The organism is Patescibacteria group bacterium (assembly GCA_041665585.1).
GTDB lineage: Bacteria > Patescibacteriota > Gracilibacteria > JAHISY01 > JAHISY01 > JAHISY01.
This window is the reverse complement of record JBAYIN010000003.1, coordinates 115344-169390: the sequence shown is the minus strand read 5'-3', so window position 1 is coordinate 169390 and position 54047 is coordinate 115344. Positions and strand designations below refer to the sequence as shown.

Genomic DNA, 54047 nt, shown 5'->3' with positions numbered 1-54047 from the left:
TTCGCTCGTCGAATCAAAAATCTCTCAATCACTCATTCTTCAATCCTCGGATTGCTGAATGAAATCAGCACTGGAGCCAAAAACAAAAATAGCTCAGCCAAATAGGTCGAGCTATTTTTGCGTTAAAATAGTTCCGTCTAAATTTTAAAAATGAAAGTCCTCAAATTTGGCTCGCCGAGTTGTGTCGGCTGTATCACGATGAAGCCGCGTTTTGCGGAGATTGAAAAAGAAAATCCCTGGCTCGTGACCGAATTCATCGATGCCGATGTCAGTCCGGCATTACTGACGCAGTGGGGCGTGCACGAAATTCCTGAGTTTATTTTCCTCGACCGAAATGGCGCAGAGATTGAAAGGATGGCAGGCATCATTGAGAAGGAAATTATTCTTGCGAAAATTAATGAATTGCGCGACCGCTGATTTTTCGGCAAAATTCTCTCAGTTTAATTCTTGCCCATGCCTAAGACTGAAGTGAAAGATCTCAAAGCAAAATTCGCTAAGGCTCCCAAACGGCAGAGGCAGATTTTAATCGGTGCTGCGGTCACCTTCGTTGCGACATTTTTGCCGTGGTCGTCCGTCTCGATGGGCATGCTCGGCGGCTTCAATTACAACGGCTGGCATGGTATTGGTTTGCTCACGGTCTTGGCGTCGGCCGGCTTGATCTTGCTTTGGCTCTTGCCGCTCTTCGGCGTCAATTTGAAACTTCCGATTCCGGATGCCGATTTACAAAAATATTTGGCACTGGCGATGCTGGCTGGCCCCTTGCTCTGGTTGCTCCAATCCGGTTTTGGTTTTGCTTATCTCGGACTTGGTTTCTGGTTGGCACTCATAGCGAGTGGTCTCACGCTGGCAATTTTTTTCCAAAAAACGCAACGGTGAAGTGCTTGGATTGACGAGCTAAAGATCTTGCAAATTGCGTAATCGTCGTTCTTTCGGCAAAATTCGCTCAGATTAATTCTTTTGCATGATTGCCATCAAGAATCTCAAAGATAAGTTTGTTAAAACTTCCCAAATCCAAAAGCAAATTTTATTGGGAGCGGTCTTGGCTTTTGCTTCGACTTTTTTACCGTGGTCGTCGGTCTCCATCGGCATGCTTGGTGGCTACAATTACAACGGTTGGCACGGTTATGGCAGGATTACGGTCGTGGCTTCGACTGCTTTAGTTTTACTTTGGTTGTTGCCGCGCTTTGGTGCGGAGCTGAAGTTGCCAATCCAAACTTTCGAATTGCAAAAATACTTGGCGATGGCGATGTTGGCCGGTCCCTTGCTTTGGTTGCTGCAGTCGAACTTTAGTTTTGATTATTTGGGTTTTGGTTTTTGGACTGGTTTGATCGTGAGTGGTTTCACTTTGGCAATTTTTTTTAAAAAAAATAAAATCGTACAACCGCCCGATCTTCAAGCAAAAAATTAAAGCCTTAGAAGATTGCTTAGTCGGCGATTTTTCGGCAAAATCCGTGAGCTGCCACCCTCGCGGAGAGGTACTCAAGTGGTTGAAGAGGCGGCTTTGCTAAAGCTGTAGGCGGGCGCAAGCTCGCGCGAGGGTTCGAATCCCTCCCTCTCCGCCAATTCATAAAAACAGACATTCGAAAAAATTTTCGCTTAAAATTAGCACATGGGAAAAATTAAGATTTTATATTGCATTCTCGCAGTCTTGGTTGGCGCTTTTTTGTTTATTTATGGCGGATTTGATGACAGTCCTGGCTGTCAGCTGCTTGGCTTACTGGTGATTATTGCGGGCATTGTTGGTTTGGTGAAAGGAAGAAATAAAATTTCTCGATTGAAATAATCATGAAGTTGGCGCGCTCAGGTGGTCGAGATTGATTCGAATTTTTTTCAAATCCAAATCCCTATTTCGCAAAATCCGATAATCGTCGTAAAATTTTTTCGATGTCTGCCCATCCGCTGTACCATCTCCGCCGCCGCAAAAATTTAACCAAGTCACCGCGACCGCTGCTTTCCGAAAAAGGAGTGCGCATCCTCGACCGCATCGTGCTGGTCGCCTCGGTGCTCGGACCGATTTTCACGCTGCCGCAGATTTACAAAATTTACGCGCTCCAAGACGCCGAAGGTCTTTCGTTGATTTCCTGGGGAAGTTACTTGGCTTTCAATTTCCCAATTTTCGCCTACGGTCTCGTCCACCACGAGAAGATGATTGCGCGCATGTATTTGCTTTGGATTCTCGCGAATGGCGCGGTCGTCGTGGGGATTTTGCTCTTCGGTTAAGTTACCTTTTCGGATTTCCGGCGTAATAAATTCAGATGCAGACTGTCGAAATCGAACTTATCGCGCGTATTCAAAAAGGGGAGCTGGAGCTTTTTGCGGAAATCTACGAGCTTTTTGCGCAAAAAATTTACGCCTTCATTTTTTACAAAACTTTTCATCGTGAGACAGCGGAGGATCTCACTTCGCAAACTTTCACGCGCGCGTTGGAAAAAATCCGTTCTTTCGATTCGCATAAGGGCAGTTTCAATTCCTGGATTTATGCCATCGCGCGCAACTCAGTTATCGATTTTTACCGTACGAAAAAAGACTCCAAAAACATTGACGATGTTTTTGATCTCGCGAGCGAGACCGATGTCTCGGCTGAGTTCGATTCTCAAGCAGAGTTCACGGAGATTCGCGCGGCCTTGCGAAAGATCTCGCCGCGCCAGCGCGAAATAATTTTGCTGCGGATTTGGGAAGGGCTGAAGTTTCGCGAAATCGCTGAAGTGCTCGGTAAATCTGAGGCGGCGGTCAAAATGGATTTCGCGCGTGGGCTCAAAAGCCTAAAAAAAGAAATCGTCGTCGCGCTCTTATTGTTCCCTTTAACTTTCTGAAATGTCCAAAATTCTTGATGAAATTGTTGCCGACTTGATTTCACTCGATCCTGAGTTCGCGAAGATCGAAAAAGAAATTCGCGTACTGGCGCAAAAAATGCTCGCGGCGAAGCCGCACTCAGAGATTGATGCGAGTTTCAAAAAAAGGCTAAAAAATGAGTTGCTAGCGCGCGCTCGGCAATTCAAAAGCCCTCCACCTAAATTATCTTTTAATCCCTTCAGAATGCAAAAATTTTTCTACTCCCTCGCGGGAGCAGCGGTCGCGCTTGCCGTTTTATTTGGCGTTCAAAATTACGACCGTGTTATTTCCTCAAGCGATTCAGTCGCAAAATTCACAGTTCAATCAGTCGCTCCGCGCGCGTTCGGTTCACTCGCTGGTGGCACGGGTGCAGTGCCAGTTGCTGGTCGCGGTGGTGGCGGGGCAGCGCTGACAGCTGATTCCAAAATCGCGCCCGATTTCGAGACCTACAAATATGTGTACAGAGGCACGCTCAATTTGCCGGGCGGTGAAGTCGAAGTGCTTCGTCGCGTTAAGAATTCCGCGGCGACGGCGAGTCTCGCGAATTCGCTCGCCAAATTCGACTTTGGTTTGCTCGACCTGAGCACACTGCAAGATGCTCAAGTCCAAAATTACAACATCGTCGAGAATCGTGATTTTGGTTATGCGGCGTTCGTCAATTTCGAAGATGGCAGTGTTTCGCTCAATCAAAATTCACTCAAATGGCCGAATCCTTATCTTGATTGTACTGCGCCGGATTGCTACGAAAGCCTGCGACTTGGTCGCGCGGATATGTTGCCGGATGCACAAATTCTCGCCGCGGCTCATGAGCTCATCAGCCAGTTCAAGGTGAATTTGAAAAACTACGGTGCGCCTGAGATTGGCTATGCTTGGCAAAGCGAATTGGCGCGCTTCACGGGAGCCGAGAGCGATTTTTATTTTCCTGAATCCGCTACCGTCATTTACCCGCTCCAAGTGGAAAATAAATTTGTCTACAATTCAAGCGGGGATAAAGAGGGTCTCAGTGTGAATGTCGATCAGCGCAGTGGTCGCGCGACGAATCTGTACGGACTTGCCACGCAAGATTACGAATCTTCGCAATACGCGGCAGTCACTGACGAAGCACTCTTCCGCAAATTTCTCGAACGAGGCGGTTTGTGGTGGGGCGGTTATTTGTCTGAGGGCGCGAATGTCGTCGAGATCGAGCTTGGTCAGCCAGAGCAAATTCTGCTGAAATACTGGAATTATGCCAACGGCGCGAATGAGGAATTGATTCTGCCAGCACTGCGTTTTCCCGTCATTTCCCAGAATCCCAACATTTATCAAAAATCAGTCGTCGTTCCGCTCGTCGCCGAAATTCTCGAGCAGCAGGATCTGCTTCAGCCGCCGATTTTGTTTCGTGGCGAAAGCGCGGTGCTTCTCGAAACTCCAGAAATTGGAACTGAAGCAGTCAAAGACGAGTCCGAGCCGAGTAATGCGGAGAGCGCCAATTCCACGACTTTGCGCTGAACGAATTTTCAAATTTACGGAATCTACAAACAAGTTAACCCACCACCTAGGTGGTGGGTTAACGATGGTAAAAAACTAAAACGCTTGAAGTTTCAGTGCGGATAGGTTGGAGCCTCAAAATTATTTCGTAAATTACGAGACTTGAAAATTCGAAAATTTTTCGCCGCTCAAGTCTAAAAGCAGTTTCGAGATTCGCGTAAGTAAATTCATTTGTCCTTCCGGATTTTCGTGGCGCGGTCGATGAAGAGCATGCCGTCGAGGTGGTCGATTTCGTGCTGAATCGCTCTCGCATTTAGCCCTTCGAGCTCGAGAATTCTCGTCGCACCATTCTCGTCCAGAAATTTCACCGTCGCTGTCGCGAAGCGCTCGACTTCGCCGACGACGCCCGGCAGTGAGAGGCAGCCTTCGTCGTCGCAAATCGTCGCGACGCTCGCATCGAGAATTACCGGATTTACGAGCGCGACCGTCTGCCACTTCTTTTTATCAATCCGTAAATTCAAGACGACGATGCGCTCATTCACGCCGACCTGCGGCGCGGCGAGTCCGACACCATCTTTCGCGAGCATCGTCTCGGCCATCGCTTTCAGAAATTTCTTTAGCTTTTTATCGATCTGCGAAACCGCCACGGATTTCTGCCGCAAAATCGGATTCTGCTCGCCGGTTTCAATCTTCAAAATCATTTCCGCCAAATTAAATAAGCTCGCAAAAATTCCTCGATTTCGCCGTCCAAAACTTTCTCCGGGTCGTGCGTCTCGCAGCCGGTGCGCGCGTCTTTCACTCTTTTGTCGTCCAAAACATAGCTGCGAATCGTGTCGCCGCCGAAATCCGCTTTCAAATTTTTCCCGCGCAGTTGCGCTTCCTCCGCTTCGCGCTCTTCGATTTTCCGCTCCGCCAATTTGCTGCGCAGGATTTCGAGCGCGCATTCTTTGTTTTGGTGTTGGCTCCTTTCATTCTGACAGCTCACGACGATGCCGGTTGGCAGGTGCGTGAGGCGCACGGCAGATTCCGTGCGATTCACATGCTGACCGCCCGCGCCACTCGCGCAAAAAGTATCGACGCGGAGATCTTCAGTTTTGATCTCGACCGCGTTGTCGTCCGTGATGAGCGGCAAAATTTCGACTTTCGCGAAGCTCGTCTCGCGCGAATGCGCCGAATTAAACGGACTGCGCCGCACGAGTCGATGACCGCCTTTTTCACCCTTCAGAAGTCCGAAGACATTTTCGCCGCGCAGCTCGACCGTCGCCGAACGCAGACCGGCTTCTTCGCCCTCCGACTTTTCGAGAATCTGCGTTTTCCAGCCTTTTTTCTCAGCGAAACGCAGATACATCCTGAGTAGCATCGCCGCCCAATCCGCGGCATCGACTCCGCCCGCGCCGACCTTGACCTCGAGGATGGCATCGCCGGCGTCGTATTCGCCGCTGAGGAAAAGTGTCGTCTCGGCTTCTTTTAATTTTTGCTCAAACGCCGCCGCCTCGCTGCGAATTTCTTCGACCGACTTCGCATCGTCCTCATTCGTCAGCGCGACCAGCTCGAGCAGGTCGGCGTGCTGTGACTCGAGTGCTTCCCAGATGGCGACGGTTTTTTTCAGATTCGCGAGCTTCTGGGAAATCGCCTGCGCGCGCGTCGAATCACTCCAAAAATCCGGCGCGTTCATCGCACTCTCGAGTTCGCCAATTTGCTCGACGAGTCGATCATTTCGCACTCGGCTTTTGCCTTCCAAAATCAGCGCTGTCGAATCGTGAAGAATTTTCTTGATGTTTTGCATAGAGAAAGGATAAAGGAAAAACGATAAAGGATAAAGCTAAGAAGTAGTAAAATTATAATCCAGTAAATAAAAGCTATGTTTATCAAAACTGCTCATATTAAAAACTTTAAAAGTTTTAAAGATAGCGGGGAAATTGAATTTAACACTCCAGATAAAAAAACTCGTGGAAGTGGTTTGAATATTTTTGTTGGAGCTAATAATTCTGGGAAATCAAATTTGATAGAAGCCTTTTCATTGCTATTAAAAGGGACAGCCTATGAGTTGAGAGGCAATGAAAAAGATTGGAAAAATGATTCCAAAAAAGATATTGAAATTCATTGTAAATTTGAAAAATCTCAAAATAATTTTATAGAAACCTTGCGCGATTCCAAGACTGGTTTTTGGCGTTTGTCTAAAAAAACTCTTGGAGAATATGAAGAAGATTATGAACTAAGAGATAAAATTGAGAAAAAGAAAGATGTTGATTATGAATTTATAAATGCCAACGAAAGACAAGACAAGCACGCAGAAATAATTGGCAAATTTCTCAAAGAAAGCCAGGGAGAGTTTAAAGATGGAAGTCTAAAAATTCTTAATGAAAGATTTCAAGTTTTATATTCTAAGACTAATTTCGGGAGAGCTGTCCAGAAGAACCTAGGAGCATATTTCTCTGGCAAGAAAATCAAAATAGGATATCGATATGCAGACTTTCTTTTTGAAAAATTAAACCTGCAGATTAATAAAAGATGGATGGAACTAGAAGGTTCAGGTATGCAAAGGATTTTTCTTTTTTGCGTCATTCAGTCTTTTTTAAAAAGTCAAAAGACTGAAAATAAGTCGCAGATATTTTTTATAGATGAGCCGGAAGTTTTTCTGCATCCTGATTTACAAGAAAAATTATTAGAATCTCTTCTGGAAATAAGCAAAAATGCTCAGGTTTTTATTGCTACGCATTCTCCAGTTTTTATTCAGAAAGAAACCATAAATAATGTTTATAGATTTTATAAAGATGAGAAAAATAATACTAAAATTATCCATCCTAAAATTAAAGGGGAAAAACAAAAAACTTTAATTCAGATTCTTCATTACACAAATTCAGCAAAAATATTTTTTACAAACAAAGTTGTTTTGGTCGAAGGGCATAGCGATGAATATTTTTTTCGTTGCTTTTGGAATCAGTTCAAGTCTGACAAAAAAATTGAAGAAAATTTAGAAATAATCAGAATTGACGGAAAAGGTAATTATGAAAAAACCTGGAAACCATTTCTTGATAAGTTTGAAATTAGAAATTATTTCATAGGGGACTGGGACAATGTGACTGAATTTAGTATTTTAAGTTCCAGTAAATTGTCGGAGTATAAAAATGAGCTTAAGGATAAGTGTTATAAAAAGATAAGAGATAAAGTGAATAAAAAAAAGATCAACTCAAAACCACTCTTTGAGCACCTTTATAATTTTATAGATAATCCTTCTTTAGACTCTGATAATCTCAAAAAACTTAAGGAATTAGCGATACATATATTTAATAAAGTTACTCCGTATTCAGAGCTAATAAAATATATTAAAAGTAAAGATAGAGAAGAATGGGAAAATATTGAACGGAAAATTGAGGAAAAATATAAAGCCGGAGTTTTCATACTTAAAGAGGGGGATTTGGAGAGCTACTTAAGACTTAAAGGCAAAGATTTAGAAGAGGTTATTAAATTTTGCAATAACGAAAAAGAATTACAGAATATTCTGGAAAACGAAGAGTTAAATGAAATTTTTAGCGAAATCTCAAATTAAAAAATAATTTTGCCTTTATTTCACCAACTTCCCAGCGATGCCGACATATTTTTCCGGCGTGAGTGCGAGCAGGCGTTTTTTGTCAGCTGCCGGGATGTCCAAATTCTGCACGAATTCGTGAATCAGCTCGACCGACAATTGTTCGCCGCGCGTCAGCTTTTTCAATTTTTCGTAAGCCGAGGCGTCGCCATTTTTCCGCAAAATCGTTTGGATTGCTTCCGCCAAAACCTCAGGATTCGCCTCGAGATCAGCCAAAATTTTCGGGCGATTGACTTCCAATTTTCCGAGACCTTTCGTGAGGCTCTGCCAGCCGAGGAAAGCGTGGCCGACTGCGACGCCGAGATTGCGCAGCACCGTCGAGTCAGTCAGGTCGCGCTGCATTCGACTGATTGGCAATTTGTCCGATAGGAAACCAAGCAGCGCATTCGCGAGTCCGAAGTTGCCCTCGGCATTTTCGAAATCGATGGGATTGATTTTGTGCGGCATCGTCGAGCTTCCGACTTCGCCTTCTTTCTTCTGGAGCTTGAAAAAACCCCAAGAAATATAGTTCCAAATGTCGCGCGCGAGATCGGTCAGGATATTATTCACGCCCCGCAACTCGTCGCAAACTTCCGCGATCCAGTCGTGCGACTCGATTTGCGTCGTCGCGAGATTCGGCGTGAGTCCGAGCTTGCGGATAAATTTCTGCGAAAAACTCTCCCAATTTACTTCCGGGAAAGCGATGGCGTGCGCGGCGAAAGTTCCGGTCGCGCCATTCAGTTTGCCGAGAATTTCTTGCTTGCTGAGTTGCGTGATTTTGCGTTCGAGTCGTTTCGCGAAGACGAAAAATTCTTTGCCGAGCGTGGTCGGCGTGGCGGGCTGACCGTGTGTGCGCGCGAGCATCGGGAGATTTTTCCAGTTTTTCGCCCGGCGCAAAATCTCGGCGTGGAGTTTCTTTAGTTCCGGCAGGATTTCGTATTTCCCGGCGTCCCGAACCATCAGCGCGTAAGCCAGATTATTCACATCTTCCGAAGTCAGCGCGAAGTGCAGGAAGGGGATGCGCTTTCGGAGGCTGGTTTTCTCGAGCTTTCGCTGCAAAAAATATTCGACTGCTTTCACATCGTGATTCGTCGTCGCTTCGATTTGCTTGATCTCGGCGGCATCTTTTCCCGAAAAATTCAGCAACATTTGATCGACCAACTTGCGTTCCGCCGCAGAAAATTTCGCGACTTCGCGGATCTTCGCCTCGTCGCCGAGCGCCTCCAGATATTTCAGCTCGACTACGGTGCGATATTTCATCAGCGCGAATTCCGAAAAGTACGGTCGCAAAACAGCGACCTTGGCTGCGTAGCGACCGTCGAGTGGAGAAAGGGAGAGAAGCATTTAAGATTGAAAATTTTATATTTTCGATTTGAGAAACGGATTCCATTTTAACTTAAAATTTGCAGAATTTCAGTTTTTGGTTAAAATCGAAAACTTAAATTATTTGAAAATGCCTAATGAATCAAAAGAATTTTCGAGAGAATTGAAAGAGCGCCGAAATTTTTACGACGGGAGCAAAGATGTCGCAGGTGGCGGTGCATTTCCCCATAAACCCAGAACCGGCGAGGAAATGTCGTTTCAAATTTTGGAGTCAGGTTCTTTAAAAAAGATTCCTAATTTTGAGATTAACGAGCATCCAGATTTTCCTGAAGTTAAATTTTTAGTTCCTTATGGCGCTGCTCAGAGCGTTTTGAAAAGATGGGAAGCAGTTAGAAAAGCTATGGGAAAAGACTTCGAAGCCTTGTCTGCCGAGACAAGAATCGAAATTTTTCACGCGATTGTGAAAGGTGTGGAGTATTAGTTTCATCGCCAAGCTTTCAACTTTTCGCCAAAATCCCCCGGTGATTATTTTGATGGATTAAATTTTATTGCGTAATAAGTTCACCGTCAGGGCAACCATCGTGTCTTTTTGGCGCGGCTGGCTTTCAGCGATTAGCAAAGTGAGGGCAGCGAGGGCGTTGTCATTAAGTTTACGCTCACCTTTTTTATTAATGAGGAAATTATTGTGCGCGAGATAGACAATGAAAAGGAATGCGCCGATGCGTTTGTTGCCATCCGAAAAGGGGTGATCTTTCACGAGAAAGTAGAGCAGATGGGCGGCTTTCTCTTCCAGTGTCGGATAGAGATCTTTTCCGTCGAATGATTGCTCGATATTTCCCAAAACACCCTGAAAAGAGCTGCCGCGCTCTTGTCCGAAAATTTCGCCAGCCTGTTTTTCGGCAAGGAGTTTTTTCTTTAATTCAGCGATTGCTGCACGGGCATGATTTAGCTGGAGCTGTTTACTGATTTTTTTACCGCCGGTGGTCGACAATGTTTGCTTGTCGTACTGCTCCAGCAGTAGCCAGGTTTTCGCATAACTTGTGATGACATCCAGCAAGCCTTTGGCTTCATCACTGCTCAGAGATTTTTGCCGGGCGGATTCCAGCAGAGCGATGGCCTGTTCGAATTCTTTGACGCGCGCAAGCGGGACTTGCGCCAAGCGGCTGGAATTTACCGTGAATCCTTTGATGATGTGGTCGCGCAGAGTTTTGGTTGCCCACTGGCGAAACTGCGTGGCGCGTTTGGAGTTGACCCGATAGCCGACCGAGATGATTGCATCGAGACTGTAAAACTTAGTTTGGTAAGTTTTTCCATCAGCGGCAGTATGTGCAAAAAATGCACACACTGAATCTTGGCTCAGTTCATCTTCTTTAAAAATATTAAGGAGATGCTTTGTGATAACACTGCGTTCAATTTTGAAAAGTTCCGCGATACTAGCTTGCGTGAGCCAAACAGTCTCATTTTCCAGCTTCACGCTCAAAGACACCTCTCCGCCAGGAGTTTTGTAAATCACAATCTGATTAGTCAGTTGATTATCCATGCTCTTATTTTACCGCGAAAAACCGTTATAGTAGAAGCTTTTTATTAAAGTTTGCTAAAATCCCGGGGTGATTCTTTCGCTCGACTGGCTTTCGGATTTCGTCGACCTCTCGCAGATTTCCGCGGAAAATTTGGCGGAAATTCTGACCGAGCGCGTCGCCGAAGTCGAACACATTCGCACGACGGGCTGTGCGATTCCGCACATCGTCGTCGGGCAAATTATCAAAATCGAACCAGTCGCGGGTGCGGACAAGATTCGGCTGACGACGGTCGATGTCGGCGCTGAGAAACTGCAGATTATTTGTGGGGCGCAAAATATTTTCGAAGGCGCGAAAGTGCCGGTCGCGCTGGTTGGCGCAGTTTTGCCGGGCAATTTCAAAATCGAGAAACGCAAAATGAAGGGCGTCGAGAGCTGCGGCATGATCTGCTCGGAAGCAGAGCTCGGACTGAAAGAAAAATCCGAAGGGATTTTCGTGCTCGATGCTTCAGCGCCAGTCGGTCAGCAATTCGCTGAATTTTTTGGCGGAGACACGATTTTCGAAATCGACAATCATGCGATCACGCACCGACCTGACCTCTTCGGGCAATTTGGTTTCGCGCGAGAGATTGCTGTTTTGCTCAACTCGTTAACCCCTGAGTTAACTCGGGGGTTAAGAAATCGCCAGCTCGCGCTGCCCGCAGTTTCCGCCAAGCTTGACTGCGAAGTCGCCGAGCCGAAGATTTGCTCGCGTTATTTCGCGCTCAAAATTTCCGGCATCAAGATTCAGCCGTCACCGCAGAAGATTCGCGCAAGACTGGAAAGTTGCGGTATTCGGGCGATTAATAATGTCGTCGATGCGACGAATTTCGTCCTGCTCGAGCTCGGTCAGCCGCTGCACGCTTTCGATGCCAAAAAAATCGCAGGTGGTTGGTTGATCGTCCGCCAGGCGAAGGCGGGCGAAAAATTAACGACGCTCGATGGTTTGACGAGAGAGCTTGGTCCCGAAAATTTAGTAATTGCCGATGCGGAAAAACCGCTCGCGCTCGCGGGCGTGATGGGTGGCGCGAATTCCGAGATTGACGAAAGCTCGACTGAAATCATGCTCGAGGCGGCGTCGTTTGACGCGATTTCGATTCGCAAAACCTCGCTCGCTTTCGGTCTGCGCAGCGAGTCGAGTCTGCGTTTCGAGAAACGGCTCGACCCGAATTTGCCGCCGGAGGCAGCCGCGCGTTTCGTCGAGATTCTGCGCGAGACTTGTCCCGAGCTTATGATTCTCGCTCAAGCTGATGTCAAAAATTTCACGCCGGAGAAGAGAGTACTCGACTTTTCACTCGCGAATTTAGCTCAAAAACTCGGTCAAAAAGTTTCCGCCGAGCAAGCCGAAAAGATTCTGACTGGACTCGGTTTCAAAATTCAAAAGGCGGGGGACGCGGCTTGGAAAGTCGAAGTGCCGTCATTTCGCGCTGGCCGCGATATTGAGATTGAGATTGATTTGATCGAGGAGGTGATTCGCCACCTCGGTTTCCGTGATTTGCCGAGCGAATTTCCTCTCGTCCGCATGACGCCGCCCCTGCGTTCCAATTTCCGCGAGCTCAAAATTGAAATTGAAAACGCGCTCGTCGGTTTCGGTTTTCACGAGATTGCGACGCTTTCTCTGGTCTCTGAGAAGCTGCTCCAGCATTCGCAGCAAGCAACTGAAAATGCGGCGCGGCTGCAAAATCCGCCGAGCGAGGATCACCGTTTTCTCCGTGATTCTTTACTTGGCAGCGTGCTTGAAGTCGCGTCACGCAATGCTCACAATTTCAAAAACTTCCGCCTGTTCGAAGTCGCTGCGATTTTCGCACCGGATTTTACTGAGAAAAATCGCGCAGTCGCTTTGCTCGTCGGTGAGGAAAATCCTTTCCTCAAGATTCGCGGCATCACGGAAAAATTATTCGCGAGTCTGAAATTTAACACCGAATTCGGCGAAGCCGTGGAGATTCCCGCGGCAGCGCATCCCGGTCGGCTCAATGAAATTAAAATTGCCGGCAAGAAGATTGGAGTTGTCGCGGAGCTACATCCTGCCATTGCCAAAAATTTTGAGCTGCCGCACGCGTCTTGGCTCGAGCTTGATTTCGATGCTTTGGCGCAGATTGCTCGACCGCCGGTCGTGGCTGCGGAATTGCCTAAATTTCCCGGTGTGCCGCGCGATCTCGCGATTGTCGTTGACCGCAAAAAGACAGTTCGTGAAGTCGAGAATGCGATCTTGGCGGCCGATGCGAAGATTCAGGATTTGCAACTTTTCGACATTTACGAGGGCGACAAAATTCCCGCTGACGCGAAGTCGCTCGCTTTCTCATTCGAAATTCGCGATACTGAGAAGACGCTCGCCGAGCAGGAAGTCGCCGAAATTCTCGAAAAAATTGTTGCGAACCTGGCGGCAATTGGCGCAAAATTGCGGAGTTAGAGGGCTTGAAATTTACACGCAAATTTGCTAAACTTACCCGATAAAAAAGCCAAAAAATGCACTCCAAAAAATCCACTCCGTCTGCGAACTACCTCATCCCGACAGTGATCGAAAAGTCGCCGATGGGGGAACGCGCTTACGACATCTACTCGCGGCTTTTGAAAGACCGCATCGTTTTCCTCGGATCCGCGATTGACGACGGCGTCGCGAACAATGTCATCGCGCAACTGCTTTTCCTTGAAAACGAAAATCCGAAGAAAGACATTACGCTTTACATTCACTCTCCGGGCGGGCATGTCACTGCCGGACTCGCGATTTACGACACGATGCAGTACATTCAGCCGGATGTTTCGACGGTTTGCGTCGGCATGGCGGCGTCGATGGGGGCAGTGCTTTTGGCGGGTGGCGCGAAAGGTAAACGCTTCGCTTTGCCGAATGCGGAAATCATGATCCATCAGCCACTTGGTGGCATGGAAGGTCAAGCGAGCGATATCGCGATTCACGCTAATCACATTCTCAAAACCAAAAAAAGATTGAACGAAATTCTCGCCAAGCACTCGGGTGCTTCGCTCGCGCAAATTGAAAAAGACACGGATCGTGACAATTTCCTCTCGCCGGAAGATGCCAAAAAATACGGCAGATTCGGACTCATCGACGCGATTGTCACGAAGCGTCAATAATTTTCTGCGGTCGCAGATCCCAAGCTCAAAAATCAAAAATAAAACCAAAACAAAATTGACCACTGCCCAAACCACTTCTCACGAAGTCGCGCCCGTTCAGATGCCCCGCATGCTCGAATTGGAAGCTTTTGAGTTACGCGAGGAACGGACGGATTTCGCGGCCTCGGTGAAATACAAAAATTGGCGGGCAGAATATTCCGCGTGGCAGCCGGACGAATTAATCTCGCGGATGCGGATTCTCTGCGTCAATGCGCGCAAAAATGCGCTCGAAATTTTAGCCGTCTACGATGAGTTCCAATCACATTAAAAATGCGGAAATACCTACTCTTCGCGTGTATTTTGCTCCTGGTCACTGCTGGGATTTCGCAGCTTGATCTCGGGCTGGCTGCGGACAAAGCTTCGCATGTCAAAATTTCACTCCTGCTTTTCACGCTGATTTTCGCGACGCGACTCACTTTTCGGCGGCACGCGTCTGAGGCGGTCGCCCTCGCGCTCGCGCTGCGCGACACGATTCTGATCGGTGTTTGCAAAGAATTACTCGACGGGGCTTTCGGCACAGGCATACCTGAATTCGCCGATCTCGCGGCGGATTTAGTTGGCATTACGATTCCATTTCTCGGAATTTTACTCGCTGAGTTTTTCGAAGTCGGCCGCGAATCTTTCGTCCACATTGGTTCGCCGAAAATTTTTAAAAATGAAAAAAATTATTTTTGGCGGCAGCTCAAATTACTGCGTCACGCGGGCTTAAAATTAATTTACCAAATTTAAAATGAAATTTACCTCTTTCGGCGGCGCGGGCGGAGTGACGGGCAGCAAGCATTTGCTCGAATTTGAAAATGGCAAAAAACTTTTGCTCGACTGTGGATTGTTCCAAGGCAGCCGCAAAGAAAGCGCCATCAAAAACCGTGATTTTCCCGAAGCAGTTCTTTCCGCCGATGCGGTCATTCTTTCGCACGCGCACATCGACCATTCGGGTTCGCTGCCGACTTTGGTCAAAAAAGGTTTTCTGAAGCCGATTTACGCGACTCCGGCGACGCGTGATTTGTGTGAAATCATGTTGCAGGATTCGGCTTTCATTCACGAGCAGGATGCCAAATTTCTCGCGGACAAAGTTTGGCCGAAGCCAGAGCCGCTCTACACGCGTGCTGACGCGCTCGCGGCGATGGAGCGTTTTCAGACCAAAAAATACGACGAAGTTTTCGAGCCGGTTCCCGGTGTGCAGATCCGTTTTATCGAAGCCGGTCATATTCTCGGCTCGGCGCAGCTCGAAATCGAATTCACCGAAGGCGGAGTCAAAAAACGCCTCGGTTTCACCGGCGACCTTGGGCGCAAGCATTTGCCGATTCTCCGTGATCCGGCGCAACTCCAAAATCTCGATGTTATTATTACTGAATCGACTTACGGCAATCGTGAGCACGATGAATTCGCGGCAGTCTCAGAGGAGCTGCTCGCGGTGGTCGAGCGGACGGCGAAACGCGGCGGCAAAATCATCATTCCGGCTTTCTCCGTCGAGCGCACACAGGAAATCGTTTATGTCCTGCACGAATTACGCACGAGCGGAAAATTAAAATTCGATTTACCGATTTTCGTTGACTCGCCGCTCGCGGTGGATGCGACGGAAATTTTCAAAAAACACCGCGACTGCTACGATGCCGAGACATATTCTGATTTCATCGAAAAAGGCAAAGGTCCTTTCACGATGCAAGGACTCGAATATGTGCGCGAAGCCGAGCGTTCGAAAGAGCTGAATTTCATCAACTATCCGGCGATCATCATTTCCGCGAGTGGCATGTGTGAGGCGGGACGCATTCGCCATCATTTGAAAAATAATATTTCCGATCCGAAGAATTCAGTTTTGATTGTCGGTTTCCAGGCAGAAAATACGCTCGGTCGACGGCTTGTCGAAAAAGTTCCCGAAGTACGGATTTTCGGTCAGCCGGTGGCGCGGCGTTGTGAGGTCAAAATCTTGAACGCTTTTTCGGCGCACGCGGGCGGGAGCGAACTCTTCGACAACATCAAAAACTCCAACGCGAAAAAAGTTATCTGCGTCCACGGCGAGCAGGCTTCCGTCGATTTTCTAGCGGCGCGGGCGCGGGATGAATTGAAAATCGAGGCGGTCGTGCCAGCCGAGGGGATTGCGTTTGAGATTTAAATTTTGGTGGGTGTGGAGGCCTGCCTGCCGGTAGGCAGGGATTCGAAGCTCGAAACTCAGGAACATGAAACATGAAACATGAAACATGGAGGGAATTTTTAATTTTAAAGCTTAAATTTTAAAACAAGACTGAAGGTCGAATTTAAAATTCTGAAACAGCCGAAATTGAAAATTTGAAATTGTTTTAAAATTCGAAATTCGAAATTTTTCTCAGCTCAAACCTCGGATTAGTTTCGAGATTCGCGTAAATAAAATAACCCTCCCCATCACGGCGGGAAAGAACATTTTTTTGGTGGGTGTTGAGGGATTCGAACCCCCGACCCTCTCGGTGTAAACGAGATGCTCTAACCAACTGAGCTAAACACCCATTTTGTTGGCGAATTTTAACCGTGAACGCGCGTGCGGACAAACCGAGTTAAAATTTTGGCGTGAAAAATTTTGTACGCTTCGGATTCGGTTTAATCACGCTTGGTGCTCTCGTCCTGTTCTCCGGTTGTCAAAAAAATTCCGTCGCACCAAATGAGACCGTTCCGCTGCTCAGCAATGTCGTGCAGCTCGGGGTAAATGCGGATTCATTTTTCGTGCTTTCCGAAACTTTCGCGCAGCGACTCAAAGCTTTTAGTCTCGAATTTGGCGAATTCGGCACGACTCCCAAATTTCTCGACCGCATCGTGGCGCCTGCGGATTCAGCGCGTCTCGTGATTGATCTTGCGGGTCAACCGTTTTTGATGGTTTTCGAAGCGCGTCTTTCGGCGCAATTTACCTTCGACGATATTCGTACCGCACTTGCAGAGCTCGATTTGCAGCCGGCGGTTTTTGGCGCGGATTCGTTTTATTTTCTCGAACAAAATCGCGCGACCAATTTGCTCCAGGTGAAAAATTCCGCGCTGGCATTCGAGCTCGATTCACAAAATTTCCCCGTCGCGCGTGATTTCATCGCTTCGTTTTTGAGCCTGCCTTGATTCGTTCCTGCCACTCGTGCAAGAAGCGTTCGCGCTGATCTGTTTCGTGAAATTTTAAAATGGTGTCCGCAATCACGACCGCATTTTTGCCTAGATTCTTTCGCTTGCGCCGCGCGCGTCGGAGCTGCCAGTCGCGCAAAAGTTTTTCAAGCAGGTCACCAAATCGTCCGCCCAAAATGCGCTCGCTCCAAGTTTTGCGCCGAAATTTTCGTGCGGTGGTCGGCAGTTTCAAATTCGGAAAATATTTTTTGATCCACACATTCGCCGCGAAAAACTCTGCGCCCTCGCCGCGGAGGGGGACGAGTGTCGCCGCCCAGAAAGCGAGATATGGGTCCTGCGCGCCGATTGCCAATTTTTCCAGATTGAGCGAATCCTCCGCGAGGAAAAACGAAAGACAAAAACGCCCGGCGACTTTACGCCCGTGGCGCCGCATGCCAAAAATCTGGGTCAAAAAAGTTAAAAAAAAGCGCGTCGTGAAAAGTCGATTTTTCGCTGCGACGATGAGGAGGTCGATGTCGGAATTTTTTTCCGGCCAGCCCATCGCGAGCGTGTTGCCGACGGCGGCGAGGCGGACGAAGGGTGTCGCACGCAATAAAAAAAGATGTTTGGCGACGCGGCGCCACAATTTCTCTGCCTGAAACTGGCGGCTGCACCGCGCCAAAACGCTCGCATCTCGACCTTGCAAAAAGTAAAAGCCCAGGCTGTGACCGAAGCGCGGATCTTTTTTCAATTCCTGTTTGACTGCTGAGAGGCTCGCTTTTTGCCAAAATAAAAAGCGGTGAATTTCCTCGACCGAGGCGGCTTGTCCGAAAACATCAAACCAGCAAACTGTTTGCCACACGGTTTCGGCGAGTGCATTTTTCACGCGAATCATTTTAGCCTTTTCGCTAAAATTCAGGCGTGGACAAAATTAAAAATGTGCTTCGCAAATTACCGGGTGTACCTGGCGTTTATCAATTTTTCGACGCGACCGGCAAAATCATTTACATTGGCAAAGCCAAAAGCTTAAAAAATCGGGTTAAAAGCTATTTTCAAAAAAATTCCAAGACGCCGAAAATCGAGCGTTTGCTCGCGGTCGCGGCTGATCTGAAATGGATCGAGACCAATTCCGAGAGCGAAGCACTCACGCTCGAAGCGAATTTAGTCAAAGAATTTCAGCCGAAGTTCAATGCGCTGCTGCGTGACGACAAGCATTTTCTCTATTTCAAAATTACGCGTGAGGATTTTCCGCAGATTCTCGCGGTGCGCAAAATCGAAAAAGACGGCGCGAAATATTTCGGTCCGAAGACCGATTCGCGGGCGCTGCGCGAGACGATTGCGCTCGTCCAAAAACTTTTCAAAGTACGCACCTGCAATCTTGGTTTGCGCGCGACGGATTCCGGCGTGGAAGTTTGCAAAAAAACGCTGAAATATCCCTGTCTTTTTGCACACATCAATTTCTGTGCCGCGCCCTGTGCTGCCAAAATTTCCCGCGAAAAATACGCCGAGCAGGTCGCTGCCGCCGTCGATTTTCTCGCCGGGGATTCCTCCAAAATTCTCGCCAATCTGCGTGCCGCAATGGCGCAAGCCGCGGCTGGTAAAAAATTCGAGCTGGCGGGTCAGCTGCGTGATCAAATCACGGCAATCGAAAATTCCTCCGCGCGCCAACTCGCGAGCGCGGCTGATTTAGTCTCGCGCGATGTCGTCGGTGTCAAAATCGACTTCAAAAAAGCGTATTTCGCGCTGCTCCAGATTCGTGCGGGCAAACTTATCGACGCCAAAAACTTCGTCTTCGCGGTCGGCGAGAGCGAGCTACCCGAGATTCTCGAAAGTTTCCTGACCCAATTTTTCGCCATCTCGACCGAGGTTCCGCCCGAGATTTTACTGCCGACTCAGATTGAAAATTCCGCGGCACTGGAAAAATGGCTGGCGGAAAAGCGCGGTGGGCGCGTCCAAATTTTGTTTCCACAAAAAGGCGCGAAGTCGAATTTGCTCGCGCTGGCGGAAAAAAACGCTGCCGCTTTCGCCGTGCAAAATAAGGCGAAATTCGAGAACGCGACTGAGCGGACGATTGGTGCGGCGGCGGAATTGGCGCGTCACTTGGGGATTGCAAATGAACTCAAGCGCATCGAGGCTTACGACATTTCCCACTTCGCCGGCGATGCGACGGTCGGCGCGATGGTCGTGCTGGAACGCGGCGAACCAAAAAATTCCGATTACCGTCATTTCAAAATTCGCACACTCCAAAAAGGCGAGGTGGACGATTTTGCTTCGCTGGCTGAGGTGCTCGGTCGGCGGATGAATTACCTGATTCCACAGAGTTTGCCGGGCTGCAAAATCCGTCGCGCCAAAAAAGCGGACACGGAAATTCTCGCCAAGTCGAAACTCTGCGATTTCACGACGGGTGCGCCGCTCTCCAAGCAATCCGATTTTCTCGTCGCCGAATGCGCCGGCAAAGTCGTCGCGCACGCCCAAATTCACGAGTGGAAAGCCGAGCAGATTTTCGGGCTTTACGGCGTGTGGGTCGATGCGAAGTATCGCGGTCAGCGGCTCGGTCAGCGCGTCGTGCGGGAGCTACTCCGCAAGACGAAAGCCAAAAAAGTTTATCTCAATTGTCCGGCTCAGCTCGCCGACTATTATGCTGAAATCGGTTTTCAGGAAATTCGCAAAGTGCCTATTTTTCTCGAAAAAAGCTTGCGTGAATTTTGTTCGCGTAATCCAGAGTCGCCATTTTCCGAGCAGATTTTCATGGTGTGGGAACGGCGGACTGCGGTGCAGGATCCTTCCTTCGCGCAGTCGCCGCAGCTCGTCGTACTGGACGGTGGCAAGGGTCAGCTTTCCGCGGTGCTCAAAAAAGTTCAATTTCCACCGAGTGTCGCGGTCGTCGGACTGGCGAAAAAGTACGAAGAAATTTTTCGCTTGCGCGACGGTAAATTTGAAAAAATAATTTTGCCGCGTGATTCACTCGCGCTTTTTTTGCTCCAACGAATTCGTGACGAGGCGCACCGCTTCGCCAATTCCTTGCGCGAAAAATTGCAAAACTCCTGGAAAAAATAGTTTAAAATTATCGCGTGACAATCTCCAAAGATTTACGCTACCGGATTGGTTTTTGGATAAGCGGATTAATTGGTCTCGCCGTCATCATACTTTTGCTTTGGCACTTGCGGGACATGCGCCTGGTTTGCGCTGCGGAAATGTCGAGCTTCATTTATTTCGTGGCTGTTTTATTGGTCGGCAGTTTGCTGCTTTCGGGCTGGGCAGTGCGTAAGATTATCGTGAATCACGCGATTTACACGCGCGAGCTGGAAGCGCGAACGCACAAGATGCGCGAGCTCGCTATGGTCGACGGACTAACCAAAGCCTACAACCATCGTTATTTCGAGCACCAGCTGGAAAAAGAGTGGGAGCGTTTCGAGCGTTATCAGCATGCTTTGGCGTGTGTGATGATTGATCTCGATAATTTTAAAAGCGTGAATGACACTTTCGGACATCGCGGTGGTGATATTGTTTTGCGCGGCATCGCTGACTTGCTCCGGGAAAATTTGCGCGATGTCGATATTATTTCGCGCTACGGCGGCGAGGAATTCACGATTATCTTTTTCGAAAAACCGAATACAGTCGGCGGTCTGAGAAAAATGATGGAGAAAATTCGGCGCAAAATTGCCGCCAAGCGATTTGATCTCGGTGAACAAAAAATTCAAATCACCGCGAGTCTGGGCGGTGCGCTCGTGCCGAATCCGAAAATTATCTCGCCGGAACAGCTCGTGCATTTTGCCGACAAAGCGATGTATTTCTCGAAGCAAAACGGCAAAAACGCGAGCGCAATTTTCGGGGAAGCGGGCTGCTGCTAAAATCTAAGAATGGAAGTTATTCGCATCGCGAATTTGGAAAGTCCTCAAATTCAGGAATTTCTCGCTGCCCAAAATTTTTTGCCGGTTCAGCAGACTCCGCTGTGGGCGCGTTTCCAAAAAAGTTTGGGCGTCGCCAGTTTGCGCTTCGTCGTTTTCGAGCAGAAAAAAGTCGTTGCGTTCGCGCAAGTTTTCGTCAGGAAATTGCCGCTGGGGCTGACGCGCCTAGAAATTCCACGCGCTCCACTTTTTCATGAAGCATGGAGTATGGAGCATGGAACAAAAATTTTAGATTTACTGATTGCGGAAATTACGAAGTTCGCGCGAGAACAAAAAGCGATTTTTGCGCGCTTCGATTTCCAACAAAATTCCGGTTTCGCGTCGCCGAAATTGCGCAAGGCGCGTGAGGAAAATTATCCGCTCGCGACGATTCGTGTCGATCTCGCGCAGTCCGAGCCGGAAATTTTGGCGCAAATGAAACCCAAAGGTCGCTACAACATTCGCTTGGCTGAGAAGCACGGTGTTCAGATTTCCGCTGAAAAATCCGTCGACACCTTTTTCGCGTTGCTGCAGAAGACTACGACGCGCGATGGATTCTCCGGTCATCCCAAAAGTTTTTACGCCAAATTGCTCGAGCAGCTTGGGGAAAATTGCGCACTACTCACGGCGCGCCAAGCTTCCAAACCGCTCGCGGCGATTCTCGTCACTTTCGCCGGTGACACGGCGACTTACTATTTCGGTGCGAGCGATCACGAATTTCGCAATTTGATGGCACCGTACTTGATCCAATTTGAAGCTATGAAAATAGCCAAAAAACGCGGCTGTCGCTTTTACGATTTCCTCGGTGTCGCGCCGCAAAATTCCGTCAAGCATCATCTGGCGGGCGTTTCAGATTTCAAAAAAAAGTTCGGTGGAGAAACGGTTGAATATCCCGAGCCACGACTTATCGTTTTCCGACCGTTTTTTTACGCGCTTTTTCGGCTTGCGAAATTTTTGCGGCCTTAATTTTTTCCTTATTCTCACGCCAGAGTCGCAAAGCGTCTTCGGCAGTTTTGACCTTTTTCGCGTCTTTGCCGAAAACCCAGCTGTGCCGCGCGATGATTTTCTGCTCGATTTTCCGCAAGACTCCGGACATTCTAAATTTCTTTTCCTCACTCGCAATCGTCGTAATCATGACGATATTGAAAAGTAAATCGCCGAGTTCTTCTTCTAGGTTCAGAGCATCGCCCTTTTTAATCGCTACCAAAACCTCGTCCGCCTCTTCTTCGAGGCTTTCGGCGAGCGAGCGAATCGTCTGTTTGCGGTCCCAGGGACAGCCGGTCGGGGAGCGCAATTTTTTTGCCAGCGTGAGCAGTTTTTCAAATTGTTTCATTTGCCAAAATTACGCTGTTGCGCGCGGAAAAACTCTAGCGCTTTTTCCAATTCGGCAGCATCGAATTCCGGCCACATTTTTTCCGAGAAAAAAAGTTCGGCGTAAGCGAGCTGCCAAAGTAAAAAATTCGACAATCTTTTCGTTCCGCCCGTGCGGATTAGTAAATCCGGTTCGGGCTGATCACTGGAAAATAATTCTTGGGAAAAATTTTTCTCCGTCGCGCGTTTTCCGGCTTTAATTAAAGCATTGGCGGCGCGGATGATTTCGGCGCGGCTGCCGTAACCGAGCGCGAGATTGAGTACCAATTTTTCGTGTTTATGCGTTTTGGCAATTAGATTTTGCAGAGCCTTCTTCGTCGAGCTGGGAAAATTTTTCAGCTCGCCAAAAACTTCGAGCCGGATTTCATGTTCAAAAAAAATCTTGTCGTCCTTGGCAAATTTTTCAATCAGCTGAAAAAGGTTTTTGAGTTCAGTGGTATTGCGTTCCCGCAAATTCTCGGTCGAGAGCGCGTAAGCCGTGAGGTGGGTGATGCCACTCGCGATGAAAACTGGCAGGAGTTTCCGCAAATTCTCCACGCCGCGGCGATGACCGAGCAGGCGAGGCAGACCGCGTTTTTGCGCCCAGCGGCGATTGCCGTCGAGGATGATCGCGAGATGAAAAGAATTTAAGTGCAAATTAGGACTGCAGACAGAGTGATTTTAACATTGCAAAAGCCATACTCAGCTATTGCTTCTGTCTTGGTTAATCGTGCTTGACAGATACGATTTTATCATTTAGTATCGAAACATGCGTGAACAAGAATCAGGTCGGATTGGGCTGTTTTATCTCCAGTTTATTTCGAGACTTAGGCGTTTAATTGAGCCTTTTGTAACTCCTGAAGATGAAGCGGCGTTGGCTGCGGCTAAAGCAGTTGAGCTTGAAAACCCTAATACAGGAATGAGTCCAGAGAAGTGGGAATCAGCTTTTGGATTTTTTGATCCCCAAGCTGTTGCTGAATTGTGCGCGTTGGGCGGCAGGTCTGTGCCCAGAAAACCGGAAGACTGGAAAAAGTTAGCGAAGTCGGCTAAGCAAGCTCAATTAGAACTTAGAGGTTTGAAAGTCGTCAAATAGGTTTTCCTATTTTCGCTTTTTCACCGCTTTCTTAATTGCGGCTCTTCCAGCCTTATCCTTTTTATTCTGGCTCTCCGTTTTTGCAGAGGTAGGCTTTTTCTCAGCTTTTTGCGCGGCACCATCTTTTTGTGCGGCTTTCAGCAGTTTGGACAAATCAGCTTTTTCGGCAGTTTGCTCCATCTTCACGACGGCCTCATCGACGGAAATTTTCGGTGCTTCAGCTTTTTTCGCCGGACCATTCAAAACTTTGTCCACGGCACCGGAGATTTCCTCAATCGCTTCCTGAATCGCTTCGGGATTTTTCTCCAGCAGGGAAACGCTCGCGACGGAATCATTTTTCACACGCATCAGAATCACACCCTGGGTCGCCCGCCCGCGCATCGGAATCGAATTCACATCCATGCGAATCGTCTGTCCGCGTTTCGAAATCAAAATCAAATCGGCATCGAGATTTGGTTGCAAAACTTTCGCGCCGACGACTTTGCCGGTCTTCGCCGTGACATTGACAGTCTTCACGCCGCCCGCGCCACGATGCGTCATGCGGTATTCGGAAATCAGTGAAGCTTTGCCGAGACCTTTTTCAGTGACGGTCAAAAGCTTTTCTTTCGTCGGATCGACGACGACATCCATTTCGACGACACGATCATTCGTGCCGAGCTTGATGCCGCGGACACCAGCCGCCGCGCGTCCCATCGCGCGTACATCTTTTTCTGTGAAGCGGCAGCATTTGCCTTCGTGCGAGACGATCACGATTTCACTCGCGCCATTCGTGCCTTTGACCCAGCTGAGCTCGTCGTTCGGATTCAATTTGATCGCAATCAGTCCGGATTTACGCACATTCGCGAAGTCCGGCATTGGTGTTTTTTTCACAGTTCCGTCTTTCGTGCAGAAGAACAAAAACTGCTTGGCTTCTTCCGTGCCTTCGCGGAGCACGCGCATCGCGGTGATGTATTCGCCGTTTTGCGTTTGAATCAAATTCGCGATGGCAGTGCCTTTCGCTTGGCGCGTCGCCTGCGGAATTTCGTAGACCGGCAAGCGGAACACGCGTCCGGTATTCGTGAAGAACATCACATCGTCGTGATTCTTCGCGTGGCGAATGATTTTCACCTCGTCTTCTTCTTTCGTCGTGAGACCGATGACACCCATGCCACCGCGTTTTTGCGCACGGAATGAATTGGGCGCGACGCGCTTCAGATAATTTTCCGTCGTGAGCATGATGACCATTTCCTCATTTGGAATGGTGTCTTTCGCGCTGAATTCACCGATATCGCGTACGAGCACTTTCGTGCGGCGTTCGTCCGCGTACTTCTCCTTGATTTCGGCGAGCTCAGTCTTGATCACGCCCATCAATTTCTTCTTGTCGGCGAGCAGGCTCTCGAGATATTTGATTAATTTATATTTCTCCTTCAATTCATCTTCGATTTTCTGGCGTTCCAGACCGGCGAGCGCTTGCAGGCGCATTTCCAGAATCGCTTTCGCTTGCGCGTCCGAGAGCTTGAATTGCTTCATCAAAGCCGCGTGCGCATCTTCTCGGGTTTTCGACTTGCGAATGGTCGTGATGACAGCGTCGATGTGGTCGAGCGCGAGCTTCAGACCTTCGAGGATGTGGGCACGATCTCTTGCGACACGCAGATCGTATTCGGTCCGTCGCGTGACGACCTCGATGCGGTGCTCGATGAAATGCTCCAGCACTTGCTTCAGATTCAGCAAGTGCGGCTGCAAACCACGATCGGTCAACGCGATCATGTTCACATTGAAATTGCCTTGCAGCTCGGTGAGCTTGTAAAGCTGATTGAGGATCTTGTTCGGATAGGAATCTTTTTTCAGCTCAATCACGACGCGGATACCTTCGCGCGTCGATTCGTCGCGGATGTCCGTGATGCCGACGAGCTTCTTGTCTTTCACGAGGTCGGCGATTTTGATGACGAGATTCGCTTTGTTCACCTGATACGGAATTTCCGTAATCACAATCATCGGCTTGCCCGCGCGACCTTCCTCGATCTTCGCGACGCCGCGGCAGGGAATCGAGCCACGCCCGGTCGAATAAGCTTCGAGGACGGCTTTTTTATTGTAAATCACGCCGCCGGTCGGGAAGTCCGGACCTTTGATAAATTCCATCAATTCGCTGATCTCGCATTCCGGATTGTCGATGATGTGCACTGTCCCGTCGATCAGTTCGCTCAAATTATGCGGCGGAATATTCGTCGCCATGCCGACGGCGATTCCGACTGTACCATTCAAAAGTAAGACTGGCAGACGCGTCGGGAGAACACTCGGTTCTTTGCGGCTGGCATCGTAATTGTCGCGCCAGTCGACAGTTTCCCTGTCGATGTCGGCGAGCAATTCCTCCGTAATTTTGCGCATTTTCGCTTCGGTGTATCGATAAGCCGCAGCCGAGTCACCGTCGATCGAGCCGAAGTTACCTTGACCATTCACGAGCTGATAGCGCATCGCGAAATCTTGCGCCATGCGCACCATCGCTCCGTAGACTGACGAATCGCCGTGCGGGTGGTATTTACCAAGCACTTCACCGACGACATTCGCGCTTTTCTTGAATTTCGCATTCGCGCGGAGTCCCATCTCGTGCATCACGAAAAGAATGCGGCGGTGCACGGGTTTCAGTCCATCGCGGACATCGGGAAGCGCGCGCGAGACGATGACCGACATCGCGTAATCGAGGTAGCTTTTTTGCATTTCCTCGACGACTTCGCGCGTCGGTGCGCCGTCATTGGGCGCAGTGAGTCCGCTCGCGTTTTCTGAATTCGCGGCGGCATCTTCCTCCAAATTTTCTGCGTTCTGGTCGTTTTCCTCAGCCAAATTGAAAAAGTTTTAAAACAATGATTTTGCTCATTTTACAGCAAAAATCACGAATTTATTTGCGCAAGCCGAGCTTCGCGACGATCTCGTCGTAAATTTTGCGCTGGCGCATTTTCAGATAATTCAAAAGCTTGCGGCGTTTGCCGACGAGCATCAAAAGTCCGCGGCGGGAATGTTCGTCTTTCTTGTGAATTTTGAGATGGTCGGTGAGCTGCGTGATGCGGTGCGTGATGATCGCGACCTGCACTTCCGGCGAGCCGGTGTCTTTCGCGTGGCGACCGTGCGTGGCGAAAGCCGCTTTTTTTTCGTCGTGTTTCATTGACTGGGGATTAAATCTTCCGACCGCCGCACCGAATTTCGAATGCCGCAGAAGCCCGAATTGCCGAGATTCTAGCGTAAAAATTTTCTGCCGCCAAACACACGCAGCATGGAACATAAAGCATCGAACTTGGAACATGGATGGAGATTGAAAAGCCCCTCTTTCGTAAAGAGGGCATGCCTGCCGGTAGGCAGGGTTGGGGAGATTTAGCGTCGTGAACTTGCGGGAGTCTGCCAATTTTTTAATTTTTACAATTTTTAATTTTATAAATAAGTCCTAAATCCAAATTTTTAAAAATTAGAAATTGAAATTTATTTAAAAATTACAAAATTAAGAATTAAAAATTATTCCGCGGAACATTGAAAATTCGAAAATTCTATTAGTTTGAGATTCTTGTCAGTAGCTGCCGAGTTCGACGACATTCGCGATTTTCTGTAATTGCGTTAGTGCGGCGGGCAAATTTTTTGTGCGTTCGACTTCGATGAAGAAAAAGAATTCACCGCGTTTTTTCGCAGTCGGAATGCTTTCGAGTCGGGCGAGATTTATTTTCTGTGCGGCAAAAATATTCAAAGCGGCAGCCAGCTGACCGGCGCGATTTTCACGGAAGAAGAAGGCAATCGCCGATTTTTTCGAATTTTTTGAAGAAAGGATATTGTTTTTACCAATTGCGACGAAGCGAGTTTTGTTTTCTTTCGAATCCTCGATATTTTTCGCGAGGATTTTGAACCCATTTTTTGCAAATTCTGCTGCAGTAATGGCTGCTGAGTTTGGAGAAGTTTGGGCAAGTCCGAGTGCCCGGCCGGCGTTTTCGACTGCGATTATTTCTGCATGTGGTAGTTTTTGTGCTAAAAATTTCGCTGATTGCGCGGCAGCTTGCGGATGAGCAAAGACTTTTTCGATGGTTGTAAGCTTTAATTTTTTGGGAGCTAGAAGGGCATGCTCAATCTTTTTTTCAAATTCTGCCAAAATTCGGATTTTTCCGTTGCTCTCAAAAAGATTCAACATTGTTTCTCGAACAAGTCCGACGGTTGAATTTTCGAGAGGTACGAATCCAAATTTCATATGATTCGTGGTTGATACCTTCGCAAAGATTTCTGAAATTGTTGAAAAGCTTAAAAGATGTGCACCCTTTAAGACATGATGAAGAAATAAAAAATCTTTTGCGGCGAGCTCGGTTTGGGTGTTTTTTCCCAAAATTCCAATTGAATTTTTCGGAAAAGTTTTTAGTTGTGTTTTTTTCACTTGTGTTTGGGGGGCTAAACTTTCGAAAATCCGACTACTCTCGGTGTTCGCGAATTCGCTCCATTTGCCGAAGAATTTCGCGGCGGCTTCGAAATTAGCAAGTAGTTTGGCGCGATTTTTCATCTCGACCGCTGTGGCGAGTTCATTCAGGATTTCTGCCAGCTCGCGAATCGTTTTCGCTGCTTTCGGATTGGCGAGCGAAATGTCGGCGTACATTTCGAGATTTTGCCCGAGAATTCGTCCGGTTGTGAGCAAGAAGAGCTGGGTCGAAGGCGAGGCAATCTCAAAAATTTTCTCTGGCGCGATTTTGTTTTTCCGTAAAATCTGGGCGAAGGTGAGCGCGAGCAGGTGCGCTGCGGATTGGTGCAGCGCGGCGAGTTCGTCGTGTTTTTCGGCGGAGACTTCATGAATCTTGAGACCGAAGTCCGCGAGATTTTGCCGGAGGATTTTCCACAATTTTCCGCCGCGAGCGACAACCGCGAAAATATTTTTGCCACGCAAACTTGCGACTTCTCCGAACATCGGATGCAATCCGACGACTTCCGATTTCGCTGCGCGCATTATTTTTACAGGCATTTCTTTCACACTCGTGAAGTCAGCGAGCAATTGGTTCGCGCGCATCTTCGGCACGATTGCACGCAACACTTTTTCCGTTTCACTCAAAAAAACTGAGACGATGACGATGTCCGATCGTCGAATCAATTCGTCCGTCGTCAAAATTTCGCGACCATCCGGCTTGCGTCCCGCGACCAAAACTTCGAATCCGGCTGCTGCGAAATTCGCCCGGAAAATTTTTCCCAAAATTCCGCGGCCGCCGATGATTCCGATAATGGGTAATTTTTGCATAGGTAAATTTTAACTTAAAAAACGGCGAGATTTGTGGATTGTGAAAATTTCCAAACTCCAAAATCCAAATCCCAAATAAATTTCAAACTCCAAATTCGAAATTGGAGTTTCGATATTATTTTAAAATTGGGATTTGCGGTTTGGGATTTCTTATTTTTACCCGAAAAAAATCGCGCTCGCGATGGCGACTCCCGCGGTTTCGGTCCGCAAGATGCGCGGTCCGAGCGAAAAAGTCTGCGCGTCGAATTTTCGCGCAATCAAAATTTCCTTTTCACTAAAGCCGCCTTCCGGTCCGACAAAGATATTGGTCGTCGCAACTTCCTGAATTTCCGGGAAAAAATCTTTCAAAAGCGGCTCGCGCGTGAAACTGTCGGCGACGAGATTCAGCCCGGCGGGCGGCTCGTCCCAAATTTTCCCAAATTTCACCGGCTCGGCGAGCTCCGGAATGCGTCCGCGTTCGGATTGCTCAGTCGCCTCAGTCAAAATTTTCACGAGCCGTTCGGGGTTCCGCAATTTGCGCAATTCACTGCGCTCGGAAATTATCGGGAAAAAATTCGCGATGCCGACTTCGGTCGCGTGTTTCAAAATCTCCTCGAATTTCGCAATCGAATTCGGCAAAGCCTGAAAAAGGTTGATGCGCAAATCCGGTTCGGCGAGATTTTCGCGCTGCTCCAAAATTTTTAAATTGATTTCCTTCCTGGAAATTGCCTCGATTTCCGCCGGAAATTCGTAGCCGGAATTGTCGAGCAGGATTATTTTTTCGCCGATTTTCGCGCGCAAAACCTTCGCGATTTGAAAAACAGTTTCCGGATTGCGCAGGACGAAATCTGTATCGACGATTGAGCCGGCTGGGACGAAGAAGCGATTCAAATTTTCAGAAAATTTAAAATTGTGAGGAGGAGATTGATTGTGGTCAGACCGACGATTGTCACGGTCAACCAAAAAATTCTTTTGGAATTTTGCTCGCTGGCTGAGACGAAACGACGCATCATTTCGGCGTGGGCGGCTTCAGTAAACTGGCGCGATTTGTTTTTCTCGAGTTTTGCGACGATTGTTTCCGAGCTGAGCTTCTGAAGATTCATCAAATTTTCAAATTATTACGAATTCGCTCGGCGGCTTCGCGGACTTGTGCGACGGTCGGGACGAGCGCGAAGCGGACGAAGCCTTCGCCGGGATTTTCACCATTTTCGGTTTTGTCTGAGATCCAGCTGCCGGGTGTCGCGACGACCGCGATTTTTGGATCCAGTAATTTCTTCGCGAATTCCTCGCTCGTCATTCCGCTTGGTACTTTTTGCCAAATGTAAAAAGTCGCTTCGGTCTGCGCTTTTTCGAGTCCGACGGAGGCGAGCGCTGCGCTCAAAATATCGCGTTTTTCGCGGTATTCGGCGATTGATTGCTCGACATGTTGCTCGTCCGTGAGTGCGGCGATGGCGGCGGCTTGCAAAAAATTTGGCGTGCCGGAGTCGATATTCGTTTTCACTTTTTTAAATGCGCTCACAATTTCCGGATCGCCGACGACGAAGCCGACGCGGTAGCCGGTCATGCGACTGCGCTTCGAGAGTGAGTGAAATTCAATCACGCCTTCACGCGCGAATTCCAGAATTGATTTCGGTTTGGCGTCGAAATAAATTTCCGAGTAGGCGAGATCGCTTGCTAAAATAATTTCATTCTCGCGGCAAAACTCAACCGCCTCGCGGTAAAATTCATCAGTCGCATTTCTGCCTGTCGGCGAATTCGGATAATTCAGCCAAAGAATTTTCGCCTTTTGCGCGATGGCTTTCGGAATTTTCGCGAAGTCGATTAAAAAATCGTTTTCAGCTAAAAGTGGTAAAAAATAGGGTTTTCCGCCGGCGAATTCCGTGCCGCGCGCGTAGGGCGGATAACCCGGCGTCGGGATCAGCACGATGTCGCCCGCATCCACGAAGGCAAGTGGAAAATTAAAAATCGCTTCTTTTCCGCCGATAGAGCTGGCGATTTCAGTTGCGATATTTAGCTCGACTCCGAATCTTTTCGTGAACCATTGCGCGATGCCGTCGCGAAATTCGCTTGATCCGATGTAGCTCGGATAACCGGCTGCCGCGAAATCGTCGACCGCTTTTTTCGTCGCTTCACGGATGAATTCCGGCGTGGGATCGGCGGGGTCGCCGACGCCGAAAGTGATCGGCTCGATGCCTTCACTTTTAAGCTTTGTAATAATTTTATCCAGCTCAGCGAAAGGGTAGCCGGAGAGAGTCGCGATTCTTTTGGAAAGTTGCATTTAAGGAGTAAGGATTAAGAACTAAGAACTAAGGATTAAGGATTAAGTTTGTAAGAAGTAAGATTTTGAGGAATAAGAAATAAGATTTAATTTTTTCAATCTTAAATCTTCAATCTTAAATCTTCAATTAAAACAAACTCTCGAGCGCGTTCGCGAGGATGACTGTAATTTCAGCGCGATTGACGGGACTCGCCGGACGGAACGAGCCATCAGTGTAGCCATTCACGAAGCCGAGGCAATTCGCCTCGTCCACGAATGTCGCGAACCAGGCATCGCGCGGGACATCGGTAAATCCAGCCGGGAAGCAAACGCTCGTCGCGACTTTCTGATCGACGAGATCTTGAAAAGCAATCAAAGTCATTTTCACTGCCTCGGCGCGATTGATCGGTAAATTCGGGCGGAAAACCAGTCCTTTTTTGCAGCTCGTTGATGGGTAACCAGAAATCCAATTGTGCGCGAACATGAATTCGACGGCGCGCGCATAATCGTCATCCGGATAAACATCACAGAAATGTGTTTCGGTGACCTTGCTCGGCAAAAATCCGGCGACTTTCACACTGAGTACGGCGAGCTCGCCGCGCGTCACATTTTCGCTCGGCAAAAATTTTTGCACGCTGGTCGCGGTGAGAGTTTGCGTTTCATAAAGTTTGCGCACGGCTGGCTCGTACCAGGCGTAGTCCGCGACATCTGCGTAAACTTGGTGGGCATTTGTGAGTTTCCAAATCGGCGCGAGTCGAAATTCAAACGCTTCATTCGCGGAATTGGCGATGACGCTCATGTCGATGAAGTCCGCTTTGTGAATGCGAATTATATCGCCGGCAGCACTTCCCAGAATTTCGAAATTCCCGTCGAGATCGGTATGTGTATAGAATGCGCCTTTCCACCAAACTTCCGCGCGTACGAGTGGGGAATCGTCCGTACTCGAAACAACCTTGCCTGAGATAATCGCGCCAATCGCGAACGCGCTCGTGGCTAAAACAAAAACTGAAACGAAAAAAATGAGTGCACGCGATTTCATTGGGAAATCATTTCTTTTTAATCACGCGGCGCAGAGCTTTCTTTTTTGCGATGGTCTTTTTTTTGGTAGCGACTTTGCGTGCGACCTTTTTGATCTGGCTCTTCGCCTTCGCGACGACGAGCTTCTTCGCCGCAGTTTTCTGCTTGGCGACTTCTTTTTTCACGACTTTTTTTACATCGCTGACTTGCTTTTCCATTTCCTGCAAAACTTCCTGCGCTTTTTTCTGCGCGAATTTCACTGCGCTGCCGCCTTCTTTTTCGGCTTTTTTCTGTAGCTCGGCGAGAATTTCTTTGCCGCCTTTCACGAGCTCACGCAGACTCTCACTTTTTTTCGCTTCTGCGACTGCCGATTTCCCGGCTTTCAGATATTCCTGAAAAAGCGCTTCGAATTTCTTTTGCGGAGTTTTGGCAGCTTGCAGCTTCTCCCGCAAATTCTTGCCAGCTTCGCGCGCGAACAAAAGTCCGACGACCGAGCCGATCAAAGAGCCGAGCAGAAAGGTTGATTTCTTAGAAAAAGGATTCATGAGAGTGCGTTAAGTTCGAGCACAATTTTAGCTCAACTTTTTGACCACTTCAAACAATTCCCGCATTTTCGCTAGATCTTTTTTGCGCGGATTATTTTCCACCTCGACACCGCTGCAGACATCGACGACATCAGGTCGCAATTGTTCAATCGCGCGCGCGACATTGCCCGGAGTCATGCCGCCCGCGAGAATGAAAAATGGCAGCTCGTCGCGCACTTTGTGAATCAATTGCCAGTCGAAAGTTTGACCGGTTCCGCCGAATTGACCTTTTTTAAAAGCGTCTAGCACGATGCCAGCGAGTCCCAAAAATTGTTGCAGGTCGTCGAGTGAATTTTCATTTTCCACGCGGAAGGCGCGCCAAACTGGCTCAGAGAATTGCGCGCAAAATTCCGGCGACTCGTGTCCGTGCAACTGCAAAATGTCGAGCTCGCAGAGCTCTGCGAGCAAACGAATTTTCTCGGCTGACTCGTCGACAAAAACTCCGACCAGCGGAATGCGCGGAAATTCCTCTTTGATTTCGCCGGCGAGATTCGCGGCGGCGTCGGGCGTGAGTCCGCGTGGCGATCCCGCGAAAAAATTCAAACCCAAAAAACTCGCGCCGAGTTTCACCGCGGCGGCAGCGTCCTCAAAATTGGTAATTCCGCAGATTTTAATTTTCGTCTTCATGCGGCTCTGTAAGCTCAAGCAATTTACGCTCGATTTTTTCTGCTTGCAAAAGCGCCGTGCCGATGAGCACTGCGTCGACGCGCCCACTCAAATTCTCCAGTTCCGCGCGCGTCGCGAGGCCGCTCTCGGCGACGATGATTTTTTCGCGGGGAATTTGCGGTAATAATTGCTCAAAATTCGCGAGCTCAATCGCGAGCGTGTCGAGATTACGCGAGTTCACGCCGATGATTTCCGCCGGTGTGTTGAGCACTTTCACGAGGTCGGCTTCGTCGTGGATTTCGACGAGCGCTGCCATTCCCAGTTTTTGCGCTGTCAGTAGTAACTCAGCCAACTTTTCTTCCTCCAAAATGCGCGCAATCAAAAGCACTGCGTCCGCGCCAAATTGCCGCGCTTCGTAAATCTGGTATTCGTCGATGACGAAATCTTTACGCAAAAGTGGAATTGTCGTCGCGAAATTCGCTTCTTCGAGATCTTCGAGGCTGCCGCCGAAGAATTCATAATCAGTCAAAATCGAAATTGCGGCGGCGTGTTCACTGTAAATTTTCACGATTTCTCCGACGACCAAATCTGTGCGGATGGCTTTTTTTGAAGGACTTTGGCGTTTGATCTCGGCAATCAGACGCGGTAATTTTTCCTCCCGACCGCCGGTGAGCGCAGCGCGAAAATCGCGCACAGCCGGTTCGACCACCTCACGCAGCGTCTCAAGCGGACAGGCGGATTGAGCCCGGGTGAGCTCGGCGCGTTTTTGTTCGACGATCTTTTTTAGAATTTCAGCCAATTTATTAAAAAATGATTTTAAGCTTACAGCAAGTCATTCAAATTGAGGAAAGTGCTTATTTTTGCTAGAATAAAGGGATAAACTTTTTAAGAACAGATTTATTTTACAAAAAATAAACACACAGCGCATCTTGCCTTTTGAAAGCCAAAAATCCGTTGAAGCAAATCCATTCACCGCGCTGCGTCGCGTAGCCGCCGCTTTTTTGGTTGGCTTGATTGTACTTGCGGATCCGTCGATTGCTGTCTTGGCTGAGGAGCTTGTGCCCGTTGTCTCAGATTTTTTACAGAGTGAAGTCCTCACGAGCGAGATCGAAAAATTGACCGAGGTGAACCCAGAGCTGAGTGAGAATTTTGCCGACCAACGCAAGGAAAAAATTCAAGCGGCAGGCGCGGAATCCACAAAATGGACAGAGCGAATCGTGCTTGGCAAATTAGAAAACGGTGCAGCCCTGGATGAGGTCGTCGGTCAGCGCAAAGATGCGGAAAAAGTCGTCGCTGATTTGAAAGCGGCGGGAGCGATTTCGACGCTGGCTGATACGCAGACTGGTACAGAAACTGAGATCGATCCGACTCTGCAAAAATCTTCAGGCGATTTTCTCAAAACCAGCACGACTCCGTATAAAGGTGAATTTTCAGTTGATTCAGCTGAGCCACTTATTATTGCTGAAAATTCAGCGGCAGCGGGTGATGTCGTTTCGTCCGGGACGAGTGACAAGCAAGTCGCCGCTGATGCGACGCCGCAGACGCGTGAAGAGGTGCGCTACTTCAATTGGAATGCGAATCCAGTCAAAGGCAATTTCGAATCGAACAAGCTTTTGTACCCTGATTTATGGAATGCGACGGACTTACTCGTGACGACGGGCGAGACCGGGACGAAGGAAGATTTGATTCTCAAAAATGCGCTCGCGCCGACGAGTTTCGAATATATCGTCGAGACAGTCGGACTCAAGCTGCAAACGACTGCTGACGGCGGTTATGTTTTCGTTGACGAAGTAGGCAATGAAAAATTTTACACACCGGCTCCGAATCTCACTGATGCGAATGGTCAATCAGCTGACGGTGCGATTCATTATGAACTTGGTTGGGATACTCAAAAACCAGCGGTGAAAACTATTGAAACCGCTGCGCAAGCTGCTGTGCCGCTTGCCGAAATTAAATTCAATGATGCCATTGGCACAAAATTTTTCGCGGAAAAATCCTCTGCAACCGGAACAATTTTTGGTGGCACATGGCTTTCGGGCGGCGTGTCAGGGAATGCGCTTTCGCTGAATGATGGGCAATGTTCGGCCGAAATTGCGCGTGATTTCAAGACTCCGCAGACGATTACACTTTCTACCTGGGTGCAGCCTAGCGCTTACCAAGACGGAGTGATTGCCGGTTTTGGCAACAACACTTTTCGGCAGACTGAGAAAAACGGTTTCGGAGTGACTCTTCGTATCGGTGACAAAAATTTCGTCGTTGATTCGGGCGTTTCGGCGTTTGAGCTCGGGAAATGGTATCACCTCGTCGCGACTTTCGATGGCACCGTGATTCGATTTTTCATCGATGGTGTCGAGACAGATTCGCTCGCACTCAAAGCAGCTGGCACGCTGGCACCGACTGAGGCACCAATTTTATTCGGCGGAAATTTCGCCGGTGCGGTCGATGAATTTGCAATTTTTGATCATGCATTTTCGGCAGAAGAAATTGGCGCGCTCCATCAAAAATATCTCGACCAAAAATCGGTGGAAGCAAAAAACTCTGCAAATCAAGCTGAAATTCAGGTTATCGAAGAGAGCGCGCTGACTGAGGCAATCCAAGTGATCGAAGAGAGCGCGATTCAAGATGCGGACGAGATCACCGTGATCGATCCGCCGAACTCAGACGAAGCAACTCCGGTCGTCCAGGATGGAACCGCGACAGACGAAAAAGCCGAACCTGCACCGACAGAAACGGCTGAACCGGAAGCGGTCGAAGAGAATTCAACAAATAAAGAAGTAGTTGAAGAAAAAATTCCAGATTTGGCAGTTCCGGCTGAAGAAAATTCCGAGACTGAGGTTCCGGCGGAAGAGGCTCCGGCAATTCAAACGGACGAAAATCTCGCTCCGGCTACAGAGACTTCACTGATCGAATCACTCAAAAAATTCTTCCTGCCGAGCGCCTTGGCTGAGATTAGTCAGTTTGATGAGACTATCTCGATTGATCAAATTCTCAATTCAAATGAGGTCACGCCAGATAATACGACAGTCGATGCAGTTGCTCCGACGATTGATAATTCTGCACAAGTTGCGCCAGATAGCACGACAGTCGATGCAGCTGCTCCGGCGACTGAGGATTCCACAGCTGAAATTACTCCAGTTGAGGCACCCGTTGTCGAGGCGACATCGGAAATTACTGCACCGACAGATTTCGCCCAAGGCGAATCAACAACAGAAAGTTCGGACGCGGCGACTGCAGACTCTTTGGTCGAGGCGACCAACACTCAAACCGATTCTGCGAATGAGGAAACAGGCGACGCAGTCACTCCGTCTGCGGACGAAATTCAAGTTGTCGAAGAACGAGCGCTGGAGTCTGAAATTATGGTGATTGAGGAGAGTGAAATTAATAAATTTTTTGCGCCAAAAACTACGCCTGAGGAACGCATCAAAATTGCTACTGACGCGGAAATTACAGTTTTGACCGAGCAGCAGCTTTTCGCTCAGTCGAATCAAATTTCTGAGGAAGACGAGCGTTCGGATGGTTCGATCGTCCGCCGTTACAAATTGCGACTCGTGATTGATACCGCCAAACCGCAAAGTGAGAACACGGAAGTTCGTGAATCGTTTGAAGAAGTAATTTCGAATGAAATTGTCGATGAAGTTATCTCGGCACCGATTTCAGACACCGTCATAGAGGAAGTTCCGACAGCTGAAGTCGAAGCTGGTACAAGTGTTGAACCTGCGATGGACGCGACTACCGAGAACATTGAGTCGACACCCGAGGAGACTCCGACAGCTGAAGTCGAAGTTGGCACAACCGAAAGTGCGAATCCGGAAATTTCACCGGAGGCTGAAGTTTCGCCGACGGAAAAAACTGACGCGACGACCGAGCCTGCTGCGACAATTGACAACGAAATTCCTGCCAACGACATTCAAGTCATCGAAGATCCGAAATCAGACGAGCCTGTCACAGTCGAGCCTGCGCCAGTCCAGTCGGAAGTTCCTGCCGCCGAGTCGGAAGCCGAGCTGCAAACAGACGCCACTAATTTGAGCGCGGATCTTTTGCAGTCAGATGTAGTTGCCGCTGCTGCGAATGTTGACTTAAACGCTTTACCCAAGACGCTTACGCTCGCAAACGGCTTGGAATTAACTTTCCCAATCGATGTCGATCCGTCGACTTATGTCACTTTGGTGAATCGCGGCGCGCGCACTTTCGCTCCCAATTTCGCGCAGGGAAATCCGAACGGCGAGTATTCACAGACCAATGTCGCGGGTTCAATTAACCGCGGGGTGGAGGATACCTCAGGCGAACGGACTGGTGCCGTGAGTTCACAAATCATTGCGATTGACGCAAATGGGGCTGAGTTTCTCGGCGACGCAATCGCCAACTCTGGAGACTGGACGGAGGCAGCTGATTCGCTGCGTTCGAATTCGATTGCTTCAAAAATCAAATTTACGACTGCGGCTGCGACCGAAATTTTTGCCGGTCTGAATTTCTCACCAGCCGGGGGAGTGCTGCGCGTCACGATTGACAAAAACACTGACCATGAAATTTCCAACGAAATTGACACTTTCGCGGCGGCTGCCGCCGACTCACAAAAAGTTTTACTCGCGACGGGCTTACGCAACTCGACTCACGATGTCGAGCTCGAGCTGACTGCCAAGACGAATCCACGCTTTGATTCCAGTGCTGCCGCGAATTTCCGTTTCGCGCTCGCTTATTTCGAAGCGCACGCGAGTGGATCTGAAATTGCTGGCACGGGAATTGCCTCGACTGCTGACTCGGGCAGCACGACGACTCTGACCGCTGCCGCACTCACGCAAGCCGACGATTTTTGGCAGGGCGCGGCACTCACATTTACCTCCGGTCCGAATGCGGGTGCAGTCGTCTTCGTCACAGATTTCTCGGCTGACAGCCACGAGCTTTCATTCACGCCGGCTGTCGCTACTGCCGTCACGACCGAGAATTTCCAGCTTTCACCGGATGGAATTCTCATCAATGGTCGCGCGGCGCGCGGACTCAATTTCAATGCGAAGAACGCCGAGGTCGCGACTTTCGCATCGCTCGATAATTTCCCGACGAATCCGGATGGGACTGTCAAACGGGGTTCGCTCTCGATCTGGCTTGCGCCGGATTTCGCTGCGGACACTGACACTGCCAAACACTTCATTTTCGACAATGGTCTCGCGCGGCTTTACTTCGACGGAGCGGATGACAAATTCAAATTCGAAATGTGGGACGGCGATGACTTCACGACTGTAAAAGTGGCATCTGCCGAGCAAACTTTCGTCGCTCACGAAAGTCTGCACCTCACCGCGAGTTTCGACGCGGAAGCGGGTGTGAAGCTTTTCGTGAATGGCACGAAGACGCTTCAGAGCTCGAAGTGGACGGCGCAGCCACTCACCGCTGCCGACACACAAATTACTTTCGGTAAATGTGGCACGCGCTCAGCGGCGACTCTGACTGCGGCTGACACTTATTTCGCGGGTACTCTCGCTGAGTCGCAGATTTGGAATTATGTTTTGCTCGACTCGGAAATTTTCGGTCTCTTCAGTTCCACCATTCCGTCGGTCGGTCAGGCGCATACGCAAAAAATCGAGGCTAACGCAACGAGTGAGTCTTCATTGTTATTCAACGCGCCGCTCGTGAATTCCGCGAATGACCGCATCGGCTCGCTCGCTGGTTCAGCGAAATTGGACGCTGCCAAAGTTGGCTCTGTCACAAACTTGGAATTCACCGGTGATCCGCTCGGTCAGCTGAGCGGTATCGTGAATTCACAAGATCTCGCCGGCTTCTGGAAAATGGACGGCGATTTCACAGACTCAGCTTTCTCTGCGTCGGATGCGACTGCGAGCGGTGGCACGACCTTCATCGACGGTCGTTTCGCCAAGGCGGCGATTTTCGATGGCAGTGATGACTCTCTCAATGCCGGCGCGATTGCGCAACCGGTGAACGCGGTGAGTTTTTGGATTTTCGCGGACACCGTTTCGCGCGATATCATCGACTTCGATGGCGGGACGCACGCGCTCTCCATCGTGAGCCGCCAGCTGATTGCGACGGGTTTTGATTCGCCGACCATCTTCATCGATGGCACCGAAGGTACGGAAATTTCCAGAAATGCTTGGCACCATATCGTGGTGACCACCGCGACACCATTCACGGCGAGTGCTTTGAAAATAGGTAAAAAAACGACTTTCTTCGACGGCAAAATTGACGAGCTCGCACTCTTCGCACGACCGCTGACTGCGGCTGAGGTCGCGGCGATTTACACTTCCGCCAATAATTCACCGCTGGCAGTGACTTCCGCCGCGACGGAAATCATCGCTGGACTCGACACAGGTCCGAATCGCGGCATCGCGCAAATCACGATTGACGGCGGCACGCCGAGCGAAATCACGACCGAGGTCGATACCTTCGCGCCGACTGCCGCGCGTGATCAGCGTTTCCTCGTCGCGACAAATTTGATCGCAAAAGAGCACACCATCCAGATTGAAAATTCCGGTGTCAAAAATCTCAGCGCGACTGCCGCACTCATCGTTCCGAAATTCATCGAATCAAATTCGACGAGTTCAGTTACGAGCAATGCGCTCTCCATGAATTCTCGTCTAGTCGATCATGTGATTTCGCCTGATTTCGCTCAATTCCCGAATGGTCTAACTTTCCCCGACAAAGGCAATATCTCCGAAGTCCAAAATGCAGGTACGCTCGAATTCTGGGCGACGGGTGCGCTCGCGGACGGGGATTATTTCCTCGATACGCGCGATGACTCAGGTGACAATGGCGCGCGAATTTACATGGATTCTGCCAGTGCGCTCGAGTTCGAATTTCAAAATGCGAGTGCGGCAATCTCGATTACGGACGCTGACTTCGCGGCGAATTATTCCGCGACTGCGGCGAATCACATCCTCGCGCGTTGGTGGCAGCCGACTGCGACGACTTTCAGCCTGAGTCTTTATTTGAACGGTCAAAAGATTGCAGAAAAAATTTCGCAGAATTTCTCGTCGAGCCAGCATTCCCAAATTATTCTCGGCAATGACGCGACGCCGGATGCGACGGCTGCTTTCGCTGGCTCGATTTTTGACTTCGCGATTTACGCCAATGCTTTCACCGATGGTGGAGCAGCGCTCGGCTCATTCGCCGCGCCGGACTCGCAAGTTTGGCTGGCGGCGAATTCGCGCGCTACCAAAACAGAGCAAATTTTGGGCACGAAGATTGACACAGATACGACGATCAATTCCACCGATGGTGCGAAGACGACCTTCGCGCTCGAGCGGGGAGCACTCAAGTCCCAAGTTTTGCCGGCGAAAAATTACGCGCCGACGAATCGGGACACAGATTTCGCTACGAATACTAATGCTGCGCTCGCGCAGGAATTCCGACTCGCTGCGGACGGTGCGATTCCGGCAGTCGGTCTCTGGCTCCGGAAAGTCGGCGCACCGAGCGGCGACATCGCGCTCTCGATCCAGACGGATGCGGCTGGTTTGCCGAGTGGCACGACTGTCGCGAATGGCGCGGCGGTGAGCTTCGCAGTGGACGCGCTTTCCACTCGGGATTACGAGTGGGTGAATTTCAATTTCGCGACACCGCCGAGTCTCACGGCTGGCACGGCTTATCACTTGGTCCTCGAAAGCGCTTTCCCATCTTCCGCCTCGAATTATATTGTGTGGGCTGCGGATGCGAGTGCGCCAAGTTTCGTCGGCGGAACAGCCGAAATCAAAGGTACGGAGTGGGCAGAATCAGCCGCGGATTTTATTTTCCAGATTTACGAAAGTTATCCGCTTGCGAATTCCGTCGAGGCTTATGTCGATGGAGTCGCCGTTGCTGTCGCAGCGGCGCAAGCCGGTTCATTCGCCCGGATCAAGGCGCCTGAGGGAATTTCTGCCACTGCCACTTCATTCAGAGTTGATTCGATCGTCGCAGCCGACCAAATTCCGAGTAGTGGATTTCTCTGGCTCGGCAATCCGTCCGCGCAGTTCAAGCGCGAGAAAGTTTATTTCGGAGAATACTCCGGCGGGACTTTCTCGAATTTGAAACGCGGCATCGACGGCACGGTCGCGGGCGACTTCGGCGATCGGACGATTGTCGAGATTGCTGGCGCGGTGACACTCGCGCAAGCTCCGGCTCGGAATTCAGACCTTTTCATCAAATACAATTTCGCCGGTGATGCGGTCGAACGCGATTCCAGCGATGCGGAGAGTTCGATTTTCTTCCTCGACGAGGCGAATGCTACGGATCAGGGTTGGGCGAAGCTCGGCACTGATTCTGACAAAACTACGACAGTGCTCGGACAGACGGCGTTCGCGAAATTGCGCGGGACCGAAATTTCCGCCGTGCTCGACCAAGCACTCGACAGCGGTGGTGTCACGCAATTCGTCCTGGACGAAGGCACGCGCGCTGAAAAAAGCCTGCTCGTCGATGCGAGCAAAACCACGGAGATCGATAAGATCAAATCTTTGGCGACCGGCTTGACCGACGCGCTCCATACTTTGCGCATCGTCGCGAATGTCGCGGCTGGCAAAAATTCCACTGCCAGCGCGCGGACTTGGATTTCCGCTTTCTTGGCGAATGGACATGCGCCGCTATTCACACCGAGCGCGAGCAGCACGATTGCCTACGCCAATCCGCTCGCCAATCTCGATCCTGAGACGACTCCAGACAATCCGATTGATCTGGAGAAAACTCCCGGCGGGAATGACTCCTACACAAAATTACTCATTCAGTCGGGCGAGACGGATGGCGCGACGACTTTCGCAGATGCTTCGCTCTCGGCGCACACGATTACCGTGAATGGCGATACACACGCTGCGACCGAGGCGCAAAAATTCGGCGCCACTGCCTTGCGTTTCGATGGTGCGGGCGATGTACTTGTTTTAGCGGATGCGGACGATTGGAATTTCGGCGACGCTAATTTCACCATCGACGGCTGGATCAATCTGCCAGCTACCACGCAAGGTGCTTCCATCCTCGCGCACCGGACAGTCGATGGTTTCAATGGTTTCAACCTGATCGTCACTGCTGAAAACAAATTGCAATTCATCGCGGACGATGACAATGCTTCAGCCTGGGCGATTAATTTCACCAGCACGACTGCCTTGCCAATCAACGAGTGGAATCATTTCGCCTTGGTACGCAATGGTGCGGACTTCGCGCTCTACATCAATGGCAGCGCGAGTGGCTCAATGACTTCCGATGCGGCTATTTACAATGACGCAGTCGCGCTCACGATTGGCGGCGAAGAAAATAACTACTTCTTCAACGGCTATCTCGACGAGCTGCGCATCTCGAAAGGCATCGCGCGCTGGACCAAGGATTTCACTCCGCCGACCGAAGCTTACGATGCGGTGCCGACGGAAGGACCGGCGATTGATCAGATCAATATCGACGCGGATGCCAATTACATCTTGGCGAAATACAAAGATACTTCGGCTACAGAAGGATTGGCCAAGATCACGCGCGACGATCTGAAGCGAATCAAGATTCGCGACGCCAAAGTCAGCGACTTGCCGGCGGTGGTCGAGCTCTACAATAAAGGCTTAAAAAAAGGTGTTTGGTGTGATCTACCGCACCAAACAAGTACTTGGGAAATCCTCAAAGGCTACCAAGCTTTCGTCGATAAATACGGTACAGAAAATATCTACATCCGCGTGCTGGATCTAGACGGCAAAATGGTCGCCGTAACCGGTGGATTAGCGTATCAAGATAAAGCATCTAGTTTATTTTTGTTTATAAATATAGATATTTCTGAAAAATTATGGTCAGAAATCATGATTAAAATTTCTGAGAATTTTCTAGAATTAGCTCGTAGTTTGGACTTGGATCAAGTGGAGGTAAAAATAGAAAAAGGTGTTTGGATGGAACGCTTCATGCTCGATGTCCTGAAGGCCAAACGCGTATCTGGCGCGACACTGGAAATCGACCGAGATTTCAATCTCAATCGGACTTGGACGGAAGCAGATTATGCTTACGATAATGATGCGGTAAAAATCAAAGAGGCTAAAAATGCCGCCGAAGAAGCTGCGAAGAATAATGCGCCCAAGTCAGACAAGGAAACGCGCAAACTCATCAAGCAAACGGCGAATACCGATACTTATGACAACGGAGATGGAACGAGGGAAGTTTTGATTTACTCGACGCCGGAAAATATCGAGATCGATGGCGAGTGGGAGAAAGTCGATGATTATCTGGCTCAGCCGGAGACGCTTGCTCAGGACAAGGCGAAAGCCGGCAAACAGTATCAAGTCAAACCTTACGATATTTTCGTCGGCTCGGATGCGGAAAACAAAAACATCATTCGGTATGTCAAAGACGGCAAAGAATTTAGTTTTTCGCTGCAGGACATTACTTACCAGGATCCCAATCGGTCCATTACTTTAGCCGAGGCGCAGGCGGGGGACATCGTGCATTCGTACAAATCAAGCAAATTCAGAAATATCTTCCCGGGCGTCGATCTGAAATACCACTCGACGAAAAATGGCGTCAAGGAAGAATTATTCTTCAACAATCTCGCTGTCCTCGGAGAAGTCAGCGAGCCGGACCACTTCAAGGGCAAGGTCGTCCTGCGGACGAAGATCAGCGTGCCGGAGGGTGTCATCCCGGAGATGCACAATGACCAAATTTTCTTCAAGCAGGACGGTCAAAATCTGTTCTCCACTTCTCAGCCTTTCATCTACGACCAGATTCAGCGAACTTATCAAGTCGGCAGTGCGCTCAAAAATGAGCAAGGTAATTATTACCTCGAAATCACACTCGACTACGGCTGGATGGCGAGTGACGCTGGAGCTTTCCCACTCGTGCTGGATCCGGATCTGAATATCAATCAGGCTCCGGATGTGAGTCTGTGTTCGGATGGCACTTGCACGGCCGATAGAGGTACGGGTCGCGCTTATCTCAAGTTCGATATTTCCACCATCCCGAGTAATGCGACAATCCAAAGTGCCAGTCTCACACTGACCGACAATCGAATCGATCTCGCGGTGGTAGACCTCGCTTCTACAGTGAATGCCCGAAGATTTATCAATCAAACTTGGAACGAGGCTAGCGCCGTCAGTGTCTTCACGGGTGGCAGCTATGGCAGTGTGCTTTCCACAGTCACGACTGCGGCGCGAACGACAGAGACCTGGAATGTGCTCGGGAGTGCCAGCGATGGATTGATCAAAGAATTTAATGATCGGAACACTTATTATTCTATTTATCTCGATAACGGCGCCGCTTTCACGCCGACCTATGTCAATAACGGGGCAACCTTGATTTTGGGCTATTTGGTTGATGGGAAATCTGCCTTCACAGACACTTACAACAGTCGCGAGGGGACGACGCCGCCGGTTCTACACATCAGCTATGTCTACCCACTCACGCTCACCTACACAGCCGGAGCAGGTGGCTCGATCACCGGCACTTCCCCCCAGACAGTGAATTATGGCGCATCCGGCACTGCCGTCACAGCCGTCCCTGATACTGGTTATGGTTTCGCCGCTTGGTCGGATGGCTCGACGCAAAATCCGCGCACTGATACGAATGTCACAGCTGATATCTCAGTCACTGCTAACTTCGAATTAACTCCCGATATCGTCGCCATCGACGCGGGTGCTTCCGACGCTGACCGCACATCGCTCACTTCGGACACCTGGTTCGGCGCCGCTGCCATCGGCAGTGATGATCTCGCGTCATTCAGCTGGACGGATCCAGCTTCCGCGAGTGATGATAATTTTTATTACACGCTGAATGCGACTTTTAGCGATAGCGTGATGTCGGCGACAACAATAACAAGTACGACTAATTTCGCGTACACGGGTGCTGTCCAAAGCTACACTGTCCCGGCTGGTGTGACGAGCATCACGATAACAGGAAGAGGTGCAGGTGGTGGTCATATGCCTGGTTCTGGCGACGGAGGTGCTGGTGGTTTAAGTACGGGTACAATTTCTGTAACTCCTGGTGCAACCTACTACATTGTCGTTGGAGGTGCCGGAAGAGATGTTGTAAGTCCCTACAATGTACCTGGTGTTGGTGGATATGGAGGTGGTGCTACTGGCGGGACAAGCACTCAATACGCTGGAGGCGGAGGGGGTGGCATGACATGGTTTTCTGGTTATAATACCTTTGCGGGAGGGACTCCAATGCTTATTGCCGGTGGTGGAGGAGGAGGTGGTGATGGGGGGCTTTCTTCAGTAGGTGGTGCTGGTGGTGGTGCAAGCGGAAGTGACGGAGGCTATATATCTTCTTATGGCACAAAAGGAACTGGCGGAACACAAACTACTGGTGGAAGTGTTGGTGGTAGTTCTGGAGCGGGAGGTGTCGGTATCGGTTATCAAACTTACGGCGGCGGCGGCGGCGGCGGCGGATTATATGGCGGCGGCGGCGGAACCGGTTCTGGCGGCGGCGGCGGCGGATCTAGCTATCTCAGCTCTTCTCTCACAAGTGCTTCGACGACACAGGGTGCTGGTGCGGTTGCTGCTGCCAATGGTTCGCTCACTATCACTGCATACACACTTTCAACCACCACTCCCTACCTCGACTCCATCTCTCTCTCCGAAGGCACCTCCTACCTCCATGTCCGCCCACAGACCGGCTCGGGTGTCTGGGGCACAGAGCGAGTCTTCACAGTCAAATATGACAAGACCGGTCCGACCGGTGGCTCAGTCACACATTCCGACAGTGCCCAAACTTCGACTACGATTCCAGTGACGGTCTCTGTCGGTACAGACGCGACGAGCGGAATGTCCACGACTGATTCCGACTACACGCTAAATTATCGCTCGGCTGCTTTGTCCTCGGCGGGCTGCGGAACTTACGGCGACTGGACAGATACAGCTGCCGACGAGACCGCTGCGGCGACGACTTACAATGTCACCGCTCCGATGGGCTACTGCTACCAATTCCAGTACACGGTCAAAGATGCCATCGGCAATTCCACGACTTACACGAGTGCGAATACGACCAAAGTCGAAAGCACTTCAGACATCGTCGCCATCGACGCGGGTGCTTCCGACGCTGACCGCACTTCGCTCACTTCGGATACCTGGTTCGGAGCGGCTGCCATCGGCGGTGATGACGCGGCGTCCTTCTCCTGGACGGATCCAGCGAGCGCGAGTGATGATACTTTCTACTACGAACTTAATACGACTGCGGACAATCTGGGCGAGTTTTTCTTCCCACTTGACTCTCTCGACTCAGCTACGACGAATTGGACGAGTACGAATGCGACCAATCTCGCGCTCTCCAACGAAACCACAACCAAAGACGAAGGTATCGGCTCAGCCAAACTCGTCTCAGCTGTGACGAATGGCAACAATGAATCCATCAGCCGTTCATTCACCACACCACAGAATCTTTCTGCTTTAGGCAATATCGCTACGAGTGCTTACTCCAGTGTCACGGGCAACATCATCAAGTGGCACATCTGGGAAGACGCGATGGCGGGAGTCAGCACTTGGAGTAAGAGCCTGACAACAAGCCAAAATTCTTGGCAGTACTCTTTCCGCAATGTAGTTGACGCGAGTGAAATCTCGACTTCGGGCAACCAATTTCGCATCAGCGCGAAGGCATCCGCCAGCACTTCCAGTACTTACAGCGGTTGGACGATTTGTGAGCGCGATGCAGCTACACAGAACTGTGTGGCGGGTACATGGAAACCGATTAAATTCAGCGGCTCACAAAGCGTGACCATCGCAGCTGCGGGAACTCAGTATTCCGACTGGATGGACTATGATATCGATGAGGCCAAAACTTATTTTATCACTGCTTATGCGAATAATATTATTTATGGCAGCAGCACGCCAGGTTATTATGCTCGGAGTGGAGACTATTCTGCTGCCCAAAATTGGGGTACGAGCGGGGCATTTTATCTTGTTGCGGTAGCCATGAGCGGAGTGCAAGTGCGCACCGTCCCAGAAAAAATCATCACTATCTCCAGTGCCAATACTTGGGAAAGGACGACCTGGGATATTAGCGGTGTCACGGATGCATCCATCGATGCGGTCGATCGTATGAGTTTCCGCGTGATGAATTCCTCGGCGGCGACTGTCTATCTCGACGATGTTGCTATCCCGGCAACATCGATCGCCACTCCCTACCTCGACTCCGTCACCCTCTCCGAAGGCACTTCTTATCTCCATGTCAGACCACAGACTGGCTCGGGTGTCTGGGGTACAGAGCGGATCTTCACAGTCAAATACGACAAGACTGCTCCAGCTGGCGGCTCAGTCACACATTTGAATGGCGCTCAAACTTCGACCACGATTCCAGTGACGGTCAGCCGCGGCACAGATGCAGGCAGCGGATTGAGTACGACTGATTCCGACTACACACTCAATTACCGCAGCGCTGCTCTGTCCTCAGCGGGCTGCGGAACTTACGGCGACTGGCTAGATACCGGTGCGACTGAGACTTACAACGCGACGACTTACAGCGTGACAGCTCCGACCGGCTACTGCTACCAATTCCAATACACAGTCAAAGATGTCCTCGGGAATACCACGACTTACACGAGTGCCAATACGACCAAGGTTGCTTCCCATACTCTCACCTATACTGCCGGAGCAGGCGGCTCGATTACAGGTACTTCACCTCAAACAGTCGCCGATGGTGCGTCCGGCACTGCAGTCACGGCTGTCCCAGACACAGGCTACTACTTCGTCGGCTGGTCGGATGGAGTCACGACTGCCGCGAGGACAGATACCAGTGTGGTCGCAGATGTCTCAGTCTCGGCTACTTTCGCCCCAAACCCCGACATCGTCGCCATCGACGCGGGTGCTTCCGACGCTGACCGCACTTCACTCACTTCCGATACCTGGTTCTCTGCGGCTGCCATCGGCAGTGACGATCTCGCGTCATTCAGCTGGACGGATCCGAATTCCGCAAGTGATGATAATTTCTACTACGATTCGCGCGATTCCAGTCTCATTTCTTGGTGGCAAATGGATGGTGACTGGACGGACTCAGCAGGCACGAATACTGGCACTGCCGCTGGTGGTGCGACCTTCACTACGAGTGGCAAGATCGCGAGTGCTGGTAGTTTCGACGGTTCAGGAGATTATATTTCTATTCCAGATGCCGCTGATTTTGATTTTGGGGCAAATAACTTCTCTATTTCATGGTGGGAGAACAGAACAAACAATATTTTGGGAGCATCAGCTATGGCTAGAGAGGGAGTCATATCTTATCCAGCATTTTTACTTGGATATAGTAGCGGTGGTGCGAATCTATTGATTTATATGCATAGTGTGACTAATTGGGATGTCGCTAGCGCTAAATCGTTGGGTTCAGTCACTCTTAATACTTGGAATTATTTTACTGTGAAAAGAGAAGGATCGAATTTCACTGCCTACAAAAATGGTGTTCAGACGGATGCTTGGTCGTCAGCCTTGGCATTGTCAGCAAGTGCGAATCCATTAGAGATTGCTAATTATGCTGCTTATAAGAATTTCAACGGCTCCATCGACGAAGTCAAAATCTTCAACCGCGCGCTCACTGCGACTGAGATTGCTGCCGAATACGCCCGTGGTACTTCGACTGTGAACGCCTACCTCGATTCCATCTCTCTCACCGAAGGCACTTCTTATCTCCATGTCCGCCCACAGACTGGCTCGGGTGTCTGGGGTACAGAGCGGATTTTCACAGTCAAATATGACAAGACTGCTCCGACGGGTGGCTCTGTCACGCATTCCGACAGTGTCCAAACTTCGACCACGATTGCAGTCACGGTTTCCACTGGCACGGACGCGACGAGCGGCATGTCCACGACTGATTCCGACTACACACTCCGATACCGTTCTGCCGTCCTGACCGCTGGCACTTGCGCTGCATTCAGCGGCGACTGGCTAGACTCCGGTGCTACTGAGACCGCTGCGGCGACGACTTACAGCGTGACTGCTCCGACCGGCTACTGCTACCAATTCCAATACACAGTCAAAGATGTCCTCGGTAATTCCACGACTTACACGAGTGCGAATACGACCAAGATTGCTTCTCACACTCTCACCTATACAGCCGGAGCAGGCGGCTCTGTCACCGGCACTTCGCCACAGACAGTCGCTGATGGTGCCTCCGGCACAGCTGTCACAGCTGTCCCAGACACAGGCTACTACTTCGTCGGCTGGTCGGATGGAGTGACGACTGCCGCGAGGACAGATGCTAGTGTGGTTGTAGATATCTCAGTTTCGGCTACTTTCGCCCCGAATCCAGATATCGTCGCCATCGACGCTGGTGCTTCGAGCTCAGACCGCACTTCGCTCACTTCGGACACTTGGTTCGGAGCGGCTGCCATCGGCAGTGACGATCTCGCGTCATTCAGCTGGACTGATCCAGCGAGTGCGAGTGATGATAATTTCTACTACGCACTGAATTCAACTGTCAGCAATGCGCTTGATGGTTTCGACTCATTAAGCACAGGTCTCGTCTCCTGGTGGAAGATGGACAATACTTGGGCTGACTCAGCCGGTACCAATACTGGCACAGCCTCAGGTGCGACCTTCACGACGAGCGGCAAGATTGGCAGTGCCGGTAGCTTCGACGGATTGAATGATTATGTGACTGTACCCGACAGCGATGTGCTCTCTCCTTCGATAATCACCCTCTCCACTTGGGTGAAAATAAACTCTGCCGGCATAAATGATATTATTGCTGGAAAGTCGGGTGAGTATTGGTTATCTTACAGTTTTGCTGCCACCAATTGCACAGCCAATCGTTTTGGTTTCGCTACTTACAATGGTAGTGCTTGGGTTTGCGCTTCGGGCACGACTACTCCAGTCGTCGGTCAGTGGTACCACCTCCTAGCTATTCACAATGGCACGAATACTTACTTCTACATTGACGGAGTTCTGCAGGCGACAGTAGCTCAGGGTGCTCGCCCTAATACCACATACTTATTTGATATTGGGTCGTATTCCCCGGACGCTTCAACCTATGCCTTCAACGGCTCCATCGACGAAGTCAAGATATTCAATCGTGCGCTTACCGCAGCTGAGATTGCTGCCGAATACGCCCGTGGTACTTCGACTGTGAACGCCTACCTCGACGCCGTCGCTCTCACCGAAGGCACTTCTTATCTCCATGTCAGACCACAGACTGGCTCGGGTGTCTGGGGTACAGAGCGCGTCTTCACAGTCAAATACGACAAGACTGCTCCGACGGGCGGTTCAGTCACACATTCCGACAGCGCCCAAACTTCGACTACGATTCCAGTCACGGTCTCAGTTGGCACGGACGCAGGTAGCGGATTGGGTACGACTGATTCCGACTACACACTCCGATACCGTTCTGCTGTCCTGACGGCTGGCACTTGCGCTGCCTTCGCAGGCGACTGGCTAGATACTGGTGCGACCGAGACTTACAACGCGACGACCTACAATGTCACTGCTCCAGCGGGCTACTGCTACCAATTCCAATACACGGTCAAAGATGTCACTGGCAACTCCACGACTTACACGAGTGCGAATACGACCAAAGTTTCTTCCCATACGCTCACCTATACAGCCGGAGCAGGCGGCTCGATTACCGGTACTTCACCGCAAACAGTCGCCGATGGTGCGTCTGGCACGGCTGTGACGGCTGTCGCGAGTACTGGCTACTACTTCGTCGGCTGGTCGGATGGAGTGACGACTGCCGCGAGGACAGATGCGAGTGTGACAGCAGATGTCTCCGTCTCGGCTGTCTTCCGCTCGTCGGCTTCAGCTCGTCGTCTGCCGCTGGCTTACACTGTCCACACTTACGGCACACTGGCAGCGGGCAGGACTTTCCAATCGCTCGCGGCTTGGGAAGATTTGACCGATGTTAATTTATCTTCTGTCACGACGACAGATCAGGCCAGCTCGGGCAATACGCTCTACATCGCCAGCACCACGCTCTTCGACAACGCCGTGCTCAATGAATCGACTGTCTCAGTCGCCGGTCAAATTCTCACGATCACAGGTGTGACACCAGGCGTATCTTTGACTGTCTCTGATATCTCCGGGACTATCCCATCTGGCACAGCGCTCAAGACTGGTTTCGTCCTGACTGCCTATGACGATGCCGCGCCGTACAATGACTCCATTGCCATGGCAGGTGCGACGACCACTAGCAGCTTTTACCGAGTCGTCCGTGCAGCTGACGGACAGAGAGGTACGCCGACGAGTGGGGTGAGGTTTGAAGTTTCTTCATCTACTGCCGCAGTTTTTATCATTTCTTTAAGCGAGAATTATGCAAGTGCTCAAGATATTGCCGTAAAAGCTGTTACAACTTTTGCTAATTCTTATGCGTTCGGAATATATACTGTAAACGGATTTAGTTATCAATCTATAATCGGCTGTACAGCCTATGACTGTCATTCTAATGGAACAGGGATTTATACTGGATTGGGAGCTTATAGTAATGGAGCAAAAATAATCAATAGTTTTGTGACTGGGTGTTCTGGCGGAGCTAATACTCAATCTGGTGGAATTGTTTTATATTCAAGTGGTACAACTGGAAGCAATACGACTTATGTTTATAACTGCACATCAAAAAATAATGGTATCGGTATCACAGTTAGATCACAGCACGCTGGATATACCACTACGGCAAATATTACAAATAGCATTGTTCAGGATAACACGAGTTATAATATTTACGATTCTGGCGGTCTTGGTACGGAAATAATCAACCAAACCACCAACGCTACTTCTGGCGTGACTTTCGCGGCGGATGGTTATCATCTCGCTAGCACAGATACCGTCGCCAAAGATCATGGTACTAATCTTTCAGCTGATGCGACTTTCGCCTTCGGCGAAGATTTGGACAAAGAAACCAGAACTGGAACTTGGGATATTGGTGCGGACGAGTATGTGGTCTCTGAAATTAATCTCGACACGCTCCACATCGTCGAAGGCAATAATCAGCTCGGGGGTATCGACGAGGCGCTGCCGACAGAATTGAAAGTCCGCGTCGGTGATGGTCTGGAATCTGGCGAGACTTTCGCCGGGGCTGATGAGACTGAGGTGACATTCACGCTTTACTCTGTACCGGAGAGTCCGACGGCAGCGGGACAGCTTCTCACGAATGGTTCATTTGGCACGACTTTCGGCGGGACTGAGATTGTCAAAACTGTGACGACGGATGCGGATGGTTACGCTTCGGTCTCGCTCACGCTCGGTGATCGTGCGGGCGATTACACAGTCATTGCGAATTTTGACGGCTGTACCACAGCACTCGCGGATCGCACATTTACAGTGACTGAGCGCGAGGTTTTCAGATTCACGCTGACTCCGGCGAATCTCGATCTCACGCTTGATCCGTCGGTCAGTGCGGGTGCTGATGATTCGACCGTGATTGAGATCACGACGAATGCCGCGAGCTTCGCGATTGGTGCGACTCCGCATTCTTGGCTGACACTTGGGACAGATACGATTGCCAATTGGAATGGCACGACTGGTTTCGGTTGGGACAATAATAATTCCGGTACGAGCGGCGGTGCTGCGACGGCGACCGCCTTCACCGATCTCGTCACTCCGACACCGGTCTTCACCTGTGTGGGGACTGCCTGCCAGGGCACGCAAAATTTCACGCTTGATCTCCACTCGGCGGTCGATTATTTAACAGGGGCAGGTAATTATGAAAGCAATCTCGAACTTAGCGGTGTCTCGGTCGAGTTTTAAATCGCCGAGTTCGACTTAAATTTAAAAATCATTAAAATCCGCTCCAATAAAAATCTAAACTTATGACTCAAAAAATCAATTTTCGCACTCGCTTCCTCGCACTCGCGAGCGCACTCGTATTTTTTGGCGCGTCGTTGTCTTTGACAGCTGCCGCGGCTGACGAATTGACGGGCAGTGGCGCGAGCGGCAAACCGACTGCGACGATCTCGTCCGAAGTCGCGACGACGCTTGCCAGCAATCTTGCCGCTGACGCGACGACGGCGACGCTCACGAGTGGGACGGGCTTTGCGAGTGGCGATCTCGTTTTGATTGGCAATGAAGTCCTCACACTCACGACTGTTTCCGCTGATTCAATTTCCGCGATGACACGCGCGACGACACTTAATTTCACCGCGACGACTGCTGCGGCGCACCAAGCCGGCGAGACCGTGCGCAAGCTCGCGCAGGGCGTGCAAGTCGTTTTCGAAAGCGGTGATCATGTGATTCAATCTGGCGATCAGATTGTGATTTCCGTGCCGGAAGATTTCACTAATTTCGCGAGTCTCACGGCGAGCGATGTTTCCGCGACACTGGAGTCGACCGGTTCGCTGTCCGCGACCGAGACTTTTGACACGGCAGCGCAGACGATCACGCTCACCGCTGATGGCGCTTTCGCGGATGCGAATGCAGCCGTCACACTCAACATTGGTTCGACACATAAATTACAAATGCCGGTGCGACCTGGCAATTACGCTTTCAATATCGCTGTGAAAAATTCCGCCGGTCAAGTGCTCGAGACGGGTTATGCTGCACTCGGCTGGGCGAATTCCATTCGCGTGCGCGCGACAGTCGCCGAGGCGCTCGTGCTCACGATTGACGATGCGACGGTTGATCTCAATGTCGATCCGTCCGTTGATAGCGGAGAGGACTATTCCCAAAAAACAATTCTCACTGCCAAGACCAATGCGAATACAGGCTACAAAATTCAGGCGAAGCTTGCCGGTGCGGAAAATTCTGCGCTGGCAGAACTCGATGGGACTGACGCTGGCAATACTTCCGTAATCACGGCGGGCAATGCCGAATCAACCGAAAATCGTTTCGGTTACATCGCTTACAATTCCACCGAAAATTCTAAGACCAAAACCGAGCTACAAACGGAAGGTACGCCGGCGGCTTTCGCTGCTGGCACGGCCGCGAATCTCGCGCTTTACGATGGCACGGCGAATGGTGTCGGCTACGCCGGTCCGACGAACTCCCAAACGCACACGATTTATTACGCTTTCAATGTTGATTATCTCATTCCGGCTGGGACTTACGAGGGGACGATTACTTATGTCGCGCTACCAACATTCTAATAATTCAATGATTAAATGTTCCAATAATCTAATAATCTAACAAGCTAAAATGTCTCTCACAAAAACTTTCTCGCTCACACTTTCAAGCTTTGCCGCTTGTGTGCTCACTGCCTCGACAGTTTTCGCGGTTGGCGTGAAGCCGGTGCGTACCGAGCTTGACATTGATCCCGGCGCGGCTGTGACGGCGACGATTCGTGTCATCAAT

At 50.0% G+C, this 54047-nt stretch carries 39 protein-coding genes and 2 tRNA genes (1 of these 41 only partly in view); 23 read left to right on the top strand and 18 right to left on the bottom strand.

Annotated elements, in window-relative coordinates; genetic code table 11:
- The first annotated feature begins 150 nt into the window (after positions 1–150).
- The 8 genes from WCV72_03055 to WCV72_03020 all read left to right on the top strand — a co-directional run bounded on the left by WCV72_03055 (position 151) and on the right by WCV72_03020 (position 4320).
- Entirely contained in the window at positions 151–417 is a 267-nt protein-coding gene (locus WCV72_03055) for a thioredoxin family protein (GenBank protein MFA6458341.1), read from the top strand.
- A 36-nt stretch (positions 418–453) separates the two neighbouring features.
- Positions 454–876: a hypothetical protein gene (locus tag WCV72_03050; GenBank protein MFA6458340.1), complete on the top strand. Its 423-nt coding sequence runs from the start codon at positions 454–456 to the stop codon at positions 874–876.
- An 85-nt stretch (positions 877–961) separates the two neighbouring features.
- Entirely contained in the window at positions 962–1408 is a 447-nt protein-coding gene (locus WCV72_03045) for a hypothetical protein (protein MFA6458339.1), read from the top strand.
- 61 nt (positions 1409–1469) lie between these two features.
- Positions 1470–1562: transfer RNA gene (locus WCV72_03040), tRNA-Ser, on the top strand.
- Positions 1563–1609: 47 nt separating this feature from the next.
- Positions 1610–1783: a hypothetical protein gene (locus tag WCV72_03035; protein MFA6458338.1), complete on the top strand. Its 174-nt coding sequence runs from the start codon at positions 1610–1612 to the stop codon at positions 1781–1783.
- Between the two features lie 101 nt (positions 1784–1884).
- Positions 1885–2220: a PQ-loop domain-containing transporter gene (locus WCV72_03030; GenBank protein MFA6458337.1), complete on the top strand. Its 336-nt coding sequence runs from the start codon at positions 1885–1887 to the stop codon at positions 2218–2220.
- A 35-nt stretch (positions 2221–2255) separates the two neighbouring features.
- The gene (locus WCV72_03025) at positions 2256–2813 is read left to right on the top strand and encodes a sigma-70 family RNA polymerase sigma factor (protein MFA6458336.1); all 558 of its coding nucleotides are present in this window, start codon (positions 2256–2258) and stop codon (positions 2811–2813) included.
- A 1-nt stretch (position 2814) separates the two neighbouring features.
- Positions 2815–4320: a hypothetical protein gene (locus WCV72_03020; GenBank protein ID MFA6458335.1), complete on the top strand. Its 1506-nt coding sequence runs from the start codon at positions 2815–2817 to the stop codon at positions 4318–4320.
- A gap of 206 nt (positions 4321–4526) precedes the next feature.
- Here the strand turns inward: WCV72_03020 and def are convergent, their stop codons facing one another.
- Together def and prfB are read right to left on the bottom strand one after the other, a co-directional pair.
- The gene (gene def, locus WCV72_03015) at positions 4527–5000 is read right to left on the bottom strand and encodes a peptide deformylase (GenBank protein MFA6458334.1); all 474 of its coding nucleotides are present in this window, start codon (positions 4998–5000) and stop codon (positions 4527–4529) included.
- Positions 4997–6085, bottom strand: coding sequence for a peptide chain release factor 2 (gene prfB / locus WCV72_03010; GenBank protein ID MFA6458333.1), 1089 nt, complete (start codon positions 6083–6085; stop codon positions 4997–4999). Before prfB ends, def begins: the two co-directional genes overlap by 4 nt.
- Before the next feature lie 75 nt (positions 6086–6160).
- On the opposite strand from prfB, the gene WCV72_03005 reads away from it, so the two are divergent.
- Positions 6161–7849, top strand: a complete 1689-nt coding sequence (locus WCV72_03005; protein ID MFA6458332.1) for an AAA family ATPase — start codon at positions 6161–6163, stop codon at positions 7847–7849.
- 15 nt (positions 7850–7864) lie between these two features.
- Here the strand turns inward: WCV72_03005 and purB are convergent, their stop codons facing one another.
- Positions 7865–9211 carry an adenylosuccinate lyase gene (gene purB / locus WCV72_03000; protein MFA6458331.1) on the bottom strand — a complete coding sequence of 449 codons (1347 nt, stop codon included), beginning with the start codon at positions 9209–9211 and terminating at the stop codon, positions 7865–7867.
- A gap of 76 nt (positions 9212–9287) precedes the next feature.
- Between purB and WCV72_02995 the strand changes: the two genes are divergently transcribed.
- Entirely contained in the window at positions 9288–9671 is a 384-nt protein-coding gene (locus WCV72_02995; GenBank protein ID MFA6458330.1) for a hypothetical protein, read from the top strand.
- A 57-nt stretch (positions 9672–9728) separates the two neighbouring features.
- Here WCV72_02995 and WCV72_02990 read toward each other — a convergent pair whose 3' ends face one another.
- On the bottom strand, positions 9729–10730 hold the full coding sequence (locus WCV72_02990) for a virulence protein RhuM/Fic/DOC family protein (protein MFA6458329.1): 1002 nt from the start codon (positions 10728–10730) through the stop codon (positions 9729–9731).
- A gap of 67 nt (positions 10731–10797) precedes the next feature.
- Here WCV72_02990 and pheT point away from each other — a divergent pair, with 67 nt between their 5' ends.
- From pheT to WCV72_02965, 5 genes are read left to right on the top strand one after another with little or no spacing between them, the layout of a single operon-like run.
- Positions 10798–13155, top strand: coding sequence for a phenylalanine--tRNA ligase subunit beta (gene pheT, locus WCV72_02985; protein ID MFA6458328.1), 2358 nt, complete (start codon positions 10798–10800; stop codon positions 13153–13155).
- 56 nt (positions 13156–13211) lie between these two features.
- Positions 13212–13835, top strand: coding sequence for an ATP-dependent Clp endopeptidase proteolytic subunit ClpP (gene clpP, locus WCV72_02980; GenBank protein ID MFA6458327.1), 624 nt, complete (start codon positions 13212–13214; stop codon positions 13833–13835).
- A 55-nt stretch (positions 13836–13890) separates the two neighbouring features.
- Positions 13891–14142 carry a hypothetical protein gene (locus tag WCV72_02975; GenBank protein MFA6458326.1) on the top strand — a complete coding sequence of 84 codons (252 nt, stop codon included), beginning with the start codon at positions 13891–13893 and terminating at the stop codon, positions 14140–14142.
- A gap of 2 nt (positions 14143–14144) precedes the next feature.
- The gene (locus tag WCV72_02970; GenBank protein ID MFA6458325.1) at positions 14145–14603 is read left to right on the top strand and encodes a hypothetical protein; all 459 of its coding nucleotides are present in this window, start codon (positions 14145–14147) and stop codon (positions 14601–14603) included.
- Between the two features lies 1 nt (position 14604).
- The gene (locus WCV72_02965; protein ID MFA6458324.1) at positions 14605–15987 is read left to right on the top strand and encodes an MBL fold metallo-hydrolase; all 1383 of its coding nucleotides are present in this window, start codon (positions 14605–14607) and stop codon (positions 15985–15987) included.
- Between the two features lie 290 nt (positions 15988–16277).
- On the opposite strand, the gene WCV72_02960 is transcribed toward WCV72_02965, so the two are convergent.
- Positions 16278–16354: transfer RNA gene (locus WCV72_02960), tRNA-Val, on the bottom strand.
- Between the two features lie 61 nt (positions 16355–16415).
- On the opposite strand from WCV72_02960, the gene WCV72_02955 reads away from it, so the two are divergent.
- The gene (locus tag WCV72_02955; protein MFA6458323.1) at positions 16416–16949 is read left to right on the top strand and encodes a hypothetical protein; all 534 of its coding nucleotides are present in this window, start codon (positions 16416–16418) and stop codon (positions 16947–16949) included.
- Here the strand turns inward: WCV72_02955 and WCV72_02950 are convergent.
- Positions 16921–17814 carry a hypothetical protein gene (locus WCV72_02950; protein ID MFA6458322.1) on the bottom strand — a complete coding sequence of 298 codons (894 nt, stop codon included), beginning with the start codon at positions 17812–17814 and terminating at the stop codon, positions 16921–16923. The two genes, WCV72_02955 and WCV72_02950, sit on opposite strands and share 29 nt — an antisense overlap.
- 35 nt (positions 17815–17849) lie before the next feature.
- Between WCV72_02950 and uvrC the strand changes: the two genes are divergently transcribed.
- The 3 genes from uvrC to WCV72_02935 are packed head-to-tail and all read left to right on the top strand — an operon-like array spanning position 17850 to position 21781.
- Positions 17850–19985: an excinuclease ABC subunit UvrC gene (uvrC, locus tag WCV72_02945; GenBank protein ID MFA6458321.1), complete on the top strand. Its 2136-nt coding sequence runs from the start codon at positions 17850–17852 to the stop codon at positions 19983–19985.
- Positions 19986–19999: 14 nt separating this feature from the next.
- Positions 20000–20779 (top strand): GGDEF domain-containing protein, encoded by a 780-nt coding sequence (locus tag WCV72_02940; protein ID MFA6458320.1) that lies wholly within the window; start codon positions 20000–20002, stop codon positions 20777–20779.
- A 9-nt stretch (positions 20780–20788) separates the two neighbouring features.
- Positions 20789–21781, top strand: a complete 993-nt coding sequence (locus WCV72_02935; GenBank protein MFA6458319.1) for a peptidoglycan bridge formation glycyltransferase FemA/FemB family protein — start codon at positions 20789–20791, stop codon at positions 21779–21781.
- Here the strand turns inward: WCV72_02935 and WCV72_02930 are convergent.
- Positions 21720–22148, bottom strand: coding sequence for a MazG nucleotide pyrophosphohydrolase domain-containing protein (locus WCV72_02930; protein ID MFA6458318.1), 429 nt, complete (start codon positions 22146–22148; stop codon positions 21720–21722). The two genes, WCV72_02935 and WCV72_02930, sit on opposite strands and share 62 nt — an antisense overlap.
- Entirely contained in the window at positions 22145–22822 is a 678-nt protein-coding gene (gene uppS / locus WCV72_02925; protein MFA6458317.1) for a polyprenyl diphosphate synthase, read from the bottom strand. Before uppS ends, WCV72_02930 begins: the two co-directional genes overlap by 4 nt.
- Positions 22823–22934: 112 nt before the next feature.
- Here uppS and WCV72_02920 point away from each other — a divergent pair, with 112 nt between their 5' ends.
- Complete coding sequence (locus WCV72_02920; GenBank protein MFA6458316.1) at positions 22935–23258, top strand: hypothetical protein; 324 nt, start codon at positions 22935–22937, stop codon at positions 23256–23258.
- 6 nt (positions 23259–23264) lie between these two features.
- Here the strand turns inward: WCV72_02920 and gyrA are convergent, their stop codons facing one another.
- The 10 genes from gyrA to trpC all read right to left on the bottom strand — a co-directional run bounded on the left by gyrA (position 23265) and on the right by trpC (position 33724).
- The gene (gene gyrA, locus WCV72_02915; protein ID MFA6458315.1) at positions 23265–26075 is read right to left on the bottom strand and encodes a DNA gyrase subunit A; all 2811 of its coding nucleotides are present in this window, start codon (positions 26073–26075) and stop codon (positions 23265–23267) included.
- Positions 26076–26130: 55 nt separating this feature from the next.
- Positions 26131–26394: a 30S ribosomal protein S15 gene (gene rpsO, locus WCV72_02910; GenBank protein ID MFA6458314.1), complete on the bottom strand. Its 264-nt coding sequence runs from the start codon at positions 26392–26394 to the stop codon at positions 26131–26133.
- Between the two features lie 396 nt (positions 26395–26790).
- Positions 26791–28482 carry a prephenate dehydrogenase/arogenate dehydrogenase family protein gene (locus WCV72_02905; protein ID MFA6458313.1) on the bottom strand — a complete coding sequence of 564 codons (1692 nt, stop codon included), beginning with the start codon at positions 28480–28482 and terminating at the stop codon, positions 26791–26793.
- A 156-nt stretch (positions 28483–28638) separates the two neighbouring features.
- The gene (locus tag WCV72_02900) at positions 28639–29352 is read right to left on the bottom strand and encodes an RsmE family RNA methyltransferase (protein ID MFA6458312.1); all 714 of its coding nucleotides are present in this window, start codon (positions 29350–29352) and stop codon (positions 28639–28641) included.
- On the bottom strand, positions 29349–29564 hold the full coding sequence (locus WCV72_02895; GenBank protein MFA6458311.1) for a hypothetical protein: 216 nt from the start codon (positions 29562–29564) through the stop codon (positions 29349–29351). Before WCV72_02895 ends, WCV72_02900 begins: the two co-directional genes overlap by 4 nt.
- Positions 29564–30739, bottom strand: coding sequence for an aminotransferase class I/II-fold pyridoxal phosphate-dependent enzyme (locus WCV72_02890; GenBank protein MFA6458310.1), 1176 nt, complete (start codon positions 30737–30739; stop codon positions 29564–29566). Before WCV72_02890 ends, WCV72_02895 begins: the two co-directional genes overlap by 1 nt.
- Positions 30740–30866: 127 nt before the next feature.
- Entirely contained in the window at positions 30867–31757 is an 891-nt protein-coding gene (locus tag WCV72_02885; protein MFA6458309.1) for an S-layer homology domain-containing protein, read from the bottom strand.
- A gap of 7 nt (positions 31758–31764) precedes the next feature.
- On the bottom strand, positions 31765–32280 hold the full coding sequence (locus WCV72_02880) for a YtxH domain-containing protein (protein ID MFA6458308.1): 516 nt from the start codon (positions 32278–32280) through the stop codon (positions 31765–31767).
- A 27-nt stretch (positions 32281–32307) separates the two neighbouring features.
- A complete protein-coding gene (locus WCV72_02875) occupies positions 32308–32946 on the bottom strand; it encodes a phosphoribosylanthranilate isomerase (GenBank protein MFA6458307.1) in 639 nt (212 codons plus the stop codon).
- Entirely contained in the window at positions 32930–33724 is a 795-nt protein-coding gene (gene trpC, locus WCV72_02870) for an indole-3-glycerol phosphate synthase TrpC (protein ID MFA6458306.1), read from the bottom strand. Before trpC ends, WCV72_02875 begins: the two co-directional genes overlap by 17 nt.
- A 130-nt stretch (positions 33725–33854) precedes the next feature.
- Between trpC and WCV72_02865 the strand changes: the two genes are divergently transcribed.
- The 3 genes from WCV72_02865 to WCV72_02855 all read left to right on the top strand — a co-directional run.
- Positions 33855–52508, top strand: coding sequence for a LamG-like jellyroll fold domain-containing protein (locus WCV72_02865; protein MFA6458305.1), 18654 nt, complete (start codon positions 33855–33857; stop codon positions 52506–52508).
- A 62-nt stretch (positions 52509–52570) separates the two neighbouring features.
- Complete coding sequence (locus WCV72_02860; GenBank protein MFA6458304.1) at positions 52571–53842, top strand: hypothetical protein; 1272 nt, start codon at positions 52571–52573, stop codon at positions 53840–53842.
- A 49-nt stretch (positions 53843–53891) separates the two neighbouring features.
- Positions 53892–54047: the 5' end (the start) of a hypothetical protein gene (locus WCV72_02855; protein ID MFA6458303.1), read on the top strand. Its footprint extends 1137 nt past the window's final position; only the first 156 of its 1293 coding nucleotides appear in the window; its start codon is at positions 53892–53894; the stop codon falls past the right edge of the window.

Bases quoted from the DNA above. Each gene is read 5' to 3' on its own strand.
- WCV72_03055 (MFA6458341.1), top strand. From the start codon at position 151: ATGAAAGTCCTCAAATTTGGCTCGCCGAGTTGTGTCGGCTGTATCACG.
- WCV72_03050 (MFA6458340.1), top strand. From the start codon at position 454: ATGCCTAAGACTGAAGTGAAAGATCTCAAAGCAAAATTCGCTAAGGCT.
- WCV72_03045 (MFA6458339.1), top strand. From the start codon at position 962: ATGATTGCCATCAAGAATCTCAAAGATAAGTTTGTTAAAACTTCCCAA.
- WCV72_03035 (MFA6458338.1), top strand. From the start codon at position 1,610: ATGGGAAAAATTAAGATTTTATATTGCATTCTCGCAGTCTTGGTTGGC.
- WCV72_03030 (MFA6458337.1), top strand. From the start codon at position 1,885: ATGTCTGCCCATCCGCTGTACCATCTCCGCCGCCGCAAAAATTTAACC.
- WCV72_03025 (MFA6458336.1), top strand. From the start codon at position 2,256: ATGCAGACTGTCGAAATCGAACTTATCGCGCGTATTCAAAAAGGGGAG.
- WCV72_03020 (MFA6458335.1), top strand. From the start codon at position 2,815: ATGTCCAAAATTCTTGATGAAATTGTTGCCGACTTGATTTCACTCGAT.
- def (MFA6458334.1), bottom strand. From the start codon at position 5,000: ATGATTTTGAAGATTGAAACCGGCGAGCAGAATCCGATTTTGCGGCAG.
- prfB (MFA6458333.1), bottom strand. From the start codon at position 6,085: ATGCAAAACATCAAGAAAATTCTTCACGATTCGACAGCGCTGATTTTG.
- WCV72_03005 (MFA6458332.1), top strand. From the start codon at position 6,161: ATGTTTATCAAAACTGCTCATATTAAAAACTTTAAAAGTTTTAAAGAT.
- purB (MFA6458331.1), bottom strand. From the start codon at position 9,211: ATGCTTCTCTCCCTTTCTCCACTCGACGGTCGCTACGCAGCCAAGGTC.
- WCV72_02990 (MFA6458329.1), bottom strand. From the start codon at position 10,730: ATGGATAATCAACTGACTAATCAGATTGTGATTTACAAAACTCCTGGC.
- clpP (MFA6458327.1), top strand. From the start codon at position 13,212: ATGCACTCCAAAAAATCCACTCCGTCTGCGAACTACCTCATCCCGACA.
- WCV72_02970 (MFA6458325.1), top strand. From the start codon at position 14,145: ATGCGGAAATACCTACTCTTCGCGTGTATTTTGCTCCTGGTCACTGCT.
- WCV72_02965 (MFA6458324.1), top strand. From the start codon at position 14,605: ATGAAATTTACCTCTTTCGGCGGCGCGGGCGGAGTGACGGGCAGCAAG.
- WCV72_02935 (MFA6458319.1), top strand. From the start codon at position 20,789: ATGGAAGTTATTCGCATCGCGAATTTGGAAAGTCCTCAAATTCAGGAA.
- WCV72_02930 (MFA6458318.1), bottom strand. From the start codon at position 22,148: ATGAAACAATTTGAAAAACTGCTCACGCTGGCAAAAAAATTGCGCTCC.
- WCV72_02920 (MFA6458316.1), top strand. From the start codon at position 22,935: ATGCGTGAACAAGAATCAGGTCGGATTGGGCTGTTTTATCTCCAGTTT.
- rpsO (MFA6458314.1), bottom strand. From the start codon at position 26,394: ATGAAACACGACGAAAAAAAAGCGGCTTTCGCCACGCACGGTCGCCAC.
- WCV72_02905 (MFA6458313.1), bottom strand. From the start codon at position 28,482: ATGCAAAAATTACCCATTATCGGAATCATCGGCGGCCGCGGAATTTTG.
- WCV72_02895 (MFA6458311.1), bottom strand. From the start codon at position 29,564: ATGAATCTTCAGAAGCTCAGCTCGGAAACAATCGTCGCAAAACTCGAG.
- WCV72_02890 (MFA6458310.1), bottom strand. From the start codon at position 30,739: ATGCAACTTTCCAAAAGAATCGCGACTCTCTCCGGCTACCCTTTCGCT.
- WCV72_02885 (MFA6458309.1), bottom strand. From the start codon at position 31,757: ATGAAATCGCGTGCACTCATTTTTTTCGTTTCAGTTTTTGTTTTAGCC.
- WCV72_02880 (MFA6458308.1), bottom strand. From the start codon at position 32,280: ATGAATCCTTTTTCTAAGAAATCAACCTTTCTGCTCGGCTCTTTGATC.
- WCV72_02875 (MFA6458307.1), bottom strand. From the start codon at position 32,946: ATGAAGACGAAAATTAAAATCTGCGGAATTACCAATTTTGAGGACGCT.
- WCV72_02860 (MFA6458304.1), top strand. From the start codon at position 52,571: ATGACTCAAAAAATCAATTTTCGCACTCGCTTCCTCGCACTCGCGAGC.